Annotated in this window: 57 protein-coding genes and 1 other RNA gene (1 of these 58 cut by a window edge); 39 read left to right on the top strand and 19 right to left on the bottom strand. The window is 62.2% G+C overall.

The window, feature by feature from the left end; translation table 11 throughout:
• Positions 1-160: 160 nt before the first annotated feature.
• Together trmL and IGS55_RS25890 are read right to left on the bottom strand one after the other, a co-directional pair.
• Entirely contained in the window at positions 161-631 is a 471-nt protein-coding gene (gene trmL / locus IGS55_RS25885; protein ID WP_058050745.1) for a tRNA (uridine(34)/cytosine(34)/5-carboxymethylaminomethyluridine(34)-2'-O)-methyltransferase TrmL, read from the bottom strand.
• A 23-nt stretch (positions 632-654) separates the two neighbouring features.
• Positions 655-1422: a ComF family protein gene (locus IGS55_RS25890; protein WP_230519091.1), complete on the bottom strand. Its 768-nt coding sequence runs from the start codon at positions 1420-1422 to the stop codon at positions 655-657.
• Between the two features lie 84 nt (positions 1423-1506).
• Between IGS55_RS25890 and IGS55_RS25895 the strand changes: the two genes are divergently transcribed.
• Positions 1507-2403 carry a methyltransferase domain-containing protein gene (locus tag IGS55_RS25895; protein WP_230519090.1) on the top strand — a complete coding sequence of 299 codons (897 nt, stop codon included), beginning with the start codon at positions 1507-1509 and terminating at the stop codon, positions 2401-2403.
• A gap of 159 nt (positions 2404-2562) precedes the next feature.
• Here IGS55_RS25895 and IGS55_RS25900 read toward each other — a convergent pair whose 3' ends face one another.
• On the bottom strand, positions 2563-2790 hold the full coding sequence (locus IGS55_RS25900) for a hypothetical protein (protein WP_128141319.1): 228 nt from the start codon (positions 2788-2790) through the stop codon (positions 2563-2565).
• A gap of 79 nt (positions 2791-2869) precedes the next feature.
• Here IGS55_RS25900 and coxB point away from each other — a divergent pair, with 79 nt between their 5' ends.
• Genes coxB through IGS55_RS25930 form a run of 6 tightly spaced genes read left to right on the top strand, consistent with a single transcriptional unit; the run spans position 2870 to position 7543 of the window.
• Positions 2870-4078, top strand: a complete 1209-nt coding sequence (coxB, locus tag IGS55_RS25905) for a cytochrome c oxidase subunit II (protein WP_230519089.1) — start codon at positions 2870-2872, stop codon at positions 4076-4078.
• A gap of 13 nt (positions 4079-4091) precedes the next feature.
• Entirely contained in the window at positions 4092-5696 is a 1605-nt protein-coding gene (ctaD, locus tag IGS55_RS25910; protein WP_219330106.1) for a cytochrome c oxidase subunit I, read from the top strand.
• Positions 5697-5747: 51 nt separating this feature from the next.
• On the top strand, positions 5748-5852 hold the full coding sequence (locus IGS55_RS25915; RefSeq protein WP_223278996.1) for a cytochrome oxidase small assembly protein: 105 nt from the start codon (positions 5748-5750) through the stop codon (positions 5850-5852).
• 1 nt (position 5853) lies between these two features.
• Complete coding sequence (locus tag IGS55_RS25920; RefSeq protein ID WP_128141322.1) at positions 5854-6426, top strand: cytochrome c oxidase assembly protein; 573 nt, start codon at positions 5854-5856, stop codon at positions 6424-6426.
• Positions 6427-6435: 9 nt separating this feature from the next.
• Entirely contained in the window at positions 6436-6642 is a 207-nt protein-coding gene (locus tag IGS55_RS25925) for a DUF2970 domain-containing protein (RefSeq protein WP_034749002.1), read from the top strand.
• Between the two features lie 40 nt (positions 6643-6682).
• Positions 6683-7543 carry a cytochrome c oxidase subunit 3 gene (locus IGS55_RS25930; protein WP_070305721.1) on the top strand — a complete coding sequence of 287 codons (861 nt, stop codon included), beginning with the start codon at positions 6683-6685 and terminating at the stop codon, positions 7541-7543.
• Between the two features lie 122 nt (positions 7544-7665).
• On the opposite strand, the gene IGS55_RS25935 is transcribed toward IGS55_RS25930, so the two are convergent.
• A complete protein-coding gene (locus IGS55_RS25935) occupies positions 7666-7866 on the bottom strand; it encodes a twin transmembrane helix small protein (RefSeq protein ID WP_034748996.1) in 201 nt (66 codons plus the stop codon).
• Positions 7867-7944: 78 nt separating this feature from the next.
• On the opposite strand from IGS55_RS25935, the gene IGS55_RS25940 reads away from it, so the two are divergent.
• The 6 genes from IGS55_RS25940 to IGS55_RS25965 are packed head-to-tail and all read left to right on the top strand — an operon-like array spanning position 7945 to position 13065.
• A complete protein-coding gene (locus tag IGS55_RS25940; protein WP_329958167.1) occupies positions 7945-8652 on the top strand; it encodes an SURF1 family protein in 708 nt (235 codons plus the stop codon).
• Complete coding sequence (locus IGS55_RS25945) at positions 8633-9262, top strand: SCO family protein (protein WP_230519087.1); 630 nt, start codon at positions 8633-8635, stop codon at positions 9260-9262. Before IGS55_RS25940 ends, IGS55_RS25945 begins: the two co-directional genes overlap by 20 nt.
• An 18-nt stretch (positions 9263-9280) precedes the next feature.
• A complete protein-coding gene (locus IGS55_RS25950) occupies positions 9281-10456 on the top strand; it encodes a COX15/CtaA family protein (RefSeq protein WP_230519096.1) in 1176 nt (391 codons plus the stop codon).
• Positions 10457-11356 (top strand): heme o synthase, encoded by a 900-nt coding sequence (gene cyoE, locus IGS55_RS25955; RefSeq protein WP_128141325.1) that lies wholly within the window; start codon positions 10457-10459, stop codon positions 11354-11356. It begins immediately after the preceding gene.
• On the top strand, positions 11353-11946 hold the full coding sequence (locus IGS55_RS25960) for an SCO family protein (RefSeq protein ID WP_230519086.1): 594 nt from the start codon (positions 11353-11355) through the stop codon (positions 11944-11946). The genes cyoE and IGS55_RS25960 overlap by 4 nt, the downstream gene beginning before the upstream one ends.
• A gap of 42 nt (positions 11947-11988) precedes the next feature.
• Positions 11989-13065: an AI-2E family transporter gene (locus IGS55_RS25965; RefSeq protein WP_230519085.1), complete on the top strand. Its 1077-nt coding sequence runs from the start codon at positions 11989-11991 to the stop codon at positions 13063-13065.
• On the opposite strand, the gene IGS55_RS25970 is transcribed toward IGS55_RS25965, so the two are convergent.
• From IGS55_RS25970 to nhaR, 4 genes are all read right to left on the bottom strand, one after another.
• Complete coding sequence (locus tag IGS55_RS25970) at positions 13066-14406, bottom strand: hemolysin family protein (protein ID WP_230519084.1); 1341 nt, start codon at positions 14404-14406, stop codon at positions 13066-13068.
• Between the two features lie 87 nt (positions 14407-14493).
• Positions 14494-15030 carry a suppressor of fused domain protein gene (locus IGS55_RS25975; RefSeq protein WP_230519083.1) on the bottom strand — a complete coding sequence of 179 codons (537 nt, stop codon included), beginning with the start codon at positions 15028-15030 and terminating at the stop codon, positions 14494-14496.
• Positions 15031-15256: 226 nt separating this feature from the next.
• Positions 15257-16600, bottom strand: coding sequence for an MFS transporter (locus IGS55_RS25980; RefSeq protein WP_230519082.1), 1344 nt, complete (start codon positions 16598-16600; stop codon positions 15257-15259).
• A 123-nt stretch (positions 16601-16723) separates the two neighbouring features.
• Positions 16724-17638: a transcriptional activator NhaR gene (gene nhaR, locus IGS55_RS25985; protein ID WP_230519081.1), complete on the bottom strand. Its 915-nt coding sequence runs from the start codon at positions 17636-17638 to the stop codon at positions 16724-16726.
• A 115-nt stretch (positions 17639-17753) separates the two neighbouring features.
• Between nhaR and IGS55_RS25990 the strand changes: the two genes are divergently transcribed.
• From IGS55_RS25990 to IGS55_RS26010, 5 genes are all read left to right on the top strand, one after another.
• Entirely contained in the window at positions 17754-18836 is a 1083-nt protein-coding gene (locus IGS55_RS25990; RefSeq protein ID WP_034748969.1) for a DUF475 domain-containing protein, read from the top strand.
• Positions 18837-18983: 147 nt separating this feature from the next.
• A complete protein-coding gene (locus IGS55_RS25995; RefSeq protein WP_034748966.1) occupies positions 18984-19559 on the top strand; it encodes a TerD family protein in 576 nt (191 codons plus the stop codon).
• A gap of 208 nt (positions 19560-19767) precedes the next feature.
• The gene (locus tag IGS55_RS26000; RefSeq protein WP_034748963.1) at positions 19768-20463 is read left to right on the top strand and encodes a TIGR00266 family protein; all 696 of its coding nucleotides are present in this window, start codon (positions 19768-19770) and stop codon (positions 20461-20463) included.
• Between the two features lie 34 nt (positions 20464-20497).
• Complete coding sequence (locus IGS55_RS26005) at positions 20498-21079, top strand: TerD family protein (protein ID WP_034748960.1); 582 nt, start codon at positions 20498-20500, stop codon at positions 21077-21079.
• Positions 21080-21158: 79 nt separating this feature from the next.
• A complete protein-coding gene (locus IGS55_RS26010) occupies positions 21159-21377 on the top strand; it encodes a hypothetical protein (RefSeq protein WP_034748958.1) in 219 nt (72 codons plus the stop codon).
• A 70-nt stretch (positions 21378-21447) separates the two neighbouring features.
• Here IGS55_RS26010 and IGS55_RS26015 read toward each other — a convergent pair whose 3' ends face one another.
• The 4 genes from IGS55_RS26015 to IGS55_RS26030 all read right to left on the bottom strand — a co-directional run bounded on the left by IGS55_RS26015 (position 21448) and on the right by IGS55_RS26030 (position 26867).
• Positions 21448-23100 (bottom strand): patatin-like phospholipase family protein, encoded by a 1653-nt coding sequence (locus IGS55_RS26015; RefSeq protein ID WP_181877969.1) that lies wholly within the window; start codon positions 23098-23100, stop codon positions 21448-21450.
• A gap of 79 nt (positions 23101-23179) precedes the next feature.
• Positions 23180-25456: a CPBP family intramembrane glutamic endopeptidase gene (locus tag IGS55_RS26020; RefSeq protein WP_230519080.1), complete on the bottom strand. Its 2277-nt coding sequence runs from the start codon at positions 25454-25456 to the stop codon at positions 23180-23182.
• Positions 25453-26178, bottom strand: coding sequence for an ABC transporter ATP-binding protein (locus IGS55_RS26025; protein WP_099409830.1), 726 nt, complete (start codon positions 26176-26178; stop codon positions 25453-25455). Before IGS55_RS26025 ends, IGS55_RS26020 begins: the two co-directional genes overlap by 4 nt.
• The gene (locus IGS55_RS26030; protein ID WP_230519079.1) at positions 26175-26867 is read right to left on the bottom strand and encodes an ArsR/SmtB family transcription factor; all 693 of its coding nucleotides are present in this window, start codon (positions 26865-26867) and stop codon (positions 26175-26177) included. Before IGS55_RS26030 ends, IGS55_RS26025 begins: the two co-directional genes overlap by 4 nt.
• A gap of 76 nt (positions 26868-26943) precedes the next feature.
• On the opposite strand from IGS55_RS26030, the gene IGS55_RS26035 reads away from it, so the two are divergent.
• Positions 26944-28047, top strand: coding sequence for a cytochrome P450 (locus IGS55_RS26035; protein WP_230519078.1), 1104 nt, complete (start codon positions 26944-26946; stop codon positions 28045-28047).
• Positions 28044-28391, top strand: a complete 348-nt coding sequence (locus IGS55_RS26040; RefSeq protein WP_230519077.1) for an antibiotic biosynthesis monooxygenase family protein — start codon at positions 28044-28046, stop codon at positions 28389-28391. The genes IGS55_RS26035 and IGS55_RS26040 overlap by 4 nt, the downstream gene beginning before the upstream one ends.
• Before the next feature lie 3 nt (positions 28392-28394).
• Here the strand turns inward: IGS55_RS26040 and IGS55_RS26045 are convergent, their stop codons facing one another.
• Positions 28395-28847, bottom strand: a complete 453-nt coding sequence (locus IGS55_RS26045; protein WP_230519076.1) for a hypothetical protein — start codon at positions 28845-28847, stop codon at positions 28395-28397.
• A 177-nt stretch (positions 28848-29024) separates the two neighbouring features.
• On the opposite strand from IGS55_RS26045, the gene IGS55_RS26050 reads away from it, so the two are divergent.
• The gene (locus tag IGS55_RS26050; RefSeq protein WP_034748940.1) at positions 29025-29291 is read left to right on the top strand and encodes a hypothetical protein; all 267 of its coding nucleotides are present in this window, start codon (positions 29025-29027) and stop codon (positions 29289-29291) included.
• 90 nt (positions 29292-29381) lie between these two features.
• On the opposite strand, the gene rpoH is transcribed toward IGS55_RS26050, so the two are convergent.
• From rpoH to IGS55_RS26075, 5 genes are all read right to left on the bottom strand, one after another.
• Positions 29382-30275 (bottom strand): RNA polymerase sigma factor RpoH, encoded by an 894-nt coding sequence (gene rpoH / locus IGS55_RS26055; RefSeq protein ID WP_034748938.1) that lies wholly within the window; start codon positions 30273-30275, stop codon positions 29382-29384.
• Between the two features lie 392 nt (positions 30276-30667).
• Positions 30668-31588 (bottom strand): permease-like cell division protein FtsX, encoded by a 921-nt coding sequence (gene ftsX / locus IGS55_RS26060; RefSeq protein WP_034748937.1) that lies wholly within the window; start codon positions 31586-31588, stop codon positions 30668-30670.
• Positions 31585-32328: a cell division ATP-binding protein FtsE gene (locus tag IGS55_RS26065; RefSeq protein WP_230519075.1), complete on the bottom strand. Its 744-nt coding sequence runs from the start codon at positions 32326-32328 to the stop codon at positions 31585-31587. Before IGS55_RS26065 ends, ftsX begins: the two co-directional genes overlap by 4 nt.
• A 10-nt stretch (positions 32329-32338) precedes the next feature.
• The gene (gene ftsY, locus IGS55_RS26070; protein WP_230519074.1) at positions 32339-33397 is read right to left on the bottom strand and encodes a signal recognition particle-docking protein FtsY; all 1059 of its coding nucleotides are present in this window, start codon (positions 33395-33397) and stop codon (positions 32339-32341) included.
• A 164-nt stretch (positions 33398-33561) separates the two neighbouring features.
• Positions 33562-34503, bottom strand: a complete 942-nt coding sequence (locus IGS55_RS26075) for a MerR family transcriptional regulator (protein WP_139091680.1) — start codon at positions 34501-34503, stop codon at positions 33562-33564.
• 203 nt (positions 34504-34706) lie between these two features.
• On the opposite strand from IGS55_RS26075, the gene IGS55_RS26080 reads away from it, so the two are divergent.
• From IGS55_RS26080 to IGS55_RS26125, 10 genes are all read left to right on the top strand, one after another.
• The gene (locus tag IGS55_RS26080; protein ID WP_230519073.1) at positions 34707-36017 is read left to right on the top strand and encodes an NAD(P)/FAD-dependent oxidoreductase; all 1311 of its coding nucleotides are present in this window, start codon (positions 34707-34709) and stop codon (positions 36015-36017) included.
• Positions 36007-36804, top strand: a complete 798-nt coding sequence (locus IGS55_RS26085; protein ID WP_230519072.1) for a DUF1365 domain-containing protein — start codon at positions 36007-36009, stop codon at positions 36802-36804. Before IGS55_RS26080 ends, IGS55_RS26085 begins: the two co-directional genes overlap by 11 nt.
• Positions 36801-38048 (top strand): SAM-dependent methyltransferase, encoded by a 1248-nt coding sequence (locus tag IGS55_RS26090; RefSeq protein WP_230519071.1) that lies wholly within the window; start codon positions 36801-36803, stop codon positions 38046-38048. The genes IGS55_RS26085 and IGS55_RS26090 overlap by 4 nt, the downstream gene beginning before the upstream one ends.
• Positions 38049-38050: 2 nt before the next feature.
• Positions 38051-38599 carry a chalcone isomerase family protein gene (locus IGS55_RS26095; protein WP_128141344.1) on the top strand — a complete coding sequence of 183 codons (549 nt, stop codon included), beginning with the start codon at positions 38051-38053 and terminating at the stop codon, positions 38597-38599.
• Entirely contained in the window at positions 38596-39876 is a 1281-nt protein-coding gene (locus IGS55_RS26100) for an MFS transporter (protein ID WP_230519070.1), read from the top strand. The genes IGS55_RS26095 and IGS55_RS26100 overlap by 4 nt, the downstream gene beginning before the upstream one ends.
• Positions 39867-40427 (top strand): DUF3833 domain-containing protein, encoded by a 561-nt coding sequence (locus tag IGS55_RS26105; protein WP_230519069.1) that lies wholly within the window; start codon positions 39867-39869, stop codon positions 40425-40427. The genes IGS55_RS26100 and IGS55_RS26105 overlap by 10 nt, the downstream gene beginning before the upstream one ends.
• Entirely contained in the window at positions 40424-41191 is a 768-nt protein-coding gene (locus IGS55_RS26110) for an SDR family NAD(P)-dependent oxidoreductase (protein ID WP_230519068.1), read from the top strand. Before IGS55_RS26105 ends, IGS55_RS26110 begins: the two co-directional genes overlap by 4 nt.
• Positions 41188-41643 (top strand): nuclear transport factor 2 family protein, encoded by a 456-nt coding sequence (locus IGS55_RS26115; protein WP_230519067.1) that lies wholly within the window; start codon positions 41188-41190, stop codon positions 41641-41643. The genes IGS55_RS26110 and IGS55_RS26115 overlap by 4 nt, the downstream gene beginning before the upstream one ends.
• A 974-nt stretch (positions 41644-42617) precedes the next feature.
• The gene (locus IGS55_RS26120) at positions 42618-43682 is read left to right on the top strand and encodes a porin (RefSeq protein WP_230519066.1); all 1065 of its coding nucleotides are present in this window, start codon (positions 42618-42620) and stop codon (positions 43680-43682) included.
• Between the two features lie 151 nt (positions 43683-43833).
• Positions 43834-44376, top strand: a complete 543-nt coding sequence (locus tag IGS55_RS26125) for a hypothetical protein (protein ID WP_230519065.1) — start codon at positions 43834-43836, stop codon at positions 44374-44376.
• A gap of 73 nt (positions 44377-44449) precedes the next feature.
• On the opposite strand, the gene IGS55_RS26130 is transcribed toward IGS55_RS26125, so the two are convergent.
• A complete protein-coding gene (locus tag IGS55_RS26130; protein ID WP_230519064.1) occupies positions 44450-46153 on the bottom strand; it encodes a thiamine pyrophosphate-binding protein in 1704 nt (567 codons plus the stop codon).
• A gap of 198 nt (positions 46154-46351) precedes the next feature.
• On the opposite strand from IGS55_RS26130, the gene rnpB reads away from it, so the two are divergent.
• The 8 genes from rnpB to mraY form a co-directional block, all read left to right on the top strand.
• Positions 46352-46691, top strand: an RNA gene (gene rnpB / locus IGS55_RS26135) — RNase P RNA component class A.
• Positions 46692-47353: 662 nt separating this feature from the next.
• Positions 47354-47782: a division/cell wall cluster transcriptional repressor MraZ gene (gene mraZ / locus IGS55_RS26140; RefSeq protein WP_034748899.1), complete on the top strand. Its 429-nt coding sequence runs from the start codon at positions 47354-47356 to the stop codon at positions 47780-47782.
• Between the two features lie 9 nt (positions 47783-47791).
• Positions 47792-48763, top strand: coding sequence for a 16S rRNA (cytosine(1402)-N(4))-methyltransferase RsmH (gene rsmH / locus IGS55_RS26145; RefSeq protein WP_230519063.1), 972 nt, complete (start codon positions 47792-47794; stop codon positions 48761-48763).
• Complete coding sequence (gene ftsL, locus IGS55_RS26150; RefSeq protein WP_034748894.1) at positions 48760-49029, top strand: cell division protein FtsL; 270 nt, start codon at positions 48760-48762, stop codon at positions 49027-49029. The genes rsmH and ftsL overlap by 4 nt, the downstream gene beginning before the upstream one ends.
• The gene (locus IGS55_RS26155; RefSeq protein ID WP_034748891.1) at positions 49029-50807 is read left to right on the top strand and encodes a peptidoglycan D,D-transpeptidase FtsI family protein; all 1779 of its coding nucleotides are present in this window, start codon (positions 49029-49031) and stop codon (positions 50805-50807) included. Before ftsL ends, IGS55_RS26155 begins: the two co-directional genes overlap by 1 nt.
• An 8-nt stretch (positions 50808-50815) precedes the next feature.
• Complete coding sequence (locus tag IGS55_RS26160; protein WP_230519062.1) at positions 50816-52324, top strand: UDP-N-acetylmuramoyl-L-alanyl-D-glutamate--2,6-diaminopimelate ligase; 1509 nt, start codon at positions 50816-50818, stop codon at positions 52322-52324.
• Between the two features lie 11 nt (positions 52325-52335).
• Positions 52336-53766 (top strand): UDP-N-acetylmuramoyl-tripeptide--D-alanyl-D-alanine ligase, encoded by a 1431-nt coding sequence (locus tag IGS55_RS26165; RefSeq protein ID WP_230519095.1) that lies wholly within the window; start codon positions 52336-52338, stop codon positions 53764-53766.
• Between the two features lie 2 nt (positions 53767-53768).
• Positions 53769-54796, top strand: the 5' portion of a protein-coding gene (gene mraY, locus IGS55_RS26170) for a phospho-N-acetylmuramoyl-pentapeptide-transferase (protein ID WP_034748886.1). Its footprint extends 148 nt past the window's final position; only the first 1028 of its 1176 coding nucleotides appear in the window; its start codon is at positions 53769-53771; its stop codon lies beyond the right edge, outside the window.

The raw sequence follows: 54796 nt of genomic DNA on the forward strand, positions 1-54796 counted from the left end.
TACCAAGATGTTGACAGCGGTCGATACCGTTCGCAATACCACGAACGGCATGAGGGGAATAATACAAGGTCGGATTAGCGGGGTAAAGCCCCGCGTAATCCGACAACACCACTAACGCCAACAATGTTGTCGGATTACGGCCCCTTGGGCCTAATCCGACCTACGCGCCGCCCTGGTAGCCGTGTTGGCGCCAGGCCTCGTAGACGACGACAGCCACCGTATTCGACAGATTCAAACTGCGGTTGTCCGGCCGCATCGGCAGACGGATGCGTTGTTCCGCCGGAAAGCCGTCGCGCAGGGCCGGGTCCAGGCCCTTTGTTTCGGAACCGAACACGAACACGTCGCCCGGCAGGAAGGCCACGTCGCCGAACGGGCGCGAGCCGCGTGTCGTCATGGCGAACATGCGGGCCGGGTCGGGCTGGGTGTCGGCCAGGAACGCGTCCCAGTTCTTGTGCACCTTCATGTTGGCGTAATCATGGTAATCGAGGCCGGCGCGCTTCATCTTGGCATCGTCGAGCGGAAAGCCCAGCGGTTCGACCAGGTGCAGCTGCGCGCCCGTGTTCGCGCACAGGCGGATGACGTTGCCCGTATTGGGCGGGATTTCAGGTTCTACCAAAACAACGTGAAACAAAATGCTCTCCTTTATAAGTGATGCTAGCGTGGCGGCGTGCGCGCCACCACCAGTATGCTGACCTTGGCCGCGCCTGCGCTTTTGCAGGCGGCGGCCAGGGCGTTGACGGTATGGCCGCTGCTCATCACGTCGTCGACGATGCCGACATGACATCCTTGCAATAACGGCGCGTGTTCCGGCGCGATGGCGAACGCGTGCGCCAGGTTGGCTTGCCGTTCCTGCGGCGCCACGCCGCTTTGCGCCCGGGTTTCGCGCACCCGCAGCGACAGGCGGGGCTGTAAAGCTACGTCCAGCAGGCGCGCCAGCGGGCGGGCAATTTCCAGGGCCTGGTTAAAGCCCCGCTCGGCCAGCCGGGCCGGGCCCAGAGGCACGGGGCACAGCAGCTGCGGCGCTTCCCACTCTGGTTGTTGCTGAATGGCAACGTGCAGCAGTTCTGCCAACAGGGGCGCCAGCGCCAGGCGCGCGCCGAATTTCAGCTGCAGCAGCAACTGGTCGACGGGCGCCGCATAATCAAACGCCGCGAGCGCGGCGTCATACGCGGGCCTGTGGCGCAAACAGCGCCCGCACAGCAGCGCCACCTCGATGTCCGCGAGCGGGTTGGCGCACTGGCGGCAGCGGTGGCGCAGTTGCCCGCGTCCTTGCCCCAGGTACTGCGCGCGGCAGGGCGGGCACAGCACTTGCGGGCAGCCGATGCCGCACAGCGCGCACTGGGCCGGCAGCACCGTGGCGCCCAGCCACTGGCGCAGCGCCTGCCAGGCGGCATCAAGGCGGGGCTGGGTGGCGGTCCGCATCGCGATGGCGTCGTTCCATGTACACTGCCGACATTATCTCACCTCACCGGTTTCAACATGCCAGTTCCCACCAGTCCGCCCAAAATGAGTGCGCCCATCGATGCGGTGCAAGTACGCGATTTCTTTTCCCGTCCGGCGCGCGTCGCGCCATCGGACTTCCTGCGCCGTGAAGTGTCAACGCGCATGCACGAACGCCTGGAGCTGGTGAAAATCACGCCCTTGCGCGTGCTCGACGCCGGCTGCGGCCCTGGCGCGGACCTGGCGCAGCTGCAAAAGGATTATCCCGCCGCGCAGATTATCGGTCTCGATGCGGCGCAAGCGATGATGCAGGCGGCGCGCGCGCCCGCGTCGAAACTGGCCAGTTTGAACCAGTTCCTCAGCAAACTCTTGCCGTCCAAGGCGGGCGTGGATTTGCTGTGCGGCGACCTCGGCGACTTGCCGCTGGCGCAGGGCAGCATCGACCTCGTGTGGTCCAACCTGGCGCTGCACTGGCATGCCCAGCCCGACCGCGTGTTCGCCGAATGGCGGCGCGCGCTGCGCCTGGACGGCTTGCTGATGTTTTCCTGTTTCGGCCCCGACACCTTCCGCGAAGTGCGCGACGCCTTTGCCGAGGCCGATTTATATCCGCACGCCTTGCCCTTTGTCGACATGCACGACTTTGGCGACATGCTCGTCGAGACGGGCTTTTCCACGCCCGTGCTGGACATGGAGATCATCACCGTCACCTACGACACGGCGGAAAAACTGCTGGCGGACGTGCGCGCCTTTGGCGGCAACCCGCTGACCACGCGCCGCCGCGGCCTGATGGGCAAGGCGGCCTGGCAGCGCATGCTGGCCGCGCTGGAAAAAACGCGCCGCCCCGACGGCAAGCTGGGCCTGAGTTTCGAGGTGATCTATGGCCACGCCTTCCGTCCCGCACCGCGCGTGACGCGCAACGGGGAAGCCATCATTCGATTCGACTTGCCGCGCAAACCCAAATAAAAGCGCAAAGAAACCGACACTTGGTCGGCATCCGCGCGTTAATGTTGCAGCAAGCGTTGCAAAGCGCGCGGCGGCCGGGAGAAGGGTGCGCACAAAGCCGATTATTGCTTGATGGATTCAAGTTTACTTGATTATAATCGTTGATTGTTTGTCAGCTTGTTAAGTAGAAAAAACAAGGGCTGCATACAAAATAAAAAAAACAAAGCGAGACGAATTCGAAGTTACTGCATTAGTATAGTAACCATCTTCCACACGAGGCCATTTCGATGTGGGGAAGAAAAACAGGGTTCCAGCATGGTTGCGCGCCGCCGTTTTTGCTGCGGCAGCCAGCATGGAATTCGCTGGTGCTTGACGCACATGGCCGCATTCCGGCCGTGTTGCTTTCATGGAGGAGCGGCAGCGGTCCAGTACGGAGAAGTCCGCAGCCGTTTAAAATATCATTATTTTTTGGGTGGTTGGGGAAAACATGACACATGCAAAGCGACTTCAATCGTTGCTGCTCGGGCTGTCTTTGACAGCGTTTGGCATCGGGCGATGGGCCACGGCGGCACCGGCTGCCGGCACCTATCCCGGCACCGGCGGTCCCGTGCCGTTCGAAATGAATCTGCAACCGCCGGCGACACAGATCGCCCATGAAATCTACGATTTGCACACCCTGATGATGATCATCTGCCTGGTGATCTTCGTGGCCGTGTTCGGCGTCATGTTTTATTCCATCTTCAAGCACCGCAAGTCCCTGGGCCACAAACCGGCCACTTTCCACGAAAGCACCACCGTCGAGATCGCCTGGACCGTCGTGCCTTTCCTGATCGTCATCGGCATGGCCCTGCCTGCCACGCGCACCGTCGTCGGCATGAAGGATACGTCGAACGCCGACATCACCATCAAGGCCACGGGCATGCAGTGGAAATGGGGCTATGACTACCTGAAAGGCGAGGGTGAAGGCATTTCCTTCCTCTCCAACCTGGCCACGCCGCGCTCGCAAGTGGGAGCGCCAGGCGCGCCGCCGACGGAAAAACGCGGTGAAAACTACCTGATCGAAGTCGATAACGAAGTCGTCGTGCCGGTCAACAAGAAGATCCGCGTGGTGCTGACGGCCAACGACGTCATCCACGCCTGGTCCGTGCCCGCCTTTGGCGTGAAGCAAGATGCGATTCCCGGCTTCGTGCGCGACACCTGGTTCAAGGCTGACCATATCGGCACCTTCCGCGGCAATTGCGCCGAGCTGTGCGGCAAGGAACACGCGTTCATGCCCATCGTCGTCAAGGTCGTATCAGCCGATGACTACAAGGCCTGGGTTGATGTAAAACAAAAGGAAATGGCGGCATTGGCTGATGATCCAAGCAAGGTGTGGACCATCGACGAATTGAAGGTCAAGGGCGAGAAAGTGTATGCGGCCAACTGCGTGGTCTGCCACCAGGCGACAGGCAAGGGCGTGCCCGGTGCGTTCGCCCCGCTGGACGGCTCGGCGGTGGTGAACGGTCCGAAAGCGGATCAGATACACATCTTGCTGAACGGGCAAAAGAGCGGCAAGTATCCCGCTGAAATGCCAGCTTGGAAACAGCTGTCCGACACGGAAATTGCCGCAGTGATCACTTACACGCGCAATACCTGGTCGAACAAGGCCGCAGAGAACATCGTTCAACCAGCCGAAATCGTGGCTGCACGCAAGTAATTAGGAGCCGCATATGAGTACTAGCACGAGCACTAGCACCTTGGACCACGCCGGTCACGATCACGACCATGCCCACGACCACCCGACTGGCTACCGCCGCTGGCTGTTTGCCACCAATCATAAAGATATCGGTACCTTGTACCTGTGGTTCTCGTTCATCATGCTGCTGTCGGGCGGCGTGCTGGCCCTGATGATCCGTACGGAACTGTTTCATCCAGGCTTGCAATTCTTCCACCCAGAATTCTTCAATCAACTGACCACCATGCACGGCCTGGTGATGGTGTTTGGCGCCATCATGCCCGCTTTCGTCGGCTACGCCAACTGGATGATCCCGCTGCAAGTGGGCGCGTCCGACATGGCGTTTGCCCGCATGAACAACTTCTCGTTCTGGCTGCTGCCGCCGGCCGCGCTGCTGCTGGCCACGTCCTTCCTCGTGCCGGGCGGCGCCACGGCTGCCGGCTGGACCCTGTATGCGCCGCTGTCGACGCAGATGGGCCCTGGCATGGATATGGCGATTTTCGCCATGCACCTGATGGGCGCCTCGTCCATCATGGGCTCGATCAACATCATCGTTACCATCCTGAACATGCGCGCACCGGGCATGACCCTGATGAAAATGCCGATGTTCTGCTGGACCTGGCTCATTACCGCGTATCTGCTGATCGCCGTCATGCCCGTGCTGGCCGGCGCCATCACCATGACCTTGACGGACCGCCATTTCGGCACCTCGTTCTTTAATGCGGCAGGCGGCGGCGACCCCGTCATGTACCAGCACATCTTCTGGTTCTTCGGTCATCCCGAGGTCTACATCATGATTCTGCCGGCCTTCGGCATCGTCTCGCAGATCCTGCCCGCGTTTGCCCGCAAGCCCTTGTTCGGCTACGCGTCGATGGTGTACGCCACGGCCTCGATCGCGATTCTGTCCTTCATCGTCTGGGCGCACCATATGTTTACCACCGGCATGCCGGTGACGAGCCAGCTGTTCTTCATGTACGCGACCATGCTGATCGCCGTGCCGACGGGCGTGAAAGTGTTCAACTGGATCGCCACGATGTGGAAGGGCTCGATGACGTTCGAGACGCCGATGCTGTTCTCGGTCGGCTTCATCTTCGTGTTTACCATGGGCGGCTTCACGGGCCTGATCCTGGCCGTCACGCCAATCGACATCCAGCTGCAGGATACCTATTATGTGGTGGCGCATTTCCACTACGTGCTGGTGGCCGGTTCGCTGTTTGCCCTGTTCGCCGGCTTCTACTACTGGTCGCCGAAATGGACTGGCCATATGTACAACGAGACGCGCGGCAAGATCCACTTCTGGCTGTCCTTGATCACGTTCAACGTGACCTTCTTCCCGATGCACTTCCTGGGTCTGGCCGGCATGCCGCGCCGCTACGCCGACTATCCGGCGCAGTTCACGGACTTCAACATGATCGCCTCGATCGGCGGCTTCGGTTTCGGCCTGATGCAGGTGTACTTCCTGTTCTTCGTGGTCCTGCCGACCATCCGCGGCGGCAAGGCTGCGCCGGCGAAACCATGGGAAGGCGCGGAAGGCCTGGAATGGACCGTGCCGAGCCCGGCGCCTTTCCACACGTTTGAAACGCCGCCGACCGTGAAATGAGGTATCCCGGGCCGGCGTGTTGCGCGGCCCGTCTTGAATAAAGTGCCTGTCATGACCGAACGTAAAAAACCGAACAACCTGCGTACCGGACTGATACTGGGGGGCCTGGCGGCCTTCTTCTTCCTGTCCGTGTTCGTCAAGCGCATGTGGCTCTGACGTGACGACGCCAATCCAACAGGAAACACGCGGCCTGAACCGCAAGATGCTGGGCAAGCTGCTCGTCATTGCCGTGCTGATGTTCGGCTTTGGCTATGCCCTGATTCCCGTCTACAAGCAGATTTGCGAAGTGATGGGCATTAACGTGCTGACGCAAAAAGATGGCACGGTGGCCTACGACAACAATACGCAGGTCGACACGACGCGCAGCATCACCGTCGAATTCGACGGCAATGCGCAGGGGCCATGGCGCTTCCGCCCGACCGTCTCGAGCATGCAGGTGCATCCGGGCGAACTGGTGACCGTCATGTATGAAGTGGTCAATACGCAAAACCGCGTCGTCAACGCGCAAGCCATCCCCAGCTACGCACCGCAGAGCGCCACGCCGCATTTCAAGAAGGTCGAATGCTTCTGCTTCAAGCAGCAGACCCTGAAGGCCAAGGAAGCGCGGCAGATGCCGGTGGTGTTCTTCCTCGATCCGGCCCTGCCGAAAGAGGTCAAAACCATCACGCTGTCGTACACGTTTTTCGAGATTGCCGGTCTGAGCCAGGCTCAGACGCCGGCCGTCCAATAGGAGAGTGGCATGGGCGAATCCAAGCAGCCTGAAAAAGCGTCGTTCCTGTATTCGCTGCGGGCCGTCGTGTGGTCGTTCACGGGCTTGCGCCGCAAGAGCGATTTCGACACGGATTCGGCCAAGCTCAATCCCGTGCACATCGTCATCGCCGGCTTCCTGGTGGTGGCTTGCCTGATCGGCATCCTGATTTCAATTGTTAAATTCGTCGTTTTATAAATTATAAAAAACCACCCTATAAGTTTTTGAGGAGATGATGATGAGTTCCAACCACGCCGCCGTACCTTATTATTTCGTGCCCGGCCCGTCGCGCTGGCCCATGCTGGGCGGCGCCAGCCTGCTGCTGACCATGATCGGCGCCTCGGCCTGGGTCAACGACGTCTCCTGGGGCCCGTACGTCAATTACCTGGGCCTGGCCGGCATCCTGCTGGTGCTGTATTTCTGGTTCGGCGACGCCATCAGCGAATCGGAGCAGGGCCTGTACAGCGAGCGCATCGACCACTCGTTCCGCTGGAGCATGAGCTGGTTCATCTTTTCCGAAGTCATGTTCTTCGCCGCCTTCTTCGGCGCCCTGTTCTATGCGCGCAGCATCTCGATGCCATGGCTGGCCGACCTCGACCACAAGGTGATCTGGCCTGATTTCGCCGCTCAGTGGGGCAATACGGGCCCGGCCGGCACGGTGCAGGAATTCACCACCATGACGCCGTTCTGGATTCCGACCATCAACACGGCCTTGCTGCTGCTGTCGGGCGTCACCCTGACCATTTCGCACCACGCGCTGCGCGCCGGCCACCGCGGCATGACGGCCCTGTTCCTGTTCGCAACGATCTTGCTGGGCGCCATCTTCATGGGCTTCCAGGTCTACGAATACATGCACGCCTACAGCGAATTGAACTTGAAATTGACGTCCGGCATCTACGGCGCCACCTTCTTCATGCTGACGGGCTTCCACGGCTTCCACGTGACCCTGGGCGCCATCATGCTGTCCGTCATCCTGTACCGCGTGCTGAAAGGCCACTTCACGCCGGAACACCACTTCGGCTTCGAAGGCGCCGCCTGGTACTGGCACTTTGTCGACGTCGTCTGGCTGGGCCTGTACGTGGTCGTGTATTGGTTATAATGGCGGGGCAGGGCGCGCGCGGTTAGCGCTTGCGCCTGCACCATAAAAAAAGCCGTACCGGGACATCCTGGGTACGGCTTTTTTCTTAGCGTGAAGAATTTGCCAATCAGGCAAGAAGAGGATTAATGTATGCCCGTCGGCTGTATGTAGCCAAGCTTGTGCGCCAGCAGGATCAGCAGGAACAGGGTGATCGACAAGCCCACGCGCAGGGCCAGCGCCTGCACGGTGCGGTTGCTCTTGCCCTTGTCGCGCATGAGGAAGAACAGGGCCGAGCCCAGGCTGCCCAGGATCAGGATGAAGGCGATGGCAACGAGGATTTTCATGGATGGTAGCGCCAGGCTTGAGGAGGTTTCATTGTAATGCGTATCCGCTTCCATTTTAGATGGATTCCATTTGTTGTAATGCTGCTACTGGTGGCGCTGGGCGTGTCGCTGGCGCAATGGCAGCAGCGCCGTGGCGACGAGAAAGTCGCGCGCGCCGCCCGGCTGGAAGCGGGCAACCAGGCCGCGCCGCTGTCCTTGACGGCCGACCGCATGTTGCCGGCCGACGCGCAAGCGATCGAATACCGCAGGATCACCGTCACGGGCCATTTTATTCCGGCCTGGACGGTCTACCTGGACAACCGTCCCTACAAGGGCCAGGCCGGTTTTCATGTGCTCACGCCATTCCGGATCGACGGTTCCGCCATGCACGTTCTCATGGCGCAGGGCTGGTTGCCGCGTAACAATGCCGAGCGCACGCGCATCCCCGATTACACGACGCCGGCCGGCACCGTCACCATTACGGGCATCGCGCGCCTGAACGCGGGCCATGTGATGGAGCTGGGCACGGCGCCGGCCCTGGCGCCGCACGCCATCGTGCAAAATGCCGATATCGGCCAGCTGGCCCGGGCCAGCGGCCTGGCCTTGCAACCATTCATTCTCGAACAAACAGTTGATTCGACAGCAGCGGCGCCAGCGTCCAGCCAGCTTCCCGTGCGCGACTGGCCGGCGCCCGACCTGGGCGCCGACAAGCACCGCGGCTATGCATTCCAGTGGTACGCACTGGCACTGATGGCTTTTCTATTTTTTGTCTTTACAGGATTTCGACGTGCAAACAAACAACCCTGAAGCAACGCAAGACAGCAGCAATAAACAGGCACAGAATACGGGACGGTGGAAACTGCTGGCCGTCGTGGCCGTGTGCGCGTTTCCCATCATCGCCTCGTATTTCACGTATTACATCATCAAGCCCACGGGCCGCAACAATTACGGCGCCCTGATCGACCCGCGTTTGTACCCGATTCCGGAAGCCCAGCTGCAGGTGACGGAACTGGACGGCAAGGCCTCGCCGCTGGCGCAATTCAAGGGCAAGTGGGTGCTGTTGCAGACAGGGCCGTCCGATTGTCAGGAAGCATGCAAGAAGCAATTGTTTGACATGCAACAACTGCGTCTCATGCAGGGCAAGGAACGCGAACGCCTGGAACGGGTCTGGCTGGTGACGGATACCCAGCCGCTCGACACGCTCGTGATGCGCGAATTCGACGGCACCAGCATGCTGAGGGTCAATAGCGACGCCTTGAAAGCGTGGCTGCCCGTGGAGCCGGGCGGCAAGACCAGCGACCATTTCTACCTGATCGATCCACTGGGCAATCTGATGATGCGCTTCCCGAAAGACGCTGACCCGAACAAGATCAAGAAAGACATCGCCAAGCTGCTCAAAGCTTCGGCGATCGGTTGAGGGGTCCGCATGCCGACGATGCATCTCTCCGCGCTGGCCCAGCTGGGCTTGACGGGTCTGCTGGTGGCGCTGCTGCCCTTGACCATGGTCTGGGTGTCCGCGGACGCCAATAAATACCGCAAGCTCGTGTGGATCGCCGTCTTTTTGACGGTCGACCTGATCATGTTTGGCGGTTTTACGCGCCTGTCCGATTCCGGCCTCGGTTGCCCCGACTGGCCCGGCTGCTATGGTTCGGCCAATCCTTTCCTCGCGCACGAGCACATCGTGGCGGCGGAAACCCTGATGCCGACGGGCCCCGTGACGGTGGTGAAAGCGTGGATCGAAATGACGCACCGCTACCTGGCCATGGCCATAGGCGTCTTGATCGTGGCGATGATGGTGCAGGCGTGGCGCCAGTGGAGAAAGAGCAAACGTGCCGAGTTCGCGCCTGGGCTGCCCACGGCGCTGTTCCTGTTCGTCTGCCTGCAGGGCGCGTTCGGCGCCTGGACCGTGACATTGAAGCTGCAACCGGTGATCGTCACCATTCACTTGCTGCTGGGCATGGGCTTGCTGGCCATGCTCACATGGCTGGGCGGGCGCCAGGACCATGCCGTCAAGCCCTTGCTGCGCGCCGATGCGGACGCTGCCGTGCTGCGCCCCGTGCGCGCGCTGGCCACCTTTTCGCTCGTGCTGTTGACCGTGCAGATCGCGCTGGGCGGCTGGGTGAGCACCAACTACGCCACCCTGGCCTGCACGGATTTCCCCCTGTGCGGCGGCAAGGTGATTCCGGAGATGGATTTCGAGCATGGTTTCCATCTGTGGCGCGAACTGGGCAAGACGGCCGCCGGCCATTACTTGCCGTTTTCCGCGCTGACGGCCATCCACTGGGTGCACCGCAATTTCGCCTTCATCGTGGTGGCCGGCATCGGCTACACCGTGTTCCGCGCATGGAAGCTGCCGTCCTTGCGCGGCACGGCACGCTGGGTGGCGCTGGTGCTGGTTCTGCAGGCGGCCACGGGCCTGGCGACGATCTACCTGAGCTGGCCATTGTCGATTGCCGTCCTGCATAACGGCGGGGCGGCGCTGCTCGTGTTATTGCTGACCATGTTAAACTACAAGGCTAAATTCCAACTCGATGTTGCGCGCAATGTTCAGCGCGCTTGCGCCTCCGCGCCAGTGCCCTCGGCACCAGCCAGTCCTTCCCGTATCGCATAAATGACTACTCAGACCATCAGCCGTAAACCATCCCCCCGCATCGCCCAGTATTGGGCGCTGACCAAGCCCCGCGTGACGCAACTGGCCGTGTTTTGCGCCGTCATCGGCATGTTCCTGGCCAGCGAGGAGTTGCCTGACTGGCGCGCGGTGGTGTTCGGCACCATCGGCATCTGGCTGCTGGCGGGCGCCGCGTTTGCCGTCAATTGCCTGGCCGAGCGCGAGATCGATGCGCGCATGGCCCGCACGGCGCGCCGTCCGATGGCCATGGGCGACATCACGGTGAAACAGACGGTGGTGTTCGCGCTGGTGATCGGCGGTCTGGGCATGGCGATTTTGTATCACCTCGTCAATCCGCTGACCATGTGGCTGACCTTTGTCACCTTTGTCGGCTATGCGCTGATCTACACCATGGTGCTCAAACCGGCCACGCCGCAAAACATCGTCATCGGCGGCCTGTCCGGCGCGATGCCGCCCGCGCTGGGCTGGGCCGCCGTCGCCAACGACGTGCCGATGCAGGCGTGGCTGCTGGTCCTGATCATTTTCGTCTGGACGCCGCCGCATTTCTGGGCGCTGGCCATGTACCGCCGCGACGATTACGCGCGCTCGGGCTTGCCCATGCTGCCCGTCACGCACGGCTTGAAATTCACGCAATTCCACGTCTGGCTGTACTCGATCGCGCTGGCCGCCACCACCTTGCTGCCGTACGCCGTGCGCATGAGCGGCCTGATCTACCTGGCCTCGGCCGTGGTGCTCAACGCCGGCTTCCTGTACTACGCGTGGAAGATGTACCGCCACTACACGGACTTGATCGCGCGCAAGGCGTTTACGTTTTCCATCATCTACCTGGCCTTGCTGTTCGCGGCCTTGCTGGTCGACCACTACATTCCTATCGGCACATGAAAAAATACCTGACCCTGTTGTTGGCGGCCGCGCTGGTCGCCGTCCTGGCCGGCTGCGGCAAGCCTGCGGCGACCAAGCTGGCCTTCAAGAATACGGACGTGACGGGCCTCGGCTACGCGCGCGAGTTCGCGCTGACGGACCACACTGGCCACCCGCGCACCCTGGCCGACTACAAGGGCAAGCTGGTGCTGGTGTTCTTCGGCTACACGCAATGCCCGGACGTGTGCCCCACCACCATGGCCGACATGGCCCAGGTCATGCGGGAAATGGGCCCGCAGGCGGACCAGGTGCAAGTACTGTTCGTCACCGTCGACCCCGAGCGCGACACGCAAGCCTTGCTGGCCGAATATGTACCGGCCTTCGACAAGCGCTTCGTCGGCCTGTATGGCGACGCGGCCGCGACGGCCAAGGTGGCCAAGGAATTCAAGGTGTATTACGCCAAGGTCGAGGGCGAGACGGACAGCAGCTACACGGTCGACCACACGGCCGGCACCTATGTGTTCGACCGCGACGGCAAGATCCGCCTGTTCGTGCGCCACGGCGAAAAGCCGGCCGCCATCGCGCACGATCTTAAACTTCTGCTATCCTGATCCGGTCGCGCCGCTAGGCGCCATCTTCAGGACATGCAGTACATGGACAAACGTTTCGAGCCCCACGCCCGCCTGGCAGCCATCATCTTTTTGTTGATCGGCTGCTTTTTCGTCTTGCGGCCCTTCCTGGCAGCCATGCTGTTTGCCGCCTGCGTGGGCATTTCCAGCTGGCCTTTGTACCTGCTGCTGCTCGAACGCCTGAAAGGCCGGCGCAACTGGGCGGCCGCCATCATGACCCTGTCGCTGCTGCTCGTCATCGTGCTGCCGCTGGCCCTCGTCACCTACAACCTGGCCGACAATGTGTCGCGCATCTATGAACAGCTGCGCGCGGCGCTGGAAACGGGCAGCCTGCATCCACCGGCCTGGCTGGCCAGCATTCCCGTGGTGGGCGAAACCATCGCCGGCTACGTGGATCGCCTGCTCGCTGACCGCGAGGAATTACTCAATTTAGGCAAGACGATGCTGGAACCGGCGCGCCATTTCCTTGCTTCCGGCGGCATCCTGCTGGGCACGGGCCTGGCGCAGACCAGTCTGGCCGTCTTCGTCAGCTTCTTCCTCTACCGCGACGGAGAGCAGCTGAGCCGTGCCCTGATGACGGGCGCCGGCCGCATCATCGGCGACAGCGCGCCCGGCGTGGGCCTGACCATCAGCCGCACCGTGCGCGGCGTCATGTACGGCTTGTTGGGCACGGCGCTGGCGCAAGCGCTGGTGGCCGTGGCGGGTTTTTTGATCGCCGGCGTGCCGGCCGTGGCCCTCTTGGGCGTGGCCACCTTCATCTTTTCGCTGATCCCCGTCGGCCCGCCCTTGATCTGGGGCGGCGCCGCCATCTGGCTGTTCAATGACGGCCAGACGGGCTGGGGTATCTTCATGCTGGTGTGGGGCGGTTTGCTGATCAGCGGTGTGGATAACGTCGTCAAACCCATGCTGATCAGCCGCGGCAGCAGCCTGCCATTTTTGCTCGTGCTGCTCGGTGTGCTGGGCGGCGTGCTGGCCTTCGGCTTCGTCGGCATCTTTATCGGGCCGACCCTGCTGGCGGTGCTCTACAGCTTGCTGCAAACATGGACGGTGGGCGAGACCACCGTGCCGCAGGGCAAAGATACGCTGACGAGCAAGAAGTAATTAATCTCTTAAATCCGCATCCAGGTCCCGCTCCTGCTTCGGGATCACTTTAATGAGCACGATGCGGGGCCCGTTCATCTTCTTGACGACGATGTCGAAGTCGACAAAGGTGATGCGCTGGCCCTGCTTCGGAATGTCGCCGAGCTTGACCATGATCAAGCCGCCCACCGATTCCACGTCATCCAGTCCTAGTTCCTCGTTTTCGATATCGATGCCGAGGATGCGTTCGAGCGAGAAGATGGGCAGGCTGGCCTTGCCGATCAGGGTGCCGTCGCTCTGCTTGAGCCAGTCGTTTTCATTGCGGCGGAATTCATCGCGGATTTCGCCGACCATGGCGCCGAGCAGGTTATCCAGGGTGATGAAGCCCAGCGGGCGCTTGCCCTTTTCGCCGATCAGGGCGAAGTGCGGGGCGCCGTCGCGGAAGCGCCGGAACAGTTCCAGCGCCGGCGTGCGTGCGGAAATGATGTCCACGGGACGCAGGAACGGCGTGAGCGAGGTGATCGGCTTGCCCGCCTGCTGGGCAAAGAACAGATCCTTGAGGTGCACCACGCCCAGCACGTCGTCTTCATTCGTGTCGAAGTACGGGTAACGGCTGAAACGGTTGCGCAGCACCGTGTCGAGGTTTTCTTCCAGCGTGCTTGACGCGTGCAGGGCGATCACTTCATTGATCGGGCGCATCAGGTCCGACACCGTCATCTGTTCGAAATCGAGCGACTGCGCCAGGATGTTGCGCTCGTCGCGCGTAAACTTTTCGCCGGGCTGGCTGGTGCGCAGGATCAGTTTCAATTCTTCGGATGAATAATGAGCGTCGTGGCCGCCCTTGCCGGACAGGCCCGCCAGGCGCAGCACCCAGTTGGCGCTGGCGTTGAGCAGGAAGATGGCCGGATACATGGTCCAGTAAAAACCGTACAGGGGAATCGCGCTCCACAGGCCGACGGCTTCCGGGTTGCGGATGGCCATCGATTTGGGCGCCAGTTCGCCCACGACGATGTGCAGGAAGGAAATCACGCTGAAGGCGACGACGAAGGACACGCCGTGGATCAGCTCTTGCGAGGTGACGCCGACGGCGCCGAACAGCGGCTCGAGCAGGCCGGCGAACGCCGGTTCGCCGACCCAGCCCAGGCCCAGCGATGCCAGGGTGATGCCCAGCTGGCAGGCGGACAGGTAGGCGTCCAGCTGGCCATGCACCTTGGCCAGGATGCGGCCCCGCAGTCCCTGCGTCTTGGCGATGGCGCGGATGCGCGTGCGCCGCAAGGTGACGATGCCAAACTCGGCGGCAACAAAAAAACCGTTCAGCGCGACCAGGAAGAGGGCGAGCAGGACTAGCAAGACATTGTGCATGGGGGCGCTGAAGATGGGCTGGTAAAACGTCATCTTAAACGACGAAGGGCGCAGTATCCTAATTTCCGGCGAATCGGCCCTGCGGTTTTACACGATGCTGCGGCGTGCGGCGTCGACCAGCGGCGCGGCGCCCTGTTCGCCCAGCGTCTGCAACAAGTCCTCGAAGTCGTGCGCGCGGCCATGCGCCAGCTCGGCAGCGCTGAGGCCGATAATCTGCAGGAAGGCAAATTTTCCCGAGACCAGTGCATATTCTTCCGGGTAATGTTCGCTGGGCACCATGATGATGGCGCTCAGCGCGGACTGCTGGCCATCGATGGGGCCGCCAATCGACATGCGGTCCCAGGCGTCCAGCGGTTCCTGGTCGCCGAAGCGGCCAGCCGCCAGCAGCATCTGGTAAGCGGCGAACCTGCGCACCAGCGCCAGCGCCCATGGCGACTGCTGCGGGCATTCCAGCAGCAGTTCGCGGCCCAGTCCCGTCCACTCTTCCTCCGCATCGGGTTCGTCGTCCCATGGATTGGACAGGCCCGACGACACGTAGAGCCAGTGCGGCCGCGCGGGTGTCGGCGGGCATTCGAACACGCCGATATGCAACCAGCGCGGATCGACTTGCGTGCAGTTGAACATCTGTTCGAACAGGGACAGGTCGAGCGGGTAGATGCCCGGTCCCAGGTCCCCGAACAGGGCTGTGTAGAGCGTTTCTTCGCGCTGGGTTCAGGCTGCTTCCAGAAGGCTGGTTGCGGCGCCGTCATTGGCAAGATTGGTCATGTCGGTTCACTGAAATGGATGAGCATTTGAGTATAAAACATGCAACTTTATGACGGCGTACGGTTCAATCGCCGATGCGCCGGCCTCAGGCCGCTACCTTGGCGGGGGCCGCTTGCGGCCCGCCGCGCATGGCAAAGACCATGACGGCAGAGACGATGGCCGGGATGGCGACGACGAGGAAAATCGTGCTGTTGGGCCAGTTCAGGCGGATCAGCTCGCCACCGAGCACGGGGCCGATGATGGAGCCGATGCGCCCGATACCGAGGCTCCAGCCGATGCCCGTCGAGCGCAGGGTGGTCGGATAGTAGCTGGCCGCCAGAGCATTGACGGCAGGCTGGCCGCCCACCACGCAAAAGCCGGCGATGAAAATCGTGATGAACAGGAAGGCCAGCGACACGTCCGGACGGCCGATCAGGGCAATGGCCACGGCGGCGACCAGGAAGCACGGCAGCAGGATGCGGCGGAAGCTCGAGCGGTCGATCAGCTGGCCCATGACGAGGGTGCCGATGGTGCCGCCCACTTGCAGGGCCGTGCCGGCCAGCACGGCGTTGGCCGTCGACAGGCCCGCTTCCTTGGCGATCGTCGGCAGCCAGTTCGACAGGAAATACAGGTTCAGCAAGTTCATGAAGTTGATGACCCACAACAGAATCGTCATCTTCGCGCGGCCGCCCGTAAACAATTGCAGCACGGGCGCGCCCTTGTGTTCCTTCTCATGCACGAGGTATTGCGTGTCGGCCGTGATGTTTACCGTCGGGTCGATGCGCTTGAGCCACTTGGCGACCTTGTCCAGCTTGCGTTTCTTGAGCACGAGGAATTGCATCGATTCCGGCAGCAGGAAGAACATCAGCACGCCGATGATGAGCGGCACCACGCCGCCCACGTAAAACACGGATTGCCAGCCGAAGGCGGGAATCAGCGCGGCGGACAATAGCCCGCCCAGCACGGCGCCCAGCGTAAAGCCGCACGAGACCAGCATCATCAAGGTGACTTTCTTGCGCAGGGGGCTGTATTCGCCGGCCAGCGCCATGGCGTTCGGCATCACGGCGCCCAGGCCCAGGCCCGTGATAAAACGGATCAGCTGCAATTGCTCGATGGTCGTTGCCAGCGGCGTGACCAGCATGCACAGGGAAAAGAAAATGGTCGAGCCGATCAGCACCGGGCGGCGGCCGAATTTGTCGGCCGTGATGCTGAAGACGAGCGAGCCGACCAGCATGCCCAGCAGGCCCGCGCCAAACACGGGGCCCAGGTTGGCCTTGCTGACATGCCAGTCGGCAATGATGGCCGGGGCCACATAGCCCATCGCCTGCACGTCGAAGCCATCCATGATGACGCACAGCCCGCACAGGATCAGCATGCCGATCTGGAAGGAGCCGATCTTGTTGTTATTGATGAGATCGGGAATATCGATCGTCTTGCCTGCCGTGGACATGGTGCCGCTCCTGTTTTTTATGGTGATCGCGCCCTTCCGGCGAGGGCCGGGCGCGTGTTTGTCTCAGGCTTTATTACAATCGCTTTTGATTGATTATTCAAACGTTATTTTCGAATGGATTTATCAGGTTTCCTTGTGAATCTTCGGGTGGCCCTGGATGGCCGCCAGGATCACGTCGAGCGCCGGATGCATGATCTTGCGCTCGTTCGAGATCACATAAAACTGCTCGCGCAGCGAGGAGGCGTCGCCCACCAGCACGGCGCCGAACTGTTCCTCGATATCGGCCGCCAGGCTGGCGGACGCGAAGAACAGGCCCAGGCCCTTGCGGCCAAACGCGTTGAGCATGGCGTTGTCCTCGAATTCGCCGACCACGTCGGGGCGCACGCCCTGCTGCACCATCCATTCGTCGATGCGCCCGCGCAAGGCGTTATTGCGCGCGGGCAGCAGAAACGGCGCACCATGCAGGCTGTGCGGGAAATTGTCGCGGTATTGTTCCGCCAGCGCGGGGATGCCGAACAGCTTCATGGCGCTCTCGCCCCACAGGTGGCTGGAGACGCGCAGGCTGGCGCCGGCCGGCACGGCGCGGTCCGTCAAGACCAGGTCCAGCTTGTGCAGGGCCAGGTCGGCCAGCAAGGATTCGAATTCATCTTCCAGGCACACGAGCTTGACGGGCTGGTCCAGGCTGCGCGTGGCGTCGAGCATGCGGTAGGCCATCAGTTTCGGCAGGGAATCGGAAATGCCCACCGTCAAACGCATCTTTTCCGCGTCCGCATCGGCCAGCGCATCCTGCATCTGCTCGCCCAGCAAAAAAATCTGGTCCGCATAGCCGAGCGCCAGACGGCCCGCTTCCGTCGGCACCAAGCGCCGTCCCTGCGGCTGCAGCAGGGATTTGCCCAGCTCCTTTTCCAGCAGGGCCAGCTGCGTGCTGATGGTTTGCACGGCCAATCCCAGCCGTTCGGCCGCGCGCGTCACGCCGCCTTCCTTGGCGACCACCCAAAAGAAGTACAAATGGCGGTAATTGAAGCCCGTGGTTTTCATCGCGATATCCTATCTTCTGTTTTTACGAAGTAATACTTCCATTATCTTCTATTTTTAAATGTGTCACACGTCCTTATACTACGCTCCATTGAATTTGGATAAAGGGGAACTATCGATGAAACATTTCAGAGTGTCATTTCTAGTGACATTTATCTGCCTGGGCATTTCCGCCTGGTGGGGTTACACGCACGGTGGCGTGCAGACGATGCTGGCGGCGCTCGGTATCGCGGTGATCCTGGGCGTGATGGAAGTCTCGCTGTCGTTCGACAACGCGGTGGTCAACGCTTCGGTGCTGAAGAACTGGGACAAGTTCTGGCAGGGCCTGTTTCTGGGCGTCGGCATCATCATCGCCGTCTTCGGCATGCGTTTGCTGTTCCCGCTGGTCATCGTGGCGCAAGCGGCGGACCTGGGCTTGATGGAAGTATGGAATCTGGCACTGAGCAATCCTGAACAGTACTCGATGCACCTGACGAATCACCATGCGGAAGTGGCGGCTTTCGGCGGCATCTTCCTGCTGCTGGTGTTCCTGAACTTCCTGCTGGACGACGAAAAAGAAACGCACTGGCTGGGCCGAATTGAAGAAAAACTGGGCGCGCTGGGCAAGGTATCGTCGATTTCCGTGATGATCGCGCTGGGCACCCTGATGGCCAGCCTGTCGATGATCGAAGAAGGCCAGAAACTGGTGGTCCTGACGGCCGGCCTGTGGGGTATCCTGACCTACGTGGGCGTCGACGTGATCAGTGGCTTGCTGGAAGGCGATAACGGTGACGGCAACATGGGCGACATCGTCAAGCGCGGCGGTATTGGCGGCTTCCTGTATCTGGAAGTGCTCGATGCTTCGTTCAGCTTTGACGGCGTGATCGGCGCGTTTGCCATCACCAAGGATGTCGTGATCATCATGCTGGGCCTGGCTATCGGCGCGATGTTCGTGCGGTCGATGACGGTGTTCCTGGTGCGCAAGGGAACGCTCGACGAGTTCGTTTATCTGGAGCACGGCGCGCACTATGCGATCGGTATCCTGGCCGTGATCATGTTGGTCAGCATGAAGTTCCACATTCCCGAGATCTTCACGGGTCTGATCGGCGTGGCCTTCATTCTCGCCTCGCTGTGGTCGTCGATCCGTTACAAGCGACGCATGGCCTTGCTGGAAGGCACGGAAGATAAACAGCCTGAGCTGGAAGCAGCGGCCAAGGCGTAAGAGATACGCGGCAAACGCCACACCCGTTTGCCAGCGTGATGCAGCAAGCGCCGCCGCCGGCCTGGGGAGTCGGGCCGGTGGAGGGCGCCAGGTGTTTTGCAAGTTAATTATTCGCTGGACTTTTATTTCACATAGGAGAAATACATCATGGCAATCAGTCTGCAAAAAGGCGGCAACGTCAACCTGAGCAAAGAAGCTCCTGGCATCTCGAAGATGATCATCGGCCTGGGCTGGGATGCCCGCGCCACCGATGGCGCCGCGTTCGACATCGACGGTTCCGTGTTCCTGTTGAAGGCGGACGGCAAGGTACGCGCCGACGTCGACATGATTTTCTACAACAACCTGAAATCGAGCGACGGTTCCGTCACCCACTCGGGCGACAACACCACGGGCGCCGGCGATGGCGATGATGAAACCGTCATGGTCGACCTGGCCACGGTGCCAGCCGAGATCGACAAGATCGCCGTCTGCGTCACGATTCACGATGCCGAAGCGCGCAAGCAAAACTTTGGTATGGTATCGAAAGCGTACGTGCGCTGCGTGAACGCCAACGGCAACACGGAAATCGCCCGTTTCGACCTGTCGGAAGACGGCTCGGCCGAAACGGCGATGGTCTTCGGCGAAATTTATCGTAATGGCGCCGATTGGAAATTCAAGGCCATCGGCCAGGGTTATAAAGGCGGTCTGGGCCCACTGGCTGCATCGTTCGGCGTCGGCGTGTAAGGTCGCCACACCCAACCTACTGCGCGGTGCGCTTTGCGGCCGGCGATGCTCACCGGCTCGGCGCCCCCGTACTAAAGTACGGTTGCGCTTCTCGGCCACAAATCACATCCGCTCGCTACGGTTTTGTGCGGCACCGTTACTCTGCATTAACGGCGGTGCATTATGGGAGCCGTCTCCATCATTACCTAGTTGAGGAAGGAACAGTCAGATGCCAGTTTTTAGTATTACCGGGGACGTCGACCCGTTCCTGCATGTGTCGCTTGCCAAGGGCGAGAAGATTTATTGCGAATCCAATGCGATGGTGATGATGGAAACCAATCTTGAGCTGAAAGGCAAGATGACTGGCGGCATAGGCGCCGCGCTGATGCGCACCTTTGCCAACGGGGAATCGTTCTTTCAGCAGCATATCGAAGCCATGCGGGGCGACGGCGACTGTCTGCTGTCGCCGACTCTGCCTGGCGCGATGCGGGTGCTCGAGGTGGGTGCCCAGCAATACATGATCAGCGACGGCGCCTTCGTGGCGGCCAGTTCTGGCGTGGAATTGAAGGTGCGCACGCAGAGCCTTGGCAACGCGCTGTTTGCCCAGAGCGGTGGTTTTTTCATTACCGAGACGGCAGGCAGCGGCCAGTTGGCGGTGTCCGGTTTTGGCGCGATGTCGATACTGGAAGTGACGCCTGGCAAGGACGTGGTGATCGATAACTCGCACGTCGTGTGCTGGGACAACCGCCTGCAATACGAAATTTCCATGACGACCGGCAGCAGCGGCGGCTTTCTGGGCAATTTGATCAATAGCCAGACCAGCGGCGAGGGCATGGTGCTGAAGTTTTCAGGTACGGGAAAAATCCTCGTGTGCTCGCGCAACCGCGCGGCCTTCCTCGCCTGGACCCAAAGCAAGCCGGCGTAATCAAGCAGTAACTAACCGAACAGGAGCTATGCGTATGTCTGTCAATTTGAGCAAAGGCCAGAAGATTTCTCTGGACAAAGAAGCTGGTACTACCCTGACCCGTATCACCATGGGCCTGGGCTGGGATGCGGCCAAGACCAAGGGTTTCCTCGGTTTCGGTTCGAAGACGGAAGCCGTCGACCTGGATGCGTCGTGCGTCATGTTCGATGAAAACAAGAGCACGTCCGACATCGTCTGGTTCCGCCAGCTGAAAAGCAAGGACGGCAGCATTGTCCACACGGGCGACAACCGTACGGGCGCGGGCGATGGCGACGACGAACAGATCAATGTCGATCTGTCGAAAGTGCCGGCACACGTGAAAAGCCTGGTCTTCACCGTCAACAGCTTTACTGGCCAGAACTTCTCGCAGGTGGAAAACGCCTATTGCCGCATCTTGAATGCCAGCAATAACCAGGAAGTCGCGCGTTTCAACCTGTCTGTGCAAGGTACCCACACGGCACAGATCATGGCCAAGCTGTACCGCCATAACGGCGAATGGAAGATGCACGCCATCGGCGAAAACGGCAACGGTCGCACGTTTGACGACTTGATGCCGCAGATAGCCGTGCATCTATAAGGAGCAGTACGCAGCGGGCGGGGGACGGACCGGATACCGGCCCTTGTCCGCTGCTCTATATTTAGGAGAGTATGTCGTGATGCGATTGCTGATAGCCTTGCTACTTCCGTGTCTCACGTTTTTCATGCTGGGGCGCCCGCTGGCCGGTGCCGCCGCCTTGATCTTGCAGTGCACTGTGATCGGCTGGGTGCCGGCGGCCCTGTGGGCCCTGTACACGGTGAACCAGCATAAATCGGAGCAGGAACTGGAAGGTGCGTTAAGCCGCAGCTACATGCGCAGGCGTAGTCGGCTGATTTAAATCAGCCGGGCGCTTGGAATCCTTGCGCTAAAACCCGCACGAGCGATCGCGCGGGTTTTTTTGTGCGCGCTCACTTCTTGCAGCGTATCGGCACGTTCACGGAATTGCCGTCCGAACTCAGGTTGCGGTACTGCAAATCTTCGCTTTCGATGGCAAAGCGGGGCACGGCGTGCACATAGCGCTGCTTGCAGACGGTGTCGTCATTGATCAGCTGGCCCGCCAGCATGTAGTCGCACAGGGCGAAGCGCGATTCCTCGTCGTCGAGGATCAGTACGCGCGCGGCGCTGTACAGGGCCGATTGCAGCACTTCCGGGCTGCAATTTTCCGGACCCGTCAGCTTCAGATGGGTTTTTGTTTGCGTAGCCAGGCGTTGCAGCTTGACGAGGGCGGCGCGCTCTTCCTTGCGGGCACCGTCGACTTGCGCATCGCCGCTGGCCAGGCGCAGCGCCAGCGAGGCGATCTGGTCGATGGAAATATGCCAGGCAAAGCCTTCCAGCCGCGTGCGGATCTGGCCCGGCAAGGGATCGGCCGCATCGACTTCGCAGCGGTACTGGCCCAGATGGGGACGGCACAGCACGGGGATGGCAAAGGCCGAGGTACGCTTGCCCTTGACGAATTTCTGGCTCAGGTCGCCAAAGTTTTCATGCGTGATGGTATCGAAGCGGGCTTGCCCAAAGCCCATCTTGACGAGGTTTTCCTTGCGCTGGCGCGAAAACAGGGCGTCGACGGCGTCGTAGATATTCTTGTTGAAGATGCGGTCCAGCGGCTGGCGCTCGTCCGACATCTTTTCGAAGACGGCGCTGGAATTGGGCGCGTTGGCATCGATGGAAATGAGGATGAAGGGCTTGCTGTTCAAACGCGGCGGCACGACGGCCATGTCGTTGCCGTACAGCTGCGTCAGTGCCACGTCCCACAGGGTTTCCACGCCCAGGTTGTCGGCCGCGCCGCCGTCGAACAGGTGCACATACGACGGCGATTCGCGCGACTCGGAACCGAGTTCCGGCACGAAGGTGTTTTTCGGGCGGAAACGCTCGAAGGTGACGGAATCGAACACGCCGGGAAAGGCGGCCGAGGTGGCCACGGCCGTGGCCAGGCGGATATCCTGGATCGGCGAATGCAGGGTGCCGTAAAAATACTCATAGGAAAACACCACGCGCTTGCCGCCATCGGTGGCGTCCGTCGCGTTGGCCAGGAAGATGGGGCCGTCGTGCGGCAAGTCCTGATAGGTTTTTTTGTCGTACAGCACATCGTCCAACACGTCGGACAGGAACGAGGTACGCGTCTTGTTCGTCAACAACATCGTCGTCAGGTTGGCCGGTTTCAAAATGGTCTGGCCGAAGAAATCCGTTTTCAGTTTGCTGCGCAGCAAAGGCCAATCCGTCTGCTTGCCATGCAGCGCATAGTAGCCGCCCGCGATGGCGCCGCCCGACACGCCGGAGATGGCCGAAGCGCCGCTGACGAGGCCGAACTGTTCCAGCTGCTCCAGCGAGGCGGCCGAGAAATTGGCCGCGCGACTGCCCCCGCCGGACAGCGCGATGCCGATGAAGTGGTCGTTGGGCATGGGATTCTGGATGCGCGCCTTGGGCGCGTCGATGCGCAGGCGCGGAGCTTCCTGCACGGTGAACATGCGGTTTTCGACGCCGCTGTTGGGGCGCAGGGCGAGTACCGTGCAGCCGCTCAGCAGCGCAACGAGGATACATGGTGCAAACAAGCGTGGATTCATGCGTGATCTGTGCGTAGTCATTGGTTGGGATACGGACGGAAATCGTGTGCGATTCTAGCAAACTTGTCTGTGCCTGTATCTATCCATGCAACTGGTACGCGAGGAGGGCCGCGTTGTAGCCGGCATGCACCAGCATGGGTGCCAGCAGCGCGCCGCTGCGCTCGTAGGCATAGCCCGTGCACAGGCCCAGTACGAAGGCGGGCAGCATGGCGGCGGGTGGATGCATGACGGCAAACAGCGCGGCGGCGACAGTGACCGCCTGCCAGGCCGGCAGCGAGCGGCGCAAGCCGCCCTGCAGCAAGCCGCGGAAGATGAATTCCTCGCACAGGGGCGCGGCCAGCACGCTCAGGGTGAGCAGCCACAGCCAATGCCCACCGGCCGGTGGAAACGTGCCAGGCCGCAACAAGGCCGCGTAGCCGATGCCGAACAGCACCGCGGCACAGGCGCCGACGACTCCCCGGCGCCACGGCTGGCGGCCCTGTGCTATGCGCGGCACGCCGGCCGTCCCGGCGCGCCAATATACGAGGCGCAGCAGCACATACGTGAGCGGCGCGGCCACCTGGTCCTTGAGCAGGATCAACAGCAAGGTTTGCACAATGAAAAACAGCATGACGGCGATCAGGCCGTCGGCCGCCGTGATTCTCGCCGGCGGCGAGGCGGCGGGATCGAGCAGGTAAGGCAGCGCATCGCGCGCTTTTTGCCACAGGGCCACGGCCAGCGCGCCCGTGAGCACGGCAAACACCAGTTGCTGCGCAGGGTTGCCGGCGGCCAGCGCGGCAATGTACAGGCCGGTGAGCAGCAAATACAGATACGTGTAAGTGGGGCGCACCTTGGCCGTGGTTTCCGTGGCCAGCGGATCGCTGGCAAACACGCCCAGCGCCACGGCGATCATCGAGTACAAAGGGATGCCGGCCAGGGCCAGCAGCATCAGGCCCGCCGTCTGCCACGACCAGGCGGGCAGCCGGGCCAGCGCCGCGCCGAACAGGATCAATGGATACAGCAGGGCCAGCGCGGCCCACAGCTGGGCCTTTTGCCGCAGTGCCTGCTCGATGGAGACGGGAAACGTGTACAGCAGCCACAGCGCGCCGCCTTCCTTGTTGATGGTCTGGAAGGCCGACATCATCAGCACATAAGTGCCGAGGAAAAAGCCGGTAGAAGCCAGCAAGGCGGGGCTGGACAGCAGCTCGTGCAGGTCGCGTGCCTGGCCCGAGAATACGGCCTGGCCACCGAGGATCAGCAAGGGCATCAGCAGGGTTTGCACGAGAAAATTGCGGTCGCGCAGCAGCAAGGTCAGCTCGCGGCGCTGGATCACCGTGCCGGGGCGGGCGCGCCACTTGCCAGCGGACTGGTTTGCAGGGGGGCGCTTGCGGCCGGCCGCGCGCTGGCCCGCGCCCACCACGCCGTGGCGCAGCTGGCGGCGCAGCAGGGCCATGCCCAGCAGCATCAAGCACAGGCATTGCGCCAGCAGCAGGACGGCCGGCAAGGCCGCTGCCGCACCTTGGGCATTGAGCAAACTCACCAGCAGGCCCGGCGGCGTCCAGCCGGTCCAGGCCGGCATGGCCGCCGCCCACGCGTGGGCAAAGCCACCCGTACCCATGCTGAACGACATGCCCATATACATGGGAAACAGGCCGGCCACCGACAGCAGGGCCTGCAAGTTGCCCAGCTGCGCAGGACTGAGCGACAGGCGCAAGCCCGTGTCGATCAGGGTACGCAACATGGCCGCCAGGGCCAGCAAGAGCAGGCAGGCAAACAGCCCCGACAGCGGCGAAAACCAGCCCTGGCCCGAATACCAGGCGATCATGGAGGTGCCGGGCCACAGCACCAGCAGGCCGAGCGGGTTGAGCAGCGTGCGTTCGAGCACGCGCGCCCACAGCAGGGTGCCCTTGTCGACGGGCAGGGTGACCAGCCATTCCAAGTCCCAGTCTGGCTTCGACAGTTCTCCCATGCCCAGCGGCAGCAGCAGGCTCACCAGCCACAGCAGCGCCAATTGCAGGGTCAGGGCGCCCGCCAGCGCCGCACTGAACGGTTGTTCGATCAAGTGGGCGATGACGGGCGCCAGCACGCGCTCGCCCGCCTGCAGGCTGCCCTTGGCCTGGCAAACGGTCACCTGGTCGAGCAGGCAATGCATGTTCAGCAGGTTGTGGCGGGCGATATTGCCGGAGGCAAATAGCATGGGCAAGACCAGCAGCGCGCCCAGCAGCCAGCGTCCTCGTTTCTTTCCTGGCGTGGCGGGCCGGCTCTTGCCTCCCCGATGGAACGCCAAGCCCTTGCCGCTGACGTTGAGCAGGCGCTGCAGGCGCAATCGGGTCAGCAGCCAGACGGCGCGCCAGGCGGTGGGCGGCGCCGGTGTCATGCGGTTTCGTCGGTGAGTTGCAAAAAGAGGTCTTCCAGGCTGCCGTCGCTGGACAGCTGCTGGCGGATCTCGTCCAGGCTGCCCGTGGCGACCAGGGCGCCACGGTGGATGATGGCAACCCGGCTGCACAGCTTTTGCGCCATGTCGAGCAAATGCGTGGAAACAAAAATGGTGGTGCCGGCCGCGGCGATGCGCAGCAAGCGTTCCTGCACGTCGCGCGACGCGCGCGGGTCGAGGCCGTTGATCGGTTCATCGAGGATCAGCACGGCGGGATCGTGGATCAGCGCGCAAGCCAGGCCCAGCTTTTTCTTCATGCCCAGCGAATAATTGACGGCGAAATCCTCGCTCGCCTCGTCCAGGCCGAATTCCGTCAGCAGACGCGCCGTGCGCGTGGCCGCCTCGGCGCGTGGATAGCCATGCATTTCGGCTACGAATTGCAGGATTTCACGTCCCCGCAAATAATCGTAGAAGATGGGATTGTCGGGCAGGTAGCCCACCTTGCGCTTGACGGCGGCGCCATCGCGGTGGCAATCGAGGCCATCGATCAGCACGCGCCCGCTGCTGGGCACGAGGATGCCCATCAGCATGCGGATGGTGGTGGTTTTACCGGCCCCATTCGGGCCCAGGAAGCCGAAGACTTCTCCTTTGCCCACTTGTAAGGTCAGCGGCTTGACGGCCTCGAAGGTGCCGTACTGTTTGGACAAACCTTCGAAGGCGATCATGGCGCACCCAGGGCGGCCAGCAGGCGCCGCTCGCCAGCCGGCGTGAGGCGCAGGGCGCGGCTGTCGAGTTCGCGCTCGGCCCAGCGCCGGCGCAGGGCCAGTTGCAATAGGGCCGCCCCCAGCGCGCCGCCCAGGTGGGCGCGCCGTTCGCTCCAGTCCAGGCAGGCACAAGCGAAGCGGCGGCGCTGCTGGAGCAGTTGCGGCACGTCGATGCCCAAGGCCGCCATGCCGGCCGCGCCCGCTTCCGACAGACGATATTCGCCGCCATCATCGAGCAGCCAGCCTTGCGCGTGCAACTGGTCGTGCATGGCGACGGCGACCGTGCCGGCCATGTGGTCGTAGCAGGTGCGCGCATGGCGCAGGCGGTCCGGCGTGGATGGGGTAAACGGCGTTGCCGGCACGCCGGCCACCACCAGCAGCGCTTCGAGCGCCCGCGCCACCTCCGTGCTGGCCAGGCGGTAGTAGCGGTGCTTGCCCTGCGCCACCATGGACAGCAAGCCATCGTCGCGCAGCCGGCTCAAATGGGCGCTGGCCGTCGAGGCGCCCACTTCGGCCAGCGTCGACAATTCCGTGGCTGTGCGCGCATGGCCATCGAGCAGGCTGCACAGCATGCGCGCGCGGGCCGGTTCGGCGATGGCGCCGGCCAGTTGCGCCAGGCCCATGTCGGCCGAGGGAAGTTTGTCATCCATGATTCGTTCGCCGGCGAAGTGTTGTGGTGGAAGGACCAGCATACTCGTATCCCCACCTCACTGCAATGGAATGCGCATGCTGCTAGCCGACCCCGCCGACCCTTTTTCCGCCGTTACCCACGCGGCGCCGTATGACTACTATCGCCGCCTGGCGGACGGCCCGCCGCTGCGTTTCGATGCGGCACTCGATTGCTGGCTGGCGACGGGCGCGGCCGGCGTGCGCGCCGTGCTTGAGCATCCCGCTTGCCGCGTGCGCCCGCCGGGACTGGCCGTGCCGGAGTCTCTGGCAGGCACGCCGTGCGGCGCGATTTTTGCCGAACTGGTACGCATGAATGATGGCGAGCGGCATACGGTGCCGAAACAGGTGCTGGCGCGCGCGCTGGGCCAGGTGGACGTGGTTCGCCTGCACGGACGGGTGATGCAGTTTGCCGGCGACCGCGTGCCCGCCAGCGCCATCCAGCTCAACGAGGCGATTTTTCAACTGCCCCTGTTCGCCATGGCCCACTTGCTGGGCTTTGCGCCAGCGCAATGGCCGGCGCTGGCCGCCTGGACGCGTGATTTCGTCGCCTGCCTGTCGCCGCTGAGCAATGGTGAACAGCTGGCTGGCGCGCAGGAAGCGGCCGATTCCCTGCTGCAAGGTTTTGGCCACTTGCTGCGCGAGGGTAACGCGAGGCCGGGCAGCCTGCTCGCCAGTATCGTGACAGAGACCGATGCCATGGGGAGCGGCCTGTTGTCCAACCTCGTGGGCTTGCTGTCGCAGACCTGCGACGCCACGGCCGGCTTGCTGGGCAACGCCATAGTTGCCTTGCGCGCGCAGCCGGAGTTGTTGCCGCAACTGCGCGCGTCGCCTGAGCGGTGGCCGGCCATGCTGCGCGAAGTCAGCCGCCATGATCCCCCGATCCACAACACGCGCCGCTATACGGCGGACGTTGTGGAGTGCGATGGCGTGTGTGTACCCGCCGGGCAGATGATCGTCGTCGTGCTGGCCAGCGCCGGCCATGCGGAGTCGGGCTTTGGCCATGGCCGCCACGTCTGTCCGGGCCAGTCCATCGCGCACGCCATCGCCGCAGCTTGTTTGCAGGCGTGGGCCGACAGGCTGGAAGACTTGCCGCTGGCGTGGCGTTATCAAGCGTCGCTGAACGCCCGCATCCCCGTGTTTACGCAAGGAGCGAGCGCATGATCGCCGTGATTTTTGAAGTGTGGCCCAGTGCGGAAGGGCGCCAGCAGTATCTGGATCTGGCCGCCGCGCTGCGGCCCTTGCTCGACGAAGTCGATGGTTTCATTTCCATCGAGCGTTTCAGCAGCCTCAGCGAGCCGGGAAAGTTGCTGTCGCTGTCGTTCTTTCGCGACGAGGCGGCGCTGGCGCAGTGGCGGCGGCTGGAAGCCCACCGGGCGGCGCAAGCGGCTGGCCGGCACGGCGTGTTCGACGACTACCGGCTGCGCATCGCCGCCGTCGTGCGCGATTACGGCCTGCTGGAGCGGCAGCAGGCGCCGACCGACAGCCGCCAGCGCCACGATGCCTGACGCTTAGCGGGGCAGGGCGCCCTGCGTGATTTTCACCTTGACCCGGTAGGTGGGTTCGGCCGCGTTCAGGGCGGGCGGCGTGGCCGGATCGACGTCGAGCAAAGTGAACGTCAGGTGGTTGACGGTGACGGAACTGGAAGCGCCCGGCATGGAATCGGACAGCACGATGTCGGTGCTGCCTGCGCTGTTGAGCAAACTGAAACTGTAGCTGACGTAGCCTTTCCATACGCACACGGCGCCTTTGCGGCAGCGGCTGTCATTGACGCGCTCGAGTTTCAGGGTATCGGTGGCCGTGATGGCGACCTGTTCGCCCGGCGAGAGCACGTGGGTGACGCTGCGCGGCGTGTTTTCCGCGTCGCCGGCGCTGCCGGCCGCGCCGCAGCCGGCCAGCACGGCCAGGCAGACGATGAGCAGGGGAAGCAGCACGGTACGATAAGAGCGGGTCAGATATTGCATGTTTTTCCTTTCAGGTAGAGCGTCCCGGGCGTGCCTGTGCACGCGTGGGATAAATGATAATAACAAAATGATATTTTTATGGCGCACTATTGGCGTGCTGCCGATGAATTGACGCGCCGGCCACGCGGCGCGCCGATTACTGCGTAAAATGGCTGTTTTGAAAATCAGGAAACAACCATGAAAAAAACCGACCTGGCCAAAAGCGATGCCAAGAAACTGATGGGAAAGATGAATGTTCCCGGCGCCGGTGCATTCGGTAAGGAAGCGGTGGTCGTCGACCGCCGCGAGCAGCGCAAGCGCGATCAGGCCCTGGGCCTGGTGCCATTCGCCGTCAAGCTGAACAGCGATCTGGTCTTGCAATTGCAGACCCTGGCCAAGGAGCGCGGCGCGGATCTGAATGAATTGGTCGCCGAAGTCCTCGTCAAGGGCTTGGCCGCAGCTTAATGGGCTGCCATGTTTATCTGTTGATAAGCATCAACTTGTAAAACTAAAAGGCGCCTTGCGGCGCCTTTTGCATTGCGGCATTGCTTGCGATTACACCCAGGCTGCCAGAGCGCCCTTCATTTTTTTCAGCGCCGCCACTTCGATCTGGCGGATGCGTTCGGCCGATACGCCGAACTCTTCTGCCAGCGCGTGCAGGGTGGCACCGGAACCGTCGTCGTTGGCCAGCCAGCGCGCTTCGATGATGCGGCGCGAACGGGCGTCGAGCTTGCTCAAGGCCGTTTCCAGGCCTTCCGATTGCAGGCGCGTCACTTGTTCCGCTTCCAGCACCTTGGTCGGCTCGCTTTGCTCCGACGACAGGTAGGCGATCGGCGAAAACTTGTCGTCTTCATCGTCGGTCGGCGATTCCAGCGCGATGTCGCGGCCGCTCAAGCGCGTTTCCATCTCGATCACTTCTTCGCGCTTCACGTCGAGCAGCTTGGCCAGCGCATCAATCTGCTTCGGCGTCATCGCGTCCAGGCCCGTCTTGTGGCTGCGCAGGTTGAAGAACAGCTTGCGCTGTGCCTTCGTCGTCGCGACCTTGACCAGGCGCCAGTTTTTCAGGATGTACTCATGCATCTCGGCTTTCACCCAGTGCATGGCGTACGACACCAGGCGCACGCCCTGGTCCGGATCGAAACGTTTCACCGCTTTCATCAAGCCGATATTGCCTTCCTGAATCAGGTCGGCATGCGGCAAGCCATAGCCCAGATAGCCGCGGGCAATCGAGACCACCAGGCGCAGGTGCGACAGCACCAGCTCTTGCGCGGCGGCCAGGTCATTTTTTTCGCGCAGGCGTTTCGCCAGCGAAATTTCTTCGTCGTGGGTCAACATGGGCAGGCGGTTCACGGCCGAAATATAGGCATCGATATTGCCCAGATTGCCAGTGAAACCGAGGCCCAGCGCATTACTTTTGGTCGGAACCAATGCGGACGTTGCGGACATCATAGTCATGTTTTCTCCCTCGTAGTCTTGCTTTGTTCCAGTTGGCCACGTCACGCGACGTGGTCCTCTTGTCTGTTCGTTTTTGCGTATTCGGTCTTGCACTTTGCAGAGCGCGGCACCATCTTCATCTGGCGTCCATGGCGCTACTGCCTTTGGTATGTCCCTATATTAGCACTCTCTGCCTGAGAGTGCCAATCAGCACATTTAATCGACCTGATAGCCTAAATACTATGATGATTTAATGCTTGATATATATCTCTGAACAGCGATTTGAACACGTAGTTAGTCTACGGCCTTTGGCTGAAGCGAGCCTTAAGAATACTTGCTTAATATCAAGATAACAGCAGTATGGGGGACGCATGGCGGCAGCGAAGGCGCCGCCATGGCAGGGGAGGTCAGTTCAGGCGCGCCAGGTGGCGCTGCACGCAGAGGAAGGCGCCGATCAGGCCCAGGCCGGCGCTGACGGCCAGCAAGCCTGCCATCGGCAGCGGCGCCAGCGGCACCAGCTGGAATTCGGACGCATACAGGCGGGCAAATTCGGCAATTGCGGTATTGAGCGGTTGCAAGGCCAGCGCTACGGCGCCCAAGGCCAGCGCGCCGGCACACAGGCCCAGCAGGGCGCCCGTGTAATAGAAGGGGCGGTGGATGAAGGTGTCCGTGGCGCCGATCAGTTTCGAGATGCTGATTTCATCGCGCTGCTGCATCACCTGCAAGCGGATGGTATTGAAGACGACGGCGATCACGGCCACGCCCAGGGTGATCGCCAGCAGCAGCAGTACCAGGCGCAGCACGCCCAGCAGGGCCGCCAGGCGCTTGACCCAGGCCGAATCGACTTGCGCCGATTCCACGCCGGGCAAGTGGCGCAATTGTTCCGCCACGGCATCGACGTCCTGCGCTTCGCTGGCGCTGCTGAAGGCGTCGAGTTTCAGCACATAGCTGTCGGGCAAGGGATTGTCGCCCAGGGTGCTCAGTACGTCGGCCAGGCCATTCTTGTTTTTCAGGGTGTCGAGCGCCTGTTCGCGCGGGATGAAGACGATTTTCGCCTTTTGCTCGCCCACGATCTTGCGCATGGCGCTGGCCAGGGCCACGGCTTGCTCGCGCGGCGTGTCGATCTTCAGGAAGACGCTGATTTCCGGATCGACCGACATCTGTTCCGACATCGGGCGCACATTGTCGAGCATGGTCAAGCCGGCGAACGGCAGCGACAGGGCGATGGCGACGACGACGACGTTCAATAGAAAGCCGCCTGGCGACTTGCGCAAGTGAATCAGCGCCGAGCCCAGCGCGAAGCGGTGTTGACGGAACCAGCCTCTCATGGCTGTTCTCCCTGCGCGTCGTCCTGGCCGGGGGACGGTGCAAAATCGGGATCGGGCGGAGCGAAGACGGGCGCTTGCGTGGCCTTGTCGATGGCGACCAGCTGGCCGTTTTTCAGGTGAATCACGCGGGCGGCGGCGTCGAGCATCTGTTCGTCATGGCTGGAAATGAGGCAGGTCACGCCCACGGAATGGAAGGCTTTCAGGGCGTCGAGCACCTTGTTGGCGCTGGCGCGGTCCAGGTTGGCCGTCGGCTCGTCGGCCAGGATGATCTGCGGCCGGTTGACGATGGCGCGCGCGATCGACACGCGCTGCTGCTCGCCGCCCGACAGCGACAGCGGACGCGCCATGGCGCGGTCCAGCAATCCCACCTTGTCGAGCGCGGCGCGCGCGCGCTGCTCGGCGGCCGCCTTGTGCGCGCCGACGACGAGCAGCGGCAGCATGACGTTGGCCAGGATGGAGCGGTCGTTCAATAACTTTTGCTGCTGGAAGATCAGGCCCATGTTGCGGCGCAGGAAGGGCACGCCGGCCGGCTTGATCTTTGCCATGTCCTGGCCATTGACGATCAGCTTGCCCGACGTGGGGCGTTCCATGGCAGCGATCATTTTCAGCAGGGTGGATTTGCCGGCGCCGGACGGGCCGGCCAGAAACACCAGCTCGCCCTTGGCAACACTGAGCGAAATGTCGCTGAGCGCCACGGCATCGGGGGAGTATTGCTTGGAGACGTGCTGAAATTCAATCATGTAGGTAGGCTTATCCGAGCAGCGCTTCGACAAATTCGGCAGCCACGAAGGGCTGCAAGTCTTCAATTTTCTCACCGATGCCGATGAAATACACGGGTACGGGACGCACGCGGGCAATCGCCGCCAGCACGCCGCCCTTGGCGGTGCCGTCCAGCTTGGTGATCACCAGGCCGCTCAACTGCAGGGCATCGTCGAAGGCCTTCACTTGCGTGAGGGCGTTCTGGCCCGTGTTGCCGTCGATGACGAGCAGGGTTTCATGCGGCGCGCCATCCATGCCCTTGCCGATCACGCGCTTGATTTTCTTCAATTCTTCCATCAGGTGCAACTGCGTCGGCAAGCGGCCGGCCGTATCGACCATGACCACGTCGATGCCGCGCGCTTTCGCCGATTGCACGGAGTCGTAGGCCACGGCGGCCGGGTCGCCCGATTCCTGCGAAATCACGGTGACGTTGTTGCGCTCGCCCCAGACCATCAACTGTTCGCGCGCGGCGGCGCGGAAGGTGTCGCCCGCAGCCAGCAGCACGGATTGGTTGTTCGACTGCATGTGCTTGGCCAGCTTGCCGATGGTGGTGGTCTTGCCGGCGCCATTCACGCCGGAAATCATCATCACGAGCGGCTTGTGGCGGCCTAGCTCGAAGCGCTTTTCCAGCGGCGAGAGCAGGTCGATCAGCAGCACTTTCAACGCGGCCTTGACGGCGGCGGCGTCGAGCAGCTTGTCTTCCTTGACCTTTTTCTTCAATTCCGTGAGCAGGAATTGCGTGGCGTCGATGCCGGCGTCGGACATCAGCAGCGCCGCTTCCAGCTCTTCGTACAGGGCGTCGTCGATCTTCGCGCCGACGAACAGCACGGATAAGGTGTTCGAAGTTTTCGACAGGCCGGCCTTCAGGCGCGTCATCCACGATTTTTTCTCAGGTTCGGCGGCCACGATCACGGGTACGAGCTCGGCCGGCGCGCCGCTCAGGGGCGTAGCGGCAGGCTGCGGGGCAGGCGGCGTGGCGGCGGGAAGGACGAGGGGCTCGGCTGGCGCAGCCTCGGGAGCGATGGGTTTTTTCTTGAAGAAACTAAACATGGATGTGTGGTGGCGGGTGCTGACCTAAGGCCCGGCGGCGCCGGACACTGTGTTACGGGCTATTCTACCAGAGCGCGCCCGGCCCTTCATGCTTTACTGTTCGATTGGCAACATTGCGCGGCTATCCACGGAGATCGCCGCAGTTGCCGCGCTTTCCAGCCGGTTCAGTGGGTTTGCAGGGCCAGCGCCTGATGGCGGCGGCGCCAGTCGGCGATGCTTTCCTCGACTTGCCGCAAGTCCAGCACGTGCAAAAAGGCTGGCGGCTGCTTGTACAGCACGGGACTGCGTCCGCCGGCCCACAATTCCATCTCTGGCGGCAAGCTTGCATGCAACTGCTGCAGGCTGTCGCGCGTCTGCCGTTGCTTGCTGGCGCTGGAAAACGATAGCGCCACGATGTCGGCCCGCTGCGCACGGGCGGCCGCGACGATGTCCGTCAGCGGCGTTTCCACGCCCAGCGACATGCAATGGGCGCCGGCCGCCGCGCACAGGGCCTCGGCCATCAGCAGCCCCAGGCCATGGCGCTCCTGCGGCAAGGTGCTGAGGACGATGCGCGGCGTGCGCGTGGACGGGCTGCTTGCTTGTGGCAGGGAAAAGATGGCGTGGCGCATCACCGTTTGCAAGGTTTCGCTATACAGATGCTCTTCATACACGGCCAGGTCGCCGCAAGCCCACGCTTCGCCCACCATGCCCGTGAGGGGGGCGATGACGTCGATGGTGAACGCTTTCAAGCCCAGCACGGCCAGCGCCTGGCGCAGGGCATCGCCCAGTTCCGTCATCTGGTGGCCGCGGCACAGCGACAGGTAATGTTCGAGCTGGGGGGCCGGCGCTGGCGGCGCCGCGCTGCCGGCGCTGGCCAGCTGCTGCAGTTGCACGGTGCTGTGCTGCATGATTTTGCCCGGACGAAATCCGAGGTCCAGCAGGCGCTTGACCATGCGCAACTTCTGCACTTGCTCGGCCGGATAGCTGCGCTCGCCAAAGGCGTCGCGCTGGGGCTGGGGAAAGGCGTAGCGGCGCTCCCATACACGCAAGGTTTCCTTGGCCAGCCCGGTATCGCGCTCGACATCGCTGATGCTGAAGGCGGAAGTAGGTTGCAGGTCAGTATCCATACCAGGGGGCTTGCTCGCATGCAAAAAGAACGTGGAGTGCATTTTACGCCTTCCGCCACCCCGGACCAAATAGCTGAATCCGATTGAAAATTGCCGACGTATAAGTTTCTGAACGGCTGAGAGCGCTCATTGACATAAATCAATATTTCATCGATTATCCATGAGGCTTATTTGTCCAGGACAAACTTAACACAGGTGCACTCATGAAAATTGCCGTCGTCGGAGCAGGAATCGCAGGATTGTCGTGTGCCTATCGCCTGGCGCAGGCGGGCCAGGACGTCACCTTGTACGAGGCGGGCGACTATTTTGGCGGCCACAGCCATACGGTGGACGTCACGCTCGATGGCGTCACGCATGGTGTCGACACGGGTTTTCTCGTGTTTAACCACGCCACCTACCCGAACCTGGTGCAACTGATCGATGAACTCGGTGTCGAGGCGGCCGACAGCGATATGTCGTTCTCCGTCAAAATGCCGCTGGGCACGGCATCCGATGCGCGCGTGCTGGAATGGGCGGGCGCGAATTTCGATACCGTGTTTACCCAGCGCAGCAACCTGCTGCGCCCCGCCTTTTTGCGCATGCTGCGCGACATTGTGCGCTTCAACCGCCAGGCCAGCGCCCTGGCCACGGCCAGCGTGCCGGCACCGGCCATGTCGCTGGGCGAATACCTTGACCTGCACAACTATGGCGACGAGTTCCGCCACTGGTATCTGCTGCCGATGGCCGCCTGCATCTGGTCGTGCCCGGCGCGCCAGATGCTGGCTTTTCCCTTGGCCACGTTCATCCGTTTCTGCCACAACCATGGCTTGCTGCAAGTGAGCGACCGTCCGCAATGGCGCACGGTGCGCGGTGGTGCGCGCGTGTACGTGGAAAAATTGCTGGCCGGCATTCCGCAGCAGCGCCTCGCTTGCCCCGTGCTTGCCGTGCGCCGCCAGCCGCACGATGGCGCGCGCATGGTCGAGCTGCATACGGCCGCCGGCGTCGAGCATGTCGATCACGTCGTGCTCGCTTGCCACAGCGACCAGTCGCTGGCCCTGCTGGCGGACATCCGCAACGATGAGCGCTCCGTGCTCGAAGCCGTGCGCTACCAGCCCAACCGCGCCGTGCTGCATACGGATGCATCTTGCCTGCCGCAGCGCCGCAAGGCCTGGTCGGCCTGGAATTACCAGGGCCGGCCGGCCGCGCACGGCGATGCGCCGCAAGTGTGCGTGCATTATTTGCTGAACCAGCTGCAACCCTTGCCCTTTACCACGCCCGTCATCGTGTCGCTCAATCCGCTTGACGAGCCCGCTCCATCGACCATCATCGACGAATTTTCGTATGCCCACCCCGTGTTCGATGGCGCGGCCATTGCCGCTCAGGCGCGCCTGGCCGGTTTCCAGGGCGCGCAGCACACGTGGTTCGCGGGCGCCTGGACGGGCTATGGTTTCCATGAGGACGGCTTGAAGTCGGGCCTGGCAGTGGCGCAAATACTCAATGGCATGGCGGCGGCGGAGCTTGGCCATGCCGCGTGATCCATCGCCGCCCGTGGCGCCGCAGCCCCAGCTGTGCCTGGGACAGGTGCGCCATGCGCGGCTGCGCCCGCGCGCGCATGCTTTTGCTTACGGCATGTTTTATCTGCGCCTGCCCTTGCGCAGCATGGGGGCGCGCGATTTTCCCGCCCGTTTGATGTCGCGCAACGGCGCCAATGTGCTGTCCTTCCGCGACAGCGACCACGGCGATGGCGCGACGCCGCTGCTGGACTGGATCGATGGCTTGCTGCGTGAACATGGCGTGCTGGACGCGGGCGGTGAAATCTGGCTGCAAACCATGCCGCGCATGTTCGGCTATGTCTTCAATCCCGTCAGCTTCTGGTTTTGCCACCGCCCGGATGGCGCGCTGCGCGCCGTGGTCTGCGATGTGCGCAATACCTTCGGCGAGCGCCACCTGTACCTGCTCGAGCAGGGCGGCGCCATCGCGTATGGCAGCGAGTTGCGCGCCAATAAAATTTTCCACGTCTCGCCATTTTGCAAGGTGGAAGGAAATTACCGTTTCCATTTCCTGCGCAACGGCGAGCAGGGGCGTGAGCGCCACCTGGCCAAGGTCGATTACGACGACCTCGACGGTCCGCTGCTGCAGACGAGCTTGTCCGGCACGGCGCAGCCGCTGCGCGATGGCGCCATCGCCTGGGCGCTGCTGCGCTATCCCCTGATGACGTTTGGCGTGATGGCGCGCATCCATTGGCAAGCCTTGCGCCTGTGGCTGCGCCGTGTGCCGTTTTTCAGCAAACCCCATCCACCACAAGAAAAGGTGTCCCGATGAGCTCCGATTCCCTGCCGACCGGCCTGCAGGCGCGCGCCTGCGTCCGTCCCGACCACACTGCCGATCACACGCACTTGGACGTGCCCGCTTCCGGACGCGTGATCTTGCGCTTGCTGGAAAAATTGCAGCATGGCGCCCTGCGCCTGCGCACGCCTGACGGCAGCATCTTGCTGTACGGCGACGGCAGCCACCCCGTCACCCTGGATCTGCACAACTGGCGCTTGTGCTCGGCCGTCCTGCGCTCGGGCGATATCGGTTTTGCGGAAACGTTTATTGCCGGCGACTGGCGCACGGACAATTTGCCGGGCTTGATCGAGCTGATGATACGCAACCGCGCGCAGATCGAATCGCTGATCTACGGCAACTGGTGGGGCAACCTCGTCTACAAGCTGCGGCATTTGCTCAACCGCAATTCGCGGGCAGGCAGCAAAAAGAATATCCACGCCCATTACGACATCGGCAACGCCTTTTACCAGTTGTGGCTCGATCCGTCGATGACGTATTCGAGCGCGCTATTCACCGAAGGCGCCAGCCTGGAGCAGGCGCAAGAAGCCAAATACCGGCGCATCGCCGATCAGCTGCAACTGCGGCCGGGCGCCAGGGTGCTGGAAATCGGTTGCGGCTGGGGTGGCTTTGCGGAAACAGCCGCGCGCAGCTACGGCGCCCACGTGACGGGCCTGACCTTGTCGACCGAACAGCTCGCTTATGCGCGCCAGCGCCTGCAGAACGCGGGGCTGGCGCAGCAGGCTGATTTGCAACTGTGCGATTACCGCGACAGCGCCGGCCAGTACGACGCCATCGCCTCGATCGAAATGTTCGAAGCCGTGGGGCAAAGCTACTGGCCCGGCTATTTCGAATGCGTGGCGCGCAACCTGAAGCAGGGCGGACGCGCCTGCATCCAGACCATCGTCATCGCCGATGACTTGTTCGAGCGCTACAGCAAGAGCACGGATTTTATTCAACAGTACATTTTCCCGGGCGGCATGCTGCCTTCGCCTGCCGAGTTTCGCCGCGCCGCCGAGGCACAGGGCTTGCGCGTGGAAGACGCCTTCAGCTTTGGCCTCGATTACGCGGAAACCTTGCGCCAGTGGCGCGCCAGCTTCCTGGTCCAGCGCACGGCGCTGGAAAAGCAGGGTTTCGATGGCCGTTTCCTGCTGACCTGGGAGTTTTACCTCGCGTATTGCGAGGCCGCCTTCCAGGCGCACAACACGGATGTGATGCAATTTACCCTGATCAAGGACTGACCATGCGCCGCCTGCTTGCCACTATTGTGCTGTCATTGACCGTGTTGGGTGCCGCGGCCGCGCCGCCGGCCTTTATCGCTGCCGACGTGCCTGAAGCCCGGCTGGCGGGCGAGGGCGAATACACGTGGTTCGGCATGCGTATTTATCGGGCGCAACTGTGGGTGGGCCCGCAAGGCTACCAGGGCGCGGCGTCCGAAACGGCGCCGTTTGTGCTGGAATTGCGCTATGCGCGTGCGCTCGACGGCAAGAAGATCGCCGAAGCCAGTCATGAACAGATGCAAAAGTTGGGCGTGGGCACGGAAGCGCAGCGCCTGGCCTGGCTGTCCACCATGCAGCGCATCTTTCCTGACGTTAAGGAAGACCAGCGCATCGCGGGCGTCTACCGGGCCGGCATCGCGCCTGGCGTACGCTTTTATCTCGACGGCAAGGTGCTGGCTGACGTGACGGACGGCGACTTCGCGCGCGCCTTCTTTGCCATCTGGCTGTCGCCGTCGACGACGGCACCGAAGCTGCGCGCGGCTTTGCTGCAGAGTGCGGCCCCGCTGCCATGAATGCCGTGGGCAGCGCCTTGAACTTGCCTGCCTTATTCAGTTATGGCCTGTTCGGCTTGCCGCTGGCCATGCTGGCGCTACCCATCTATATATATGTGGCGCCGTTTTATGCGCAGCGCAGCAGCCTGGATCTGGCGCAGATCGGCGCCGTGCTGCTGGCGGCCCGCATCGCCGCCGCCTTCATCGATCCGGCCTTGGGTGCCTGGATGGCGCGTGGCGGGCGCAGCTATGCCGTATATGTCGGCGCCTCCTTGCCCTTGCTGCTGCTGGGCTTTGGCGCCCTGTTCCATCCGCCCGCCATGCCGGAAGCGGCGACCCTGGCCTGGTTCCTGGCTGCCTTGCTGCTCGTCTACACCGCGTATGGCCTGGCCGGCATCGCGCACCAGAGCTGGGGCGCGGCCCTGAGCCAGCTGCGCGCGCAGCGGGCGCGCGTGACGGCCGTGCGCGAAGGCTGCGGCTTGTTCGGCGTGATCCTGGCGGCGGGGTTCACTTCCGTGTTCGGCTATGACGGCTTGTCGCTGGCCTTTGCCGTCTGCCTGCTGGCGGCGGGCGCGCTGCTGCTGGCGCGCGCACCGCGTCCCGCCTTGCGCAGTGCCGCAGAAGCGGTTTCCGGCAACGGCTGGAAGCTGCCGTTTCGCCAGCGCGCGTTTCGCTGGCTGTTTGCCGTCCTGCTCGTCAATGGCGTGGCGGCCGCTATCCCCGCCACGCTGTTCCTGTTCTTTGCCACCGACTACCTGCGCCTGGGCCACTACGCTGGGCCGTTTCTGATCGTCTACTTTTGCGCGGCGGCCGCCTCGATGCCCGCGTGGGTGGCGCTGGCGCGCCGCTTTGGCGAGGCGCGCGCCTGGGGCTGCGCCATGCTGCTGGCCGCGGCCGTGTTTGTCTGGGCGTATGGCCTGGGTGCGGGCGCCGCATGGGGCTTTGCCACGATCTGCATGCTGTCTGGCCTGGCGCTGGGCGCCGACCTGGCCCTGCCGCCAGCCCTGCTGGCAGGGTTGATCGGCGCGGCTGGCCATGCCGGGCGGCACGAAGCCGCGTATTTCGGCTGGTGGAACTGGGGCGTGCAGATGAGCCTGGCACTGGCGGCCGGCATCGCCTTGCCCCTGCTGGCCTGGCTCGGCTATGTGCCTGGCAACAGCGGCGGCGGCTTGCCGGCCCTGGCTGCCGCCTATGCTTTGCTGCCCTGCGCCCTGAAACTGCTGGCGGCGCTGCTGCTGTGGCGCGCGCCTCTACAACATATATATAGTGAAACCGGGGAGTATCGACCATGCATCTGATGAAATATTGCCGGCGCGGCATGACGGCGGCCGCCTTGCTGCTGGCGCTGACCGCCTGTTCCACGCCGCCCACGCCGGCCATGTACGCGCAGGAAACACCCAAGCTGGACTTGCAGCAGTACTTCAACGGCACGCTCGACGCCCATGGCATCTTCCAGGACCGCTCCGGCAAGGTGGTCAAGCGCTTCACCGTCGTGATGCGGGCCAGCTGGGCGGGCGAGATTGGCTCACTGGACGAGGATTTCACGTATTCGGACGGCAGCAAACAACGGCGCGTGTGGACCTTGCGCAAGACGGCGCCCGGGCGCTTCATCGGCACGGCGCCCGACGTGATCGGCGAAGCCGTCGGCGAAGTGGCCGGCAATGCGCTGCGCTGGCAATACGTGCTGGCGCTGCCCGTCGACGGCACGGTCTACCACGTCGACTTCGAGGACTGGATGTTCCTGATGGATGACAAGGTCATGCTGAACCGCGCCGCCATGAGCAAGTTCGGTTTCAGCCTGGGCGCCGTCACCTTGTCGTTCAGCAAGCGTCCGCAGGCGGCCCCATGAATCGCAAGATCACGAGCTGGGCAGGCAAGCATGTGTGGATCATCGGCGCTTCCAGCGGCATCGGCGCCGCGTGCGCGACCTTGCTGCTGGAACAGGGCGCGAGCGTAGCCTTGTCGGCACGCCACCGCGCCAGCCTCGAGCGGCTGTGCGAGGGGCAGCCTCTGGCGCAGGCATTGCCGCTCGATATCACCGAGCACGCGCAATTGCGCGCCGTCAGCGCGCAATTGCAGCAGCAGTGGACGTATATCGACTTGATACTGGTGGTCGCTGGCGGCTATCAGGCCATGCGCGCCGATAGCTTTGATCTGGAGGCGGCTCAGGATTTGCTGGCCCTGAATGTGGGCGGCGTCTTCAATTGCCTGGAGCAAGCCTTGCCGTGGCTGTTGCGTCAGGGCAGTGGCGGCATCGGCATCGTCGCCTCGGTGGCCGGTTATGGCGGTTTGCCCAAGGCGCTCGCGTATGGCGCCAGCAAGGCGGCGCTGATCAACCTGACGGAGTCGCTGTATCTGGACCTGCATCCGCGCGGGATTGATGTGTATCAAATTAACCCGGGTTTTGTCGCCACGCCCTTGACGGCGGACAACGATTTCACGATGCCGGCCCTGATGACGGCGCCGGACGCGGCCATCGCCATGCTCGACGGCATTGAGCGGGGCCAGTTTCACATCCACTTCCCCAAACGCTTTACCAACACCATGCGGCTGGCGCGGCTGTTGCCGTACCGCGTCTATTTCTGGTTGATTCGCAAGGTGACGGGCGTATGAGCGCAAGTATGCCGGACACGGAGCGCGTGGAAGCGGCGCTGGCGCGCCTGGTGGCGTTTTACGAGCACCTGAGCCTGGAAAGCCTGGCCCAGCTGGGTGCCGTGTATGCGCCAGACGCCCAGTTCAAGGACCCGTTCAACGAGGTGGTGGGGCATGCCGCCATCCTGGCCATCTTCGAGCACATGTTCGTGCAAGTCGATGCGCCCCGGTTTGTCGTGCTGGAAAGCCTGGGGCAGGGGCAGCAAGCGTTCCTGACGTGGGAGTTTCGCTTCCGCATGAAACGGTTGGTATCTGGCGAGCAGTGTATTCGTGGTGCAACCCATGTGCGCTTTGATGCGCAGGGAAGGGTGGTCGTGCACCGTGACTATTGGGATGCGGCGGAAGAATTGTATGAAAAACTGCCCCTGCTGGGCGGTTTCATGCGCCTGCTGCGGCGCGCAAGCCAGCGCTAATGGAGTTTCTTGATGCTTTTATGAAAAAACTGCAAAAAAGAAGAAATAAATAGTGTGGAATCGGGCCGCTGAAAACTTGATTTCGGTCAAAATGTCGTTTTTTAGACACAAATATGCCAAAATATTGAGAAGGCAACATTGTAAGAAATTGTTTCAAGTGATGTGCAATTTGCAAGTAAGAGTCGACCTCATCCGCCCCAATCGACATGTGGAAACAGTATCTGGAAAACATGGAAAACATTTCTATGTGAGCAATTTAAATTACCGCAAAGTCAGTAATTGTGTTGATACTCTGCCTATTTTTTTGACGCGTGCGCCGACGTCGAAAATGGCGCCTACGCCCCTGAATAATGCGGCAACGCACCAAAAACGGGCGCATTAATTCCCGTTTTTGTGCGTTCGGCAGCAAAGATTGGCGATGCCGTGTATGCTTCGTTCCGTTTATCCATTATCACCTGACAAATTGCGCGCTTTGTCGCGTAAATCTTCGACGGCAAATGACGGGTAAAGCATGTTGACGTTTTAATCACTCGCCTGATACTGTTGCACTAATACAACGGGTGTCGACAAGGCATGCGCTATGATGGAATGGTCAATCAGGCCAATGCATTGGTTGGCAAGGGGCACTGGCTCTGTCGCGTAGTACGGTTGGCGATGGTTGGGATGCCTGAAAAAGCCCTCGGCCTGGTACCGGAAGTAACATGTTGGAACTTGATGGAATGTGAAACGGTCGTTATAGTGCCGCTTCCGGTGCCGTTTGAGCACCGAACCGGCGCACGAATGACGGTCGTTATGCAGCCTTCAAGCTTATCGGTGCAATAGCGTGCCGATACCGATATGAATGTTCCTCTGACCGGAACAGCAATGTGGCAGGTGGAGACCTTGCCCTCACTCATAAAAAGCGCTCTGTTAGAGCGCAGCTCGAGATGCATAGGCTGTATTACTTTTTGCTTCAAAAATTAAAGGAAATCGCAATGAAAAAAACTCTGATCACCCTGGCAGTTCTGGCAGCAGCCACTGGCGTAGCCCAAGCTCAATCGAGCGTTGTCATCTACGGTACCGTTGACGCTGGTTTCGTCAGCGAGCGCGGCGGTGTTAACGGCAACGTTAACAAGCTGGACAGCGGCATTGCTTCGGCTTCCCGTATCGGCTTCAAAGGCACCGAAGATCTGGGCAGCGGCCTGTCGGCACTGTTCGTTCTGGAATCGGGCTTCGGCGTTGACAACGGTCAACAAGACGTTGCAGGTACCTTGTTCAATCGTCAAGCTTACGTTGGTCTGAGCAGCAAAACGACCGGTACGTTGACCCTGGGTCGTCAATACACCCCTTGGTACAACACCCTGTCGAAAGTTGCTGATCCATTCGCAGCTGGCTACGCTGGTTCCGCTAAAAACTTGTTCCCAGCGAACACCCGCACCAGCAACACCGTGCTGTACGCATCGCCTAACTTCAACGGCTTTGACGCTGACGTGGCTTACACCTTCGGCGAAAACGCTGATTCGAACAAAATCGGCCGCAAAATCGGCGCGTCGGCTGGCTACTCGAACGGTCCTCTGAACGCCCGTATCGCTTACAACAACACCAGCAACGACACCGCACTGACCGAAGCTGGTAGCGGCCGTAACTGGTTGGCTGCAGCTAACTACGACTTCGCAGTTGTTAAAGCTTACGTCGCATACGGCGTGAACAAAGGCCAAAACAGCGCCATCCGCAACAACGGCAACGTTAACGCGTTTGACTACACCTCGGCTGGCTTCAGCACCGACAGCGCTACCGCCCTGATCGGCGCAACCGTACCAGTTGGCGCCGCTGGCACCGTGATGGCTTCGGTTATCCACGTCAACGACAAAAACGCTGCTAACGCTGATGCTAACCAGTTCGCAGTGGGCTACTCGTACGCTCTGTCGAAGCGCACCAGCACCTACGCTTCGTACGCTAAAATCTCGAACAAAAACAACGCTGGCTACACCGTTGGTAACAACAGCAATGTTGGTACGGGCGACAAAGCCTTCAACGTTGGCGTTCGTCACTCGTTCTAATATTCGCGCAAGCGAAGCTTAGTACCGCTGCAGGCATCCCTTCGGGGGTGTCTTCAAGCAAGGAAACGCGTCTCCAGGCTAGTCCTGGCGGCGCGTTTTTGCATTGGTGGCGCCAGTTATAATGGCGCCGTTACTCAAGTAAAGGAATGCCATGTCTTCATTCACCTCGCCGCGCCTGGCCGCCATGCTGGCCGCGCTGCTGCTCGCTGGCGCCACGGGCGCCGCTGTTGCCGCCGTCAAGGGCAAGAAGCCGGCCGGACTGGAGCGCTACGGCGTGGCCGTCTATTCCGACCTGTGCCTGCAAAAGGATAGCGGCGAAATCGGCGGCCAGCGCGTCACCCTGCACCGCTTTGCCGAGGCCGATTCCGTCATCTATGAATTCACGGCGGGCGCGCTGAGCTGGCCCATCGTGGCCAACGACGTCAACCTGGACGCCGCCACAGGCGTTTTCGACTTCACCATCGCCGGCGCCGACAGCGAAGAGCGCACCATCGTCGGCAAGTTTTCCAAGGATGGGCAGACCCTGACCCTGGAAGGCGATTACTGCGGCGGCAACGTGCGCATGCCGATGAAACTGAGCCGCGTGCGTGATTTTGGCCGTCCGCTGAAAAACTGCACGCCATGCCCGCCGATGCCGCAAGCGCCGGCCGAGCCAGTGCCTGCCGAGGAAAGCGCGCCAGCGCCCGCCGTCTGAGCGATTGCTGCTGTCAAAAAGAAAAAGGCCCGGTATCGACCGGGCCTTTGTTATTTGCAGCGTTGCAAGGAGCTTATTTGGCCGCCTGCGCTTTTTCCGCCGTGGCGCGGATGGTGGCCAAGGTCGCGTTCGGCGTGATCAGGTTGCCGTCGTAGCGCAGTTCGATCAGGGCCGGCAAGTTGTGCGCTTTGGCGTGCGCCAGCGCCCGTTGCAGGGCAGGGGCGAACTCTTCTGTCGTATTCACCACTTCGCCATGCGCGCCATACGCTTGCGCCAGCGCCGCGAAATCCGGGTTGTGCAGGGTCGTGCCCGACACGCGGCCCGGGTAGTCGCGCTCCTGGTGCATGCGGATGGTGCCGAACATCTGGTTATTGAAGACGATGATGACCACGCCCGCCTGGTATTGCACGGCCGTGGCCAGTTCCTGGCCATTCATCATGTATTCGCCATCGCCGGCAAAGGTGATCACGGTGCGTTCCGGATGCACGATCTTGGCCGCCACGCCCGACGGCACGCCGTAGCCCATGGCGCCGTTGGTCGGCGCCAGCTGCGTGCGCATGCCGCCGTAGCGGTAGAAACGGTGGGCCCACGAAGCGTAGTTGCCGGCACCGTTCGTCAGGATGGTGTCGGACGGCACTTGCGCCATGATGTCCTGCGTTACTTGCCACAGGTCCAGCGGCGCCTGGCCATCCTGGAAGATGGGCGGGCGCTCCTGGTAGGCGGCCAGCTCGGCCTTGGCTTCGGCCGCAGTATGTTTCCATGCGGAAGCGTCGACGGGGGCCATGGCGGCCAGCATGGCGCACACTTGCGGCATGCCGCTGTTGATCATCAGCTCGGCCTGGTAGACGCTGCCCAGTTCCTCGGCATCCGTATGGATGTGCACGAGGCGCTGGCGCGGCACGGGCGAGTCGAACAGGGTGTAGCCGCCCGTCGTCATTTCGCCCAGGCGCGGGCCGATGGCGATCACCAGGTCGGCATTTTTCACGCGCGCGGCCAGTTTCGGGTTGATGCCGATGCCGACGTCGCCGATGTAGTTCGGGTGCGCATTGTCGAGCAAGTCCTGGAAGCGGAAGGCGCAGGCGACGGGCAGGTGGTTGCTTTCCGCGAACTGCTGCAGGTCGGCGCACGCTTGCGGCGTCCAGGTGGTGCCGCCCAGCAAGACCAGCGGCTGCTTCGCGGTGGCCAGCATGCCGCGCAGCTGCTGCAATTGGGCGCTGGACGGCGCCGCTTGCACCGGCTGGTAGGCGCGCGTGTCGGCCACCGTGGCCAGCGAGATGAGCATGTCTTCCGGCAGGGCCAGCACGACGGGGCCGGGGCGCCCGCTGGTGGCCACCTGGAAGGCGCGCGCCAGGTATTCGGGAATGCGTTCGGCGCGGTCGATCTGTGCCACCCACTTGGCCATCTGGCCGTACATGCGGCGGTAGTCGATTTCCTGGAACGCTTCGCGGTCGACGAAATCGTTGCCCACCTGGCCGATGAACAGGATCATCGGGGTGGAATCCTGGTAGGCCGTGTGCACGCCGATCGAGGCATTGGTGGCGCCCGGGCCGCGCGTGACGAAGCAGATGCCCGGCTTGCCCGTCAGCTTGCCGTAGGCTTCGGCCATGAAGGTGGCGCCGCCTTCCTGGCGGTTGATGATGAAGCGGATGCCCGAGTCGTGCAGGGCGTCGAGCACGTCCAGGTAGCTTTCGCCAGGCACGCCAAAAGCGGTGTCGACACCGTGGATCTGCAGGGCATCGACCAGGATCTGGCCGCCGGTACGGGGTTGTTGCGTCATGTTCGGCTCTTTATATTCTAGTGGGTGGCAAAGTAGTGGGGCAAGCGGTGCGCATGCGCCTGCATGCAAGCAGCTTGCCTCATTCTATGTGAGCCGATTTGGCCCGGCTTTTGAAATGGCGACACCGAATTACACAATCCCCCGGCTGGTGCGGCGCGCTTTTGCAGAAATCTGCTGCGGCGCGGTACAATGGCGGGTGAAGCAGGCCAGACAGTCGCTGGCCGGCGCAGCAATGCGCTGGCGGGAGGAAGGTCCGGACTCCATAGAGCGGGGTGACGGTTAACGGCCGTCCGCTGAAAGCCGCAAGGTATAAGGCGAGGAATAGGGCCACAGAGACGAGCGTATTAAGTTACGGTGAAACGCGGTAACCTCCACCTGGTGCAATTTCAAATAGGCACGCGATGATGCTGCTCGCGGAGCGTGCGGGTAGAAAGCTTGAGCGCCCGAGTAATCTGGCGCCTAGAGGAATGACTGTCATAGCGCCGACCTGCAAGGGAGGGCGCCGTAACAAAATCCGGCCTATCGGCCTGCTTCACTTGAGTTTCCGCTCTCTGGCTTGCCAGGGAGTATCTCGGCCGCGGCGCTTTGATCGCTGCGCGCCGCCCAAAAGCCCCCGCAACGGGGCTTTTTTTGTTTCTAAAAATAGAGCGGCGCAGATAAAGTTGTATAGACAACTTAAAATGAACAATTGGTTAAAGTTTCTTGGTTTTAATTAATTGCTGCATTGCAAAAATAGTTTTCCCGCGTCAGGCCAGCCCCTGAAAACTGGGCCGGTACGCGCCGTGGACGATTATTTTTTGCTTTAAACCAAGTCTTTCGCGGTGCTTGATTGCTGTTGTGCCTGGATGAGGAAATTATTGTCATGTGTCAACTAACTGTAAAAAATTCAATTATTTGATTTCGTTTTTTTCGATGTTTACGGTAGGAAAACACATGTGTGCAGATGAGGTACCACATTCACTATCTTTCATAAGTATCTAATTTATCGATATATTTTTATTTGAGACTCCTTCAACGATATGCGCTAAGTCCTTAATTTCATTAATAAAATTCCTGTTTTGCCAATCGGAAACCGCTTGACCACTATCTTTGCTTCCTCTAAAGTGGGCAACTGTGTGAAAAAGTGTGTTTTTGTGGGAAATTTTCCCTTTTCATCGCGATGCGCAAGCGTCGCAACCCAAGCTCAAAAAAAGGTCTTTCGTGTTTCAAGGCGCGTCCGCAATCAATCTCGATGCCAAAGGCAGGATGTCTATCCCTGCCAAGCACCGTGACGCGCTGGCGATTCAATGCGAAGGCCGTTTGACCCTGACCAAACACCCCGATGGCTGCCTGCTGTTTTTCCCCCGTCCCGTGTGGGAAAGCCACCGCCAGCAAATCGCCGCCTGGCCCATGTCGGCGCGCGCCTGGCAGCGCATCTTCCTCGGCAACGCCGTCGACGTCGAGCTGGACTCGGCCGGCCGCGTGCTGATCTCGCCCGAATTGCGCAATGCCGTCGGGCTGGCGCGCGAAGTCATGATGATCGGCATGGGCAGCCACTTTGAAATATGGGATGCCGCCAAATTGGCCGACAAAGAACAGCAGGCGATCGATGCCGGCACCCCCGATGTACTTTCCAATTTTTCTTTCTAAGGCTCCGTAATGACACAACTCACGGTGCCGGAATTTCAGCATCGCACGGTGCTGCTCGATGAAGCGGTCGATGCCCTCGACCTGACGGGCGACCGTGCGCACGGCGTTTACGTCGATGGCACGTTTGGCCGCGGCGGCCATAGCCGCTTGATTTTGTCGCGCCTGGCCGATGACGCGCGCCTGATCGGCTTCGACAAGGATTTGCAAGCGATTGCCACTGCCGAACAGATCGCCGACCCCCGTTTCCAGATCGTCCATGACAGCTTTGCCACCATGACGGCCAGTCTGGCCGAGCGCGGCGTGCGGCAGGTGGACGGCATTTTGCTCGACCTGGGCATCTCGTCGCCGCAGGTCGACGACGCGGCGCGCGGTTTCAGCTTCCGCAACGACGGACCGCTGGACATGCGCATGGATACCACGCGCGGCATCTCCGCGGCCGAATGGCTGGCCGTGGAAACCGAGCAGAATTTAGAGAAAGTGATACGCGATTATGGGGAAGAACGGTTTGCTTTTCAGATTGCAAAGGCGATTGTTGCTGGCCGGGCAGTCCAGCCAATTTCAAGCACACGACAGCTTGCCGGCATCGTGGCAGGCGCCGTCAAGACCCGCGAGAAGGGTAAGGACCCCGCTACCCGCACCTTTCAGGCAATCCGCATTTTCATTAACAAAGAGCTCGAGGATCTCGAGATCGGTCTGAACCAGGCGTATGCCTGCCTGGCGCCCGGCGCGCGCATGGCCGTGATCAGTTTTCATTCGCTGGAAGACCGCATGGTCAAGCGCTTCTTCGCCTCGAAGGCGAACGTGGAGCAGCCTGACCGCCGCCTGCCGATCCGCGCGGTCGACTTGCCGCAGCCGGAAATGAAGCTGATTTCGAAAATGAAGCCGTCCGACGCCGAGATCGAGGGCAATCCCCGTTCGCGTTCGGCCGTGATGCGCGTGGCGCAGCGTTTGCCCATTCCAGCTATTGGCGGCGCCCGATGACTGGCAAGCTGTGTGTCGTGCTGTCGGCCCTGCTGGTGTGCTGCGGCCTGTCGCTGGTGAACGCGCAGTACCAGTCGCGCCACTTGCTGATCGATCTGGAACGCGCGCAAGCGCTGTCGCGCCAGCTCGACATCGACTGGGCGCAACTGCAGCTGGACCAGTCCACTTTGGGCAAGCATGAACGCATCGAATCGATCGCGCGACGCGACCTGAGCATGACGCCGCTGACGGCGGCGCGTACGCAATACCTGACGGAGGGCGAATAATGAAGTTGGGCGGTAATAGCAACGGCCGGGTGGCGGCATCGAAAGGCGTGCCATTCTCGAAGAACCCCGTACTGGCGGTGCGTTTGCCCGTCTGGCGTTCGCGCGTCGTGCTGTTCCTGCTGTTCTTCGCTTTCGCCGGCCTGGGGGCGCGCGCCCTGTGGCTGCAGGGCGTGTCGACGCAGTTCCTGCAAAAGCAGGGCAAGGCGCGCTATGAGCGCACGCTGGAATTGCCGGCCACGCGCGGCAAGATCACCGACCGCAATGGCCAGGTGCTCGCTTCGTCCGTGCCCGTGAAAGCCATCTGGGCCATTCCCGACGACGTGCTGCAGGCGTCGCCCGAAAAAATCAATGCGCTGGCCGGCCTGCTGGAAATGAACGTCAACGAATTGCGCAAGAAGCTCGATTCGGACCGCAGCTTCGTTTACCTGAAACGCCAGGTCGAAATGGACGTGGCCGACAAAATCTCCAAGCTGGGCATCGACGGCATCGACGAGCGCAAGGAGTACAAGCGCTTTTATCCGCAGGGCGAAGTGATGACCCACGTGGTCGGCTTTACCAACGTGGAAGACGTGGGCCAGGAAAGCATGGAACTGGCGCAGCAGAAGACCCTCGTCGGCACCACCGGCAGCCGCCGCGTGATCAAGGACCGCCTGGGCCACATCGTCGAAGACATCGGTTTCATCCACGAACCGCATGACGGCAAGGACCTCACCCTGTCCGTCGACAGCAAGATCCAGTACATCGCCTTCACGCAGCTGAAGGAAGCGGTGGAGAAATTCAACGCCAAGGCCGGCGGCGCCGTGGTGCTCGACGTGCATACGGGAGAAGTGCTGGCCCTGGCCAATTACCCGAGCTACGACCCGAACGACCGCCGCAAGCTCACGGGCCAGCAGCTGCGCAACCGCGTCATGACCGATACCTTCGAACCCGGTTCGACCCTGAAGCCGATCACGGTCTCGCTGGCGCTCGACACGGGCCGGGTCAAGCCGGGCACCCTGATCGACACGGGCCCGGGCCGCTACACCATCGCCGACCGCACGATCACCGACACCAAGCCGCACGGCGTGATCAATGTCTCGGAAATCATCGAGATGTCGTCGAACATCGGCACCTCGAAAATCGCGCTGGGCATGCCGTCGCAGGAAATGTGGGAAATGTTTACCAAGGTGGGCTTTGGCCAGCAGCCAAAATGGGGTTTTCCCGGCGCCGTGGCCGGCCGTGTGCGTCCATACAAATCGTGGCGTCCGGTGGAACAGGCCACCATGAGCTACGGTAACGGCATTTCCGTGTCGCTGATCCAGCTGGCGCGCTCCTATATGATGTTCGCGCGCGATGGCGACACGATTCCGCTGTCGTTCCAGAAGGTCAATGAACTGCCCGTGGGCCAGCAAGTGATCAAGCCGAAGACGGCCGCCGAAATGCGCGCCATGCTCGAACTGGTCGTCTCCGGCGCGCACGGCTCGGCCAAGCGCGCCCAGGTTGCCGGTTACCGCGTGGGCGGCAAGACGGGTACCGCCTATAAAGTGGAAAACGGCCGCTATGCGATGCCGCGCAAATACATCGGCTCTTTTGTGGGCATGGTGCCGATGTCGGCGCCGCGCTTCATCATTGCCGTGATGATCGATGAACCGACCGGCCCCGCCCACTATGGCGGCCAGGTTGCCGCTCCCGCTTTCGCGGCGATTGCGACCAACGCGCTGCGCGCGATGAACGTACCGCCCGATTCCTCCGTTACCGAAATCGTGGTCCCGGCCAACGCCGGCCCGGAGGCCATGTGAAGTCACTCATGACCATACAAGACATCAGTTTGTGGATCAAAACGGCTGCCCCGTCCGGGCAGCTGACGTCCGATTCGCGCCGCGTGCAGCGCGGCGACGTGTTTTTCGCCTATGCCGGCGCCACCGATTTCATCGCCGCCGCCATCGCGCAGGGCGCCGCCGCCATCGTGCATGACGCCGTGGAATGGAACGCCGCATGGAGCGTGCCGCACCTGCTGGTCAGCGACCTGAAACGCCTGGCCGGCCCCGTGGCGCATGCTTTTTACGGCATGCCCGACAGCGCCATGTTCAGCGCCGGCGTGACGGGCACGAATGGCAAGACCTCGTGCGCGCTGTGGCTGGCGCAGGCGCTGGCGCGCCTGGGTGTAACGTCGTCCGTCATCGGGACGTTGGGCGTGGGCCTGTGCAAGCCGCGCGGCGCCATCGAATTCGACGTCACCGGCTACACGACCCCGGACGCCGTGCTGCTGGCGCGCAAACTGGCCGCCATGCGCGACGCTGGCGCCAAGGCCGTCGCCATCGAAGTGTCGTCGATCGGCCTGGACCAGGAACGTGCTGCCGGCATGCATTTCGACGTCGCCATGTTTACCAATCTGACGCGCGACCACCTCGACTACCATGGCGACATGGCGGCTTACGAGGCGGCCAAAGTAAAACTGTTCGACTGGCCCGGCCTGAAAACGGCCGTCATCAACCTGGACGACCCCATGGGCCTGCGCCTGGTGCGCCACGTGGATGGCAAGCTGGCGGGCGAATATCCGGTCATTGGCTACACCTTGCAGGATGCGACGGCCTTGCCCGACTTGCCGGGCGTGCTGATGCTGCGCGCCAGCCAGTTCCGCAGCCGGAATGCCGGCACCGACTTCCATCTGGAATGCGCGCTCGGTGTGGCGCTGGTCAAGACGCAACTGGTGGGCCACTTCAATATCAGCAACGCGCTGGCCGTGCTGGGCGCCTTGCTGGCGCACGGCACCGGCCTGCGCGCCGCCATCGACGGCATCGAATCGCTGCAGCCGGCCCCGGGCCGCATGCAGCAGGTGGGCGGCCAGGAAGCGCCGATGGTCGTCATCGATTACGCGCATACGCCGGACGCGCTGGAAAAAACCCTGGCTGCCTTGCGCCAGGTGGCGCAGGAACGGGGCGGCCAGCTGTGGTGCGTGTTCGGCTGCGGCGGCGACCGCGATCCGGGCAAGCGCCCGCAGATGGGCGCCATCGCGCAGCTGGCCGATCACGTGCTCGTCACCAGCGATAATCCGCGCAGCGAAGATCCGCACGCCATCATCGCGCAGATCGTCGCCGGCATGCGCGCCGATGGCCCGCAGCCGCAAGCCATCGAAGACCGCGCCGCCGCCATCCTGTCGGCCATCAAGCACGCGGCCAAGCCGGACGTGATCCTGTTGGCGGGCAAGGGCCATGAACCGTACCAGGAAATCAAGGGCAAGAAACTGCCGTTCTCCGACGCCGACCATGCGCAGCTGGCCCTGTCCGCGCGCCTGACGATGATGAGGACGAACTGATGGATCGCCTCATGCATGCAAGCCTGACGGAACTGATGCCATCGCTGCAAGGCGCGCAGCTGACGGGCGACGCCGTTTTTGACGGCGTGTCCACCGACAGCCGCAGCGCCCCAGCCGGCTCGCTGTTCGTCGCCCTGCGCGGCGAGAGTTTCGACGCCCACGACTTCCTCGACCAGGTGGCCGCGCGCGGCGTCGCCGCCGTGGTGGTCGAGCGCCTGCCCGAAGGCTGGGACAGCGGCAAGGTGCCGGCCATCGTGGTGGCCGATACCCTGGCTGCGCTGGGCCGCATCGCCAACCATTGGCGCGGCCGCTTCGATGTACCCGTCATCGGCGTCACCGGCAGCAATGGCAAGACCACCGTCAAAGAGATGATTTCGTCCATCCTGGCGGCGGCCTTCGGCGAAGAAGCGCGCCTGGCTACGCGCGGCAACCTGAATAACGAGATCGGCGTGCCACTGACCCTGTTCCGCCTGAGCGAGCAGCACAAGGCGGCCGTCATCGAGATGGGCATGAACCATCCCGGCGAGATCGCGCGTCTGGCCGCGATTGCCGCGCCGACCCTGGCCATGGTCAACAACGCGCAGCGCGAACACCAGGAATTCATGCATACGGTCGAGGCGGTGGCGCGCGAAAACGGCGCCGCGCTGGCTGCCCTGGCAAACGATGGCGTGGCCGTCTTCCCGCATGGCGACGAATTCACGCCACTGTGGCGCGAACTGGCCGGTGCACGCGCCGCCATCACCTTCGGCCTGTCGAAAGAGGCGGACGTCAGCTGCACGCACCGCGCGGCCGAGGATTTTGGCAGCGACCTGTTCGTCAGCGTGCGCGCGCAGGACGGCAGTCTGCGCCAGTTCTTTGTCGGCTTGCAGGCGGCCGGTGAACACAATGTGCGCAATGCGCTGGCTGCCGTGGCATGCGCCGTTGGCGCCGGCATCGCGCCGGAACATATCAAGCAGGGCCTGGAGGCGTTTTCTCCCGTGAATGGCCGCCTGCAGAAAAAACGTGCCGCCAATGGCGCCACCATCATCGACGACACGTATAACGCCAATCCGGATTCGGCGCGCGCGGCCATCGATGTGCTGGCGCAGGCCGCGGCACCGCGCATCCTGGTGCTGGGCGAGATGGGCGAAGTCGGCACGCAGGGGCAGCAGTTCCACGAAGAGATCGGCGCCTACGCCGCCGCCAAAGGCATCGAACACGTGCTGGCGACGGGCGGCCTGGCGCGCCATCTGGTCAATCCGGCGCAAGCTGCCGCGAGCCAGGAATCGGGCACGGTCGTGGAGTATTTCGAACAGTTCGACGGTTTGCTGGCGGCGCTCGATGCGCATTTGTCCGGCCGTTCGGATGCAACAGTATTAATCAAGGGCTCCCGTTTCATGAAGATGGAACGGGCCGTGCAGCATTTGATTGGTTCAAACAACAATAACAAGGAAGCTCACTAATCATGCTGCTCTGGCTCGCTCATTATTTCCAGGACGACATTGGCCCATTGCGGGTCTTTAACTTCATCACGTTCCGCGCCGTCTTCGCCACCTTGACGGCGATCCTGATCGGCCTGTGCGCCGGTCCTGCCGTGATCCGCATGCTCACGCGCATGAAGGTCGGCCAGGCCGTGCGTACGGACGGCCCGCAAACGCATCTGAAAAAACATGGCACGCCCACCATGGGCGGTGTGCTGATCCTTATCGCCATCGGCATTTCCACCCTGCTGTGGGCCGACCTGTCGAACCGCTTCATCTGGCCGGTCTTGATCGTCACCCTGGGCTTTGGCGCCGTCGGCTGGGCCGACGACTACCGCAAGGTGGTGCACCAGGACCCGGAAGGCATGCGCTCGCGCGAAAAATACTTCTGGCAGTCGCTGATCGGCATCGTCGCCGCGTTTTACCTGGCGTTTTCCGTCTCCGTGTCGGAGCCTGACGCGGGCCACGTGTGGAATCTGATCTACGCCTGGGTGCAGTCGGGCTTCGCCATGGACCTGCCGCCGAAGGCCGACCTGATCGTCCCGTTCTTCAAGACCATCAGCTATCCGCTGGGCGTGTGGGGCTTCATCGCGCTGACCTATTGCGTCATCGTCGGCACCAGCAACGCCGTCAATTTCACCGATGGTCTCGATGGCCTGGCCATCATGCCGACCGTGATGGTGGGCACGGCCCTGGGCCTGTTCGCCTACCTGACGGGCAACGCCACCTATGCGCGCTACCTGTTCATTCCGCACATCCCGGGCGCCGGCGAACTGGTGATCTTCTGCGGCGCGCTGGCCGGTTCCGGCCTGGCCTTCCTCTGGTATAACACGCATCCCGCGAAAGTGTTCATGGGCGACGTGGGCGCGCTGGCACTGGGCGGCGCACTGGGCACCATCGCCGTCATCGTGCGCCAGGAAATCGTCCTGTTCATCATGGGCGGCATCTTCGTCGTCGAAACGCTGTCCGTGATCATCCAGGTCGTCTGGTTCAAGTACACCAAGAAGCGCTA

It is taken from the genome of Janthinobacterium sp. EB271-G4-3-2, assembly GCF_020858035.1.
Classification (GTDB): Bacteria; Pseudomonadota; Gammaproteobacteria; order Burkholderiales; family Burkholderiaceae_D; genus Janthinobacterium; species Janthinobacterium aestuarii.

What these genes read in the sequence shown, in the direction of transcription:
- IGS55_RS25890 (WP_230519091.1), bottom strand. Translation starts at nt 1,422, where the DNA reads ATGCGGACCGCCACCCAGCCCCGCCTTGATGCCGCCTGGCAGGCGCTG.
- IGS55_RS25895 (WP_230519090.1), top strand. Translation starts at nt 1,507, where the DNA reads ATGAGTGCGCCCATCGATGCGGTGCAAGTACGCGATTTCTTTTCCCGT.
- IGS55_RS25900 (WP_128141319.1), bottom strand. Translation starts at nt 2,790, where the DNA reads ATGAAAGCAACACGGCCGGAATGCGGCCATGTGCGTCAAGCACCAGCG.
- coxB (WP_230519089.1), top strand. Translation starts at nt 2,870, where the DNA reads ATGACACATGCAAAGCGACTTCAATCGTTGCTGCTCGGGCTGTCTTTG.
- ctaD (WP_219330106.1), top strand. Translation starts at nt 4,092, where the DNA reads ATGAGTACTAGCACGAGCACTAGCACCTTGGACCACGCCGGTCACGAT.
- IGS55_RS25915 (WP_223278996.1), top strand. Translation starts at nt 5,748, where the DNA reads ATGACCGAACGTAAAAAACCGAACAACCTGCGTACCGGACTGATACTG.
- IGS55_RS25925 (WP_034749002.1), top strand. Translation starts at nt 6,436, where the DNA reads ATGGGCGAATCCAAGCAGCCTGAAAAAGCGTCGTTCCTGTATTCGCTG.
- IGS55_RS25930 (WP_070305721.1), top strand. Translation starts at nt 6,683, where the DNA reads ATGAGTTCCAACCACGCCGCCGTACCTTATTATTTCGTGCCCGGCCCG.
- IGS55_RS25935 (WP_034748996.1), bottom strand. Translation starts at nt 7,866, where the DNA reads ATGAAAATCCTCGTTGCCATCGCCTTCATCCTGATCCTGGGCAGCCTG.
- IGS55_RS25940 (WP_329958167.1), top strand. Translation starts at nt 7,945, where the DNA reads ATGCTGCTACTGGTGGCGCTGGGCGTGTCGCTGGCGCAATGGCAGCAG.
- IGS55_RS25950 (WP_230519096.1), top strand. Translation starts at nt 9,281, where the DNA reads ATGCATCTCTCCGCGCTGGCCCAGCTGGGCTTGACGGGTCTGCTGGTG.
- cyoE (WP_128141325.1), top strand. Translation starts at nt 10,457, where the DNA reads ATGACTACTCAGACCATCAGCCGTAAACCATCCCCCCGCATCGCCCAG.
- IGS55_RS25960 (WP_230519086.1), top strand. Translation starts at nt 11,353, where the DNA reads ATGAAAAAATACCTGACCCTGTTGTTGGCGGCCGCGCTGGTCGCCGTC.
- IGS55_RS25965 (WP_230519085.1), top strand. Translation starts at nt 11,989, where the DNA reads ATGGACAAACGTTTCGAGCCCCACGCCCGCCTGGCAGCCATCATCTTT.
- IGS55_RS25970 (WP_230519084.1), bottom strand. Translation starts at nt 14,406, where the DNA reads ATGCACAATGTCTTGCTAGTCCTGCTCGCCCTCTTCCTGGTCGCGCTG.
- IGS55_RS25975 (WP_230519083.1), bottom strand. Translation starts at nt 15,030, where the DNA reads ATGTTCAACTGCACGCAAGTCGATCCGCGCTGGTTGCATATCGGCGTG.
- IGS55_RS25980 (WP_230519082.1), bottom strand. Translation starts at nt 16,600, where the DNA reads ATGTCCACGGCAGGCAAGACGATCGATATTCCCGATCTCATCAATAAC.
- nhaR (WP_230519081.1), bottom strand. Translation starts at nt 17,638, where the DNA reads ATGAAAACCACGGGCTTCAATTACCGCCATTTGTACTTCTTTTGGGTG.
- IGS55_RS25990 (WP_034748969.1), top strand. Translation starts at nt 17,754, where the DNA reads ATGAAACATTTCAGAGTGTCATTTCTAGTGACATTTATCTGCCTGGGC.
- IGS55_RS25995 (WP_034748966.1), top strand. Translation starts at nt 18,984, where the DNA reads ATGGCAATCAGTCTGCAAAAAGGCGGCAACGTCAACCTGAGCAAAGAA.
- IGS55_RS26000 (WP_034748963.1), top strand. Translation starts at nt 19,768, where the DNA reads ATGCCAGTTTTTAGTATTACCGGGGACGTCGACCCGTTCCTGCATGTG.
- IGS55_RS26005 (WP_034748960.1), top strand. Translation starts at nt 20,498, where the DNA reads ATGTCTGTCAATTTGAGCAAAGGCCAGAAGATTTCTCTGGACAAAGAA.
- IGS55_RS26010 (WP_034748958.1), top strand. Translation starts at nt 21,159, where the DNA reads ATGCGATTGCTGATAGCCTTGCTACTTCCGTGTCTCACGTTTTTCATG.
- IGS55_RS26015 (WP_181877969.1), bottom strand. Translation starts at nt 23,100, where the DNA reads ATGAATCCACGCTTGTTTGCACCATGTATCCTCGTTGCGCTGCTGAGC.
- IGS55_RS26020 (WP_230519080.1), bottom strand. Translation starts at nt 25,456, where the DNA reads ATGACACCGGCGCCGCCCACCGCCTGGCGCGCCGTCTGGCTGCTGACC.
- IGS55_RS26025 (WP_099409830.1), bottom strand. Translation starts at nt 26,178, where the DNA reads ATGATCGCCTTCGAAGGTTTGTCCAAACAGTACGGCACCTTCGAGGCC.
- IGS55_RS26030 (WP_230519079.1), bottom strand. Translation starts at nt 26,867, where the DNA reads ATGGATGACAAACTTCCCTCGGCCGACATGGGCCTGGCGCAACTGGCC.
- IGS55_RS26035 (WP_230519078.1), top strand. Translation starts at nt 26,944, where the DNA reads ATGCTGCTAGCCGACCCCGCCGACCCTTTTTCCGCCGTTACCCACGCG.
- IGS55_RS26040 (WP_230519077.1), top strand. Translation starts at nt 28,044, where the DNA reads ATGATCGCCGTGATTTTTGAAGTGTGGCCCAGTGCGGAAGGGCGCCAG.
- IGS55_RS26045 (WP_230519076.1), bottom strand. Translation starts at nt 28,847, where the DNA reads ATGCAATATCTGACCCGCTCTTATCGTACCGTGCTGCTTCCCCTGCTC.
- IGS55_RS26050 (WP_034748940.1), top strand. Translation starts at nt 29,025, where the DNA reads ATGAAAAAAACCGACCTGGCCAAAAGCGATGCCAAGAAACTGATGGGA.
- rpoH (WP_034748938.1), bottom strand. Translation starts at nt 30,275, where the DNA reads ATGATGTCCGCAACGTCCGCATTGGTTCCGACCAAAAGTAATGCGCTG.
- ftsX (WP_034748937.1), bottom strand. Translation starts at nt 31,588, where the DNA reads ATGAGAGGCTGGTTCCGTCAACACCGCTTCGCGCTGGGCTCGGCGCTG.
- IGS55_RS26065 (WP_230519075.1), bottom strand. Translation starts at nt 32,328, where the DNA reads ATGATTGAATTTCAGCACGTCTCCAAGCAATACTCCCCCGATGCCGTG.
- ftsY (WP_230519074.1), bottom strand. Translation starts at nt 33,397, where the DNA reads ATGTTTAGTTTCTTCAAGAAAAAACCCATCGCTCCCGAGGCTGCGCCA.
- IGS55_RS26075 (WP_139091680.1), bottom strand. Translation starts at nt 34,503, where the DNA reads ATGGATACTGACCTGCAACCTACTTCCGCCTTCAGCATCAGCGATGTC.
- IGS55_RS26080 (WP_230519073.1), top strand. Translation starts at nt 34,707, where the DNA reads ATGAAAATTGCCGTCGTCGGAGCAGGAATCGCAGGATTGTCGTGTGCC.
- IGS55_RS26085 (WP_230519072.1), top strand. Translation starts at nt 36,007, where the DNA reads ATGCCGCGTGATCCATCGCCGCCCGTGGCGCCGCAGCCCCAGCTGTGC.
- IGS55_RS26090 (WP_230519071.1), top strand. Translation starts at nt 36,801, where the DNA reads ATGAGCTCCGATTCCCTGCCGACCGGCCTGCAGGCGCGCGCCTGCGTC.
- IGS55_RS26095 (WP_128141344.1), top strand. Translation starts at nt 38,051, where the DNA reads ATGCGCCGCCTGCTTGCCACTATTGTGCTGTCATTGACCGTGTTGGGT.
- IGS55_RS26100 (WP_230519070.1), top strand. Translation starts at nt 38,596, where the DNA reads ATGAATGCCGTGGGCAGCGCCTTGAACTTGCCTGCCTTATTCAGTTAT.
- IGS55_RS26105 (WP_230519069.1), top strand. Translation starts at nt 39,867, where the DNA reads ATGCATCTGATGAAATATTGCCGGCGCGGCATGACGGCGGCCGCCTTG.
- IGS55_RS26110 (WP_230519068.1), top strand. Translation starts at nt 40,424, where the DNA reads ATGAATCGCAAGATCACGAGCTGGGCAGGCAAGCATGTGTGGATCATC.
- IGS55_RS26115 (WP_230519067.1), top strand. Translation starts at nt 41,188, where the DNA reads ATGAGCGCAAGTATGCCGGACACGGAGCGCGTGGAAGCGGCGCTGGCG.
- IGS55_RS26120 (WP_230519066.1), top strand. Translation starts at nt 42,618, where the DNA reads ATGAAAAAAACTCTGATCACCCTGGCAGTTCTGGCAGCAGCCACTGGC.
- IGS55_RS26125 (WP_230519065.1), top strand. Translation starts at nt 43,834, where the DNA reads ATGTCTTCATTCACCTCGCCGCGCCTGGCCGCCATGCTGGCCGCGCTG.
- IGS55_RS26130 (WP_230519064.1), bottom strand. Translation starts at nt 46,153, where the DNA reads ATGACGCAACAACCCCGTACCGGCGGCCAGATCCTGGTCGATGCCCTG.
- rsmH (WP_230519063.1), top strand. Translation starts at nt 47,792, where the DNA reads ATGACACAACTCACGGTGCCGGAATTTCAGCATCGCACGGTGCTGCTC.
- ftsL (WP_034748894.1), top strand. Translation starts at nt 48,760, where the DNA reads ATGACTGGCAAGCTGTGTGTCGTGCTGTCGGCCCTGCTGGTGTGCTGC.
- IGS55_RS26155 (WP_034748891.1), top strand. Translation starts at nt 49,029, where the DNA reads ATGAAGTTGGGCGGTAATAGCAACGGCCGGGTGGCGGCATCGAAAGGC.
- IGS55_RS26160 (WP_230519062.1), top strand. Translation starts at nt 50,816, where the DNA reads ATGACCATACAAGACATCAGTTTGTGGATCAAAACGGCTGCCCCGTCC.
- IGS55_RS26165 (WP_230519095.1), top strand. Translation starts at nt 52,336, where the DNA reads ATGCATGCAAGCCTGACGGAACTGATGCCATCGCTGCAAGGCGCGCAG.